The 56988-nt window shown below is 71.4% G+C and carries 51 protein-coding genes (1 of these 51 running past the window's edge); 31 read left to right on the forward strand and 20 right to left on the reverse strand.

The genetic code is table 11. The annotated features are described in order from the left end of the window. Window positions 1–19: 19 nt before the first annotated feature. A complete protein-coding gene (locus ACFYXV_RS27525) occupies window positions 20–676 on the reverse strand; it encodes an MBL fold metallo-hydrolase (protein WP_385472726.1) in 657 nt (218 codons plus the stop codon). A gap of 9 nt (window positions 677–685) precedes the next feature. Then, window positions 686–1384, reverse strand: coding sequence for a DinB family protein (locus tag ACFYXV_RS27530; RefSeq protein WP_385472723.1), 699 nt, complete (start codon window positions 1382–1384; stop codon window positions 686–688). A gap of 197 nt (window positions 1385–1581) precedes the next feature. Here ACFYXV_RS27530 and uvrA point away from each other — a divergent pair, with 197 nt between their 5' ends. After that, the gene (gene uvrA, locus ACFYXV_RS27535) at window positions 1582–4557 is read left to right on the forward strand and encodes an excinuclease ABC subunit UvrA (protein ID WP_385472720.1); all 2976 of its coding nucleotides are present in this window, start codon (window positions 1582–1584) and stop codon (window positions 4555–4557) included. A gap of 76 nt (window positions 4558–4633) precedes the next feature. On the opposite strand, the gene ACFYXV_RS27540 is transcribed toward uvrA, so the two are convergent. Further along, window positions 4634–5521 (reverse strand): carbohydrate kinase, encoded by an 888-nt coding sequence (locus ACFYXV_RS27540; protein ID WP_389384295.1) that lies wholly within the window; start codon window positions 5519–5521, stop codon window positions 4634–4636. 108 nt (window positions 5522–5629) lie between these two features. On the opposite strand from ACFYXV_RS27540, the gene ACFYXV_RS27545 reads away from it, so the two are divergent. After that, on the forward strand, window positions 5630–6061 hold the full coding sequence (locus ACFYXV_RS27545; RefSeq protein ID WP_385472714.1) for a Rieske (2Fe-2S) protein: 432 nt from the start codon (window positions 5630–5632) through the stop codon (window positions 6059–6061). Between the two features lie 35 nt (window positions 6062–6096). Here the strand turns inward: ACFYXV_RS27545 and ACFYXV_RS27550 are convergent, their stop codons facing one another. Further along, window positions 6097–7083: a hypothetical protein gene (locus ACFYXV_RS27550; protein WP_389384296.1), complete on the reverse strand. Its 987-nt coding sequence runs from the start codon at window positions 7081–7083 to the stop codon at window positions 6097–6099. A gap of 253 nt (window positions 7084–7336) precedes the next feature. Between ACFYXV_RS27550 and ACFYXV_RS27555 the strand changes: the two genes are divergently transcribed. The 13 genes from ACFYXV_RS27555 (at window position 7337) to pgi (ending at window position 23174) form a co-directional block, all read left to right on the forward strand. Next, window positions 7337–7936: a papain-like cysteine protease family protein gene (locus ACFYXV_RS27555; protein ID WP_385472708.1), complete on the forward strand. Its 600-nt coding sequence runs from the start codon at window positions 7337–7339 to the stop codon at window positions 7934–7936. Window positions 7937–7941: 5 nt separating this feature from the next. Beyond that, window positions 7942–8739: a hypothetical protein gene (locus ACFYXV_RS27560; RefSeq protein WP_385835755.1), complete on the forward strand. Its 798-nt coding sequence runs from the start codon at window positions 7942–7944 to the stop codon at window positions 8737–8739. A gap of 107 nt (window positions 8740–8846) precedes the next feature. Next, on the forward strand, window positions 8847–10892 hold the full coding sequence (uvrC, locus tag ACFYXV_RS27565) for an excinuclease ABC subunit UvrC (protein ID WP_389384297.1): 2046 nt from the start codon (window positions 8847–8849) through the stop codon (window positions 10890–10892). Next, window positions 10889–11884: an RNase adapter RapZ gene (gene rapZ, locus ACFYXV_RS27570; RefSeq protein ID WP_385467544.1), complete on the forward strand. Its 996-nt coding sequence runs from the start codon at window positions 10889–10891 to the stop codon at window positions 11882–11884. Before uvrC ends, rapZ begins: the two co-directional genes overlap by 4 nt. After that, window positions 11881–12951 carry a uridine diphosphate-N-acetylglucosamine-binding protein YvcK gene (gene yvcK, locus ACFYXV_RS27575; RefSeq protein ID WP_389384298.1) on the forward strand — a complete coding sequence of 357 codons (1071 nt, stop codon included), beginning with the start codon at window positions 11881–11883 and terminating at the stop codon, window positions 12949–12951. The genes rapZ and yvcK overlap by 4 nt, the downstream gene beginning before the upstream one ends. Further along, window positions 12942–13931: a DNA-binding protein WhiA gene (gene whiA / locus ACFYXV_RS27580; RefSeq protein ID WP_030160342.1), complete on the forward strand. Its 990-nt coding sequence runs from the start codon at window positions 12942–12944 to the stop codon at window positions 13929–13931. The genes yvcK and whiA overlap by 10 nt, the downstream gene beginning before the upstream one ends. A 184-nt stretch (window positions 13932–14115) precedes the next feature. Then, on the forward strand, window positions 14116–17070 hold the full coding sequence (locus tag ACFYXV_RS27585) for a M14 family zinc carboxypeptidase (RefSeq protein WP_389384299.1): 2955 nt from the start codon (window positions 14116–14118) through the stop codon (window positions 17068–17070). A 230-nt stretch (window positions 17071–17300) separates the two neighbouring features. Further along, the gene (gene gap / locus ACFYXV_RS27590; RefSeq protein ID WP_030160344.1) at window positions 17301–18308 is read left to right on the forward strand and encodes a type I glyceraldehyde-3-phosphate dehydrogenase; all 1008 of its coding nucleotides are present in this window, start codon (window positions 17301–17303) and stop codon (window positions 18306–18308) included. 144 nt (window positions 18309–18452) lie between these two features. Beyond that, complete coding sequence (locus ACFYXV_RS27595) at window positions 18453–19664, forward strand: phosphoglycerate kinase (protein WP_385467551.1); 1212 nt, start codon at window positions 18453–18455, stop codon at window positions 19662–19664. Window positions 19665–19670: 6 nt separating this feature from the next. Continuing rightward, window positions 19671–20447, forward strand: coding sequence for a triose-phosphate isomerase (tpiA, locus tag ACFYXV_RS27600; RefSeq protein ID WP_383347145.1), 777 nt, complete (start codon window positions 19671–19673; stop codon window positions 20445–20447). 151 nt (window positions 20448–20598) lie between these two features. Beyond that, window positions 20599–20820, forward strand: coding sequence for a preprotein translocase subunit SecG (gene secG, locus ACFYXV_RS27605; RefSeq protein WP_030858951.1), 222 nt, complete (start codon window positions 20599–20601; stop codon window positions 20818–20820). A 187-nt stretch (window positions 20821–21007) separates the two neighbouring features. Beyond that, window positions 21008–21343, forward strand: a complete 336-nt coding sequence (locus tag ACFYXV_RS27610; RefSeq protein WP_010352468.1) for an RNA polymerase-binding protein RbpA — start codon at window positions 21008–21010, stop codon at window positions 21341–21343. Window positions 21344–21518: 175 nt separating this feature from the next. Beyond that, complete coding sequence (pgi, locus tag ACFYXV_RS27615) at window positions 21519–23174, forward strand: glucose-6-phosphate isomerase (protein ID WP_389384300.1); 1656 nt, start codon at window positions 21519–21521, stop codon at window positions 23172–23174. A 70-nt stretch (window positions 23175–23244) separates the two neighbouring features. On the opposite strand, the gene pgl is transcribed toward pgi, so the two are convergent. From pgl to tkt, 5 genes are all read right to left on the reverse strand, one after another. Next, window positions 23245–24027, reverse strand: coding sequence for a 6-phosphogluconolactonase (pgl, locus tag ACFYXV_RS27620; protein ID WP_383347139.1), 783 nt, complete (start codon window positions 24025–24027; stop codon window positions 23245–23247). A gap of 89 nt (window positions 24028–24116) precedes the next feature. Next, the gene (gene opcA / locus ACFYXV_RS27625) at window positions 24117–25175 is read right to left on the reverse strand and encodes a glucose-6-phosphate dehydrogenase assembly protein OpcA (RefSeq protein WP_385467560.1); all 1059 of its coding nucleotides are present in this window, start codon (window positions 25173–25175) and stop codon (window positions 24117–24119) included. Continuing rightward, on the reverse strand, window positions 25172–26698 hold the full coding sequence (zwf, locus tag ACFYXV_RS27630; RefSeq protein WP_373312979.1) for a glucose-6-phosphate dehydrogenase: 1527 nt from the start codon (window positions 26696–26698) through the stop codon (window positions 25172–25174). The genes opcA and zwf overlap by 4 nt, the downstream gene beginning before the upstream one ends. A gap of 5 nt (window positions 26699–26703) precedes the next feature. Continuing rightward, on the reverse strand, window positions 26704–27822 hold the full coding sequence (tal, locus tag ACFYXV_RS27635; protein ID WP_366102480.1) for a transaldolase: 1119 nt from the start codon (window positions 27820–27822) through the stop codon (window positions 26704–26706). A 35-nt stretch (window positions 27823–27857) separates the two neighbouring features. Continuing rightward, complete coding sequence (gene tkt / locus ACFYXV_RS27640) at window positions 27858–29945, reverse strand: transketolase (protein ID WP_385467564.1); 2088 nt, start codon at window positions 29943–29945, stop codon at window positions 27858–27860. Between the two features lie 255 nt (window positions 29946–30200). Here tkt and ACFYXV_RS27645 point away from each other — a divergent pair, with 255 nt between their 5' ends. From ACFYXV_RS27645 to ACFYXV_RS27655, 3 genes are all read left to right on the forward strand, one after another. Next, a complete protein-coding gene (locus ACFYXV_RS27645; RefSeq protein WP_389384333.1) occupies window positions 30201–31148 on the forward strand; it encodes a heme o synthase in 948 nt (315 codons plus the stop codon). Between the two features lie 39 nt (window positions 31149–31187). Continuing rightward, window positions 31188–31532 carry a hypothetical protein gene (locus ACFYXV_RS27650; RefSeq protein ID WP_383346785.1) on the forward strand — a complete coding sequence of 115 codons (345 nt, stop codon included), beginning with the start codon at window positions 31188–31190 and terminating at the stop codon, window positions 31530–31532. 120 nt (window positions 31533–31652) lie between these two features. Next, window positions 31653–32780 carry an amidohydrolase family protein gene (locus tag ACFYXV_RS27655; RefSeq protein WP_385835728.1) on the forward strand — a complete coding sequence of 376 codons (1128 nt, stop codon included), beginning with the start codon at window positions 31653–31655 and terminating at the stop codon, window positions 32778–32780. 20 nt (window positions 32781–32800) lie between these two features. Here ACFYXV_RS27655 and ACFYXV_RS27660 read toward each other — a convergent pair whose 3' ends face one another. The 4 genes from ACFYXV_RS27660 to ACFYXV_RS27675 form a co-directional block, all read right to left on the reverse strand. Beyond that, the gene (locus tag ACFYXV_RS27660; protein WP_383346791.1) at window positions 32801–33790 is read right to left on the reverse strand and encodes a heme A synthase; all 990 of its coding nucleotides are present in this window, start codon (window positions 33788–33790) and stop codon (window positions 32801–32803) included. Window positions 33791–33794: 4 nt separating this feature from the next. Continuing rightward, window positions 33795–34943 (reverse strand): hypothetical protein, encoded by a 1149-nt coding sequence (locus ACFYXV_RS27665; protein WP_389384301.1) that lies wholly within the window; start codon window positions 34941–34943, stop codon window positions 33795–33797. An 85-nt stretch (window positions 34944–35028) separates the two neighbouring features. Beyond that, entirely contained in the window at window positions 35029–35796 is a 768-nt protein-coding gene (locus ACFYXV_RS27670) for an ABC transporter permease (protein WP_385467575.1), read from the reverse strand. Beyond that, complete coding sequence (locus ACFYXV_RS27675) at window positions 35793–36719, reverse strand: ABC transporter ATP-binding protein (RefSeq protein ID WP_385467578.1); 927 nt, start codon at window positions 36717–36719, stop codon at window positions 35793–35795. Before ACFYXV_RS27675 ends, ACFYXV_RS27670 begins: the two co-directional genes overlap by 4 nt. A gap of 399 nt (window positions 36720–37118) precedes the next feature. On the opposite strand from ACFYXV_RS27675, the gene ACFYXV_RS27680 reads away from it, so the two are divergent. The 9 genes from ACFYXV_RS27680 (at window position 37119) to ACFYXV_RS27720 (ending at window position 45338) form a co-directional block, all read left to right on the forward strand. Next, the gene (locus ACFYXV_RS27680; protein WP_383346803.1) at window positions 37119–37880 is read left to right on the forward strand and encodes a helix-turn-helix transcriptional regulator; all 762 of its coding nucleotides are present in this window, start codon (window positions 37119–37121) and stop codon (window positions 37878–37880) included. Continuing rightward, a complete protein-coding gene (gene sufB, locus ACFYXV_RS27685) occupies window positions 37877–39292 on the forward strand; it encodes a Fe-S cluster assembly protein SufB (protein ID WP_030858986.1) in 1416 nt (471 codons plus the stop codon). Before ACFYXV_RS27680 ends, sufB begins: the two co-directional genes overlap by 4 nt. 102 nt (window positions 39293–39394) lie before the next feature. Further along, entirely contained in the window at window positions 39395–40573 is a 1179-nt protein-coding gene (sufD, locus tag ACFYXV_RS27690; RefSeq protein ID WP_030858988.1) for a Fe-S cluster assembly protein SufD, read from the forward strand. Next, window positions 40573–40890, forward strand: coding sequence for a bifunctional 3-phenylpropionate/cinnamic acid dioxygenase ferredoxin subunit (locus tag ACFYXV_RS27695; protein WP_389384302.1), 318 nt, complete (start codon window positions 40573–40575; stop codon window positions 40888–40890). Before sufD ends, ACFYXV_RS27695 begins: the two co-directional genes overlap by 1 nt. A 7-nt stretch (window positions 40891–40897) precedes the next feature. Continuing rightward, window positions 40898–41662 (forward strand): Fe-S cluster assembly ATPase SufC, encoded by a 765-nt coding sequence (sufC, locus tag ACFYXV_RS27700; protein WP_366102470.1) that lies wholly within the window; start codon window positions 40898–40900, stop codon window positions 41660–41662. Continuing rightward, a complete protein-coding gene (locus ACFYXV_RS27705; RefSeq protein ID WP_385467584.1) occupies window positions 41659–42915 on the forward strand; it encodes a cysteine desulfurase in 1257 nt (418 codons plus the stop codon). The genes sufC and ACFYXV_RS27705 overlap by 4 nt, the downstream gene beginning before the upstream one ends. A 22-nt stretch (window positions 42916–42937) precedes the next feature. Continuing rightward, window positions 42938–43402, forward strand: a complete 465-nt coding sequence (sufU, locus tag ACFYXV_RS27710) for a Fe-S cluster assembly sulfur transfer protein SufU (RefSeq protein WP_030160391.1) — start codon at window positions 42938–42940, stop codon at window positions 43400–43402. Beyond that, window positions 43399–43746 carry a metal-sulfur cluster assembly factor gene (locus ACFYXV_RS27715; protein WP_030160393.1) on the forward strand — a complete coding sequence of 116 codons (348 nt, stop codon included), beginning with the start codon at window positions 43399–43401 and terminating at the stop codon, window positions 43744–43746. Before sufU ends, ACFYXV_RS27715 begins: the two co-directional genes overlap by 4 nt. Before the next feature lie 221 nt (window positions 43747–43967). Beyond that, window positions 43968–45338 carry a DUF3616 domain-containing protein gene (locus ACFYXV_RS27720; RefSeq protein ID WP_389384303.1) on the forward strand — a complete coding sequence of 457 codons (1371 nt, stop codon included), beginning with the start codon at window positions 43968–43970 and terminating at the stop codon, window positions 45336–45338. Here ACFYXV_RS27720 and ACFYXV_RS27725 read toward each other — a convergent pair. After that, entirely contained in the window at window positions 45325–46218 is an 894-nt protein-coding gene (locus tag ACFYXV_RS27725) for a winged helix-turn-helix transcriptional regulator (protein ID WP_389384304.1), read from the reverse strand. The two genes, ACFYXV_RS27720 and ACFYXV_RS27725, sit on opposite strands and share 14 nt — an antisense overlap. A 97-nt stretch (window positions 46219–46315) precedes the next feature. On the opposite strand from ACFYXV_RS27725, the gene ACFYXV_RS27730 reads away from it, so the two are divergent. Both ACFYXV_RS27730 and dapD read left to right on the forward strand, forming a co-directional pair. Continuing rightward, window positions 46316–47599 (forward strand): MFS transporter, encoded by a 1284-nt coding sequence (locus tag ACFYXV_RS27730; protein WP_389384305.1) that lies wholly within the window; start codon window positions 46316–46318, stop codon window positions 47597–47599. Window positions 47600–47608: 9 nt separating this feature from the next. Continuing rightward, a complete protein-coding gene (gene dapD / locus ACFYXV_RS27735; RefSeq protein ID WP_385467598.1) occupies window positions 47609–48589 on the forward strand; it encodes a 2,3,4,5-tetrahydropyridine-2,6-dicarboxylate N-succinyltransferase in 981 nt (326 codons plus the stop codon). Window positions 48590–48727: 138 nt separating this feature from the next. Here the strand turns inward: dapD and ACFYXV_RS27740 are convergent, their stop codons facing one another. Both ACFYXV_RS27740 and ACFYXV_RS27745 read right to left on the reverse strand, forming a co-directional pair. Further along, entirely contained in the window at window positions 48728–48982 is a 255-nt protein-coding gene (locus ACFYXV_RS27740) for a hypothetical protein (protein WP_385467601.1), read from the reverse strand. A gap of 294 nt (window positions 48983–49276) precedes the next feature. Continuing rightward, window positions 49277–51118, reverse strand: coding sequence for an endonuclease/exonuclease/phosphatase family protein (locus tag ACFYXV_RS27745; RefSeq protein ID WP_385467604.1), 1842 nt, complete (start codon window positions 51116–51118; stop codon window positions 49277–49279). A gap of 362 nt (window positions 51119–51480) precedes the next feature. Between ACFYXV_RS27745 and ACFYXV_RS27750 the strand changes: the two genes are divergently transcribed. Together ACFYXV_RS27750 and ACFYXV_RS27755 are read left to right on the forward strand one after the other, a co-directional pair. Further along, window positions 51481–53022 (forward strand): hypothetical protein, encoded by a 1542-nt coding sequence (locus ACFYXV_RS27750; RefSeq protein ID WP_389384306.1) that lies wholly within the window; start codon window positions 51481–51483, stop codon window positions 53020–53022. Window positions 53023–53235: 213 nt separating this feature from the next. Continuing rightward, complete coding sequence (locus tag ACFYXV_RS27755; RefSeq protein WP_389384307.1) at window positions 53236–54675, forward strand: alkaline phosphatase PhoX; 1440 nt, start codon at window positions 53236–53238, stop codon at window positions 54673–54675. A 68-nt stretch (window positions 54676–54743) separates the two neighbouring features. Here the strand turns inward: ACFYXV_RS27755 and ACFYXV_RS27760 are convergent, their stop codons facing one another. The 4 genes from ACFYXV_RS27760 to ACFYXV_RS27775 form a co-directional block, all read right to left on the reverse strand. Further along, window positions 54744–54920: a hypothetical protein gene (locus ACFYXV_RS27760; RefSeq protein ID WP_382991275.1), complete on the reverse strand. Its 177-nt coding sequence runs from the start codon at window positions 54918–54920 to the stop codon at window positions 54744–54746. A 112-nt stretch (window positions 54921–55032) separates the two neighbouring features. Continuing rightward, a complete protein-coding gene (locus tag ACFYXV_RS27765; RefSeq protein WP_385467613.1) occupies window positions 55033–56277 on the reverse strand; it encodes a TerD family protein in 1245 nt (414 codons plus the stop codon). A 62-nt stretch (window positions 56278–56339) separates the two neighbouring features. Beyond that, complete coding sequence (locus ACFYXV_RS27770) at window positions 56340–56561, reverse strand: hypothetical protein (RefSeq protein ID WP_385467616.1); 222 nt, start codon at window positions 56559–56561, stop codon at window positions 56340–56342. A 62-nt stretch (window positions 56562–56623) separates the two neighbouring features. Beyond that, on the reverse strand, window positions 56624–56988 hold the 3' portion of the coding sequence (locus ACFYXV_RS27775; protein WP_385467619.1) for an aldehyde dehydrogenase (NADP(+)). It continues 1165 nt past the right edge of the window; the window shows 365 of its 1530 coding nt (coding positions 1166–1530); the start codon falls outside the window, past its right edge — the gene reads right to left on this strand; its stop codon occupies window positions 56624–56626.

The following is a 56988-nucleotide window of genomic DNA, read 5'->3' on the forward strand; positions in this document are numbered from 1 at the left end:
CCGCGTGCGGGGGCGCCCGCTACCAGCCGCGCTCGCGCCATTCGGCCAGGTGCGGCCGCTCGGCGCCGAGCGTGGTGTCGTCACCGTGGCCCGGGTAGACCCAGGTCTCGTCCGACAGCTGCTCGAAGAGCTTGTGCTGGACGTCGTCGATCAGCCGCTCGAAGGCCTTCGGGTCCCCCCAGGTGTTGCCGACGCCGCCCGGGAAGAGGCAGTCGCCGGTGAAGACGTGCGCGTGCCCGTGCGGGTCGTCGTAGATCAGGGCGATGGAGCCGGGGGTGTGGCCCACCAGGTGGCGGGCGGTCAGCGTGACTCGGCCGACCGTGACCGTGTCCCCGTCCTCCACCAGTACGTCGGTCGCCACCGGGATGCCCTCGGCATCGTGGGCGCCCGCGTACGTACGGGCCCCGGTCGCGTCGACGACCTCCGCGAGCGCGCCCCAGTGGTCGCCGTGCCGGTGGGTGGTGACGACGGCGGCGATGCCGTCGTCCCCGATCAGGTTCAGCAGGGTCGCCGGCTCGGCGGCCGCGTCGATCAGCAGCTGCTGGTCGGTCGCCCGGCAGCGCAGCAGGTACGCGTTGTTGTTCATGGGGCCCACCGCGACCTTGGAAATCATCAGGTCCGGAAGTTCGTGCACGTCGGCCGGACCGCCGACCTTGACTGCTCCGCTGTACGTCATGTCCTGATCCTAGAGCGGGGGAAGGGCCGGGAGGGGGCCGCCGACGACAGTGAGGTGCGCGCCCCGGTCCCCGCGGCCCGCCAGCCAGCCGAGGAGCTCGGATCCGGTGCCCAGGAGGGTGACCGGTCCGCCCTCGGATCCGCCGGTGTGCCAGGTGGGGCCGGAGGCGTCGCCCGCGATCTGGAGGGTGACCGGGGGCACCTCCGGGCGTCCGGACCAGCGGTCGGCGAGGAAGGCGATCTCGCGGGCGGTGAACTCCGCCGGCAGGTCGGCGAGCTCGTAGCCGATGTTCAGGTCGACGTGGTGCAGCTCGACCTCGACGAGGCGGCGGAACGGCACGTTCGAGGCCAGGTCGGTGACGCCGTTGCGCAGCTCGACGGTGCGCGACCAGTCCTGGTCCCGCTCGGTCTGGGCCAGGAACGCGGCGTGGGTCGCGCGCACGTCGGCGAGCTGGACGTCCAGCTCGCGCGGGGCGTCGCGCTCGATGTCGGAGTCGCGGGCCTCGGCGCTCTCGTACATCGGGCGGCCGGTGAAGACGTTGACGAGGGCGTCCGCGTTGCGTGCCAGGTGGGCGAGCACGTGGCCGCGGCTCCAGCCCGGCAGATGTGACTCTTCGGCCAGGGCCGCGTTGTCCAGTTTGGCGAGAGCGGTCAGCATTCGGTCCGTGGCTTCACGTACAGATTGCAGGTCGTGCACATGATCAGTCATGGATCCGAGCCTAGTGCCGCCGACCCCCGGCCACACGAACGGGTGAACCCGTCTGCCGAGTGCCGTAAATCGAATGCGCGTGCTATACGCTCGAAGTCCAAGCTCTTCTCCATCGCAGAGGCGCCCACCCAGCCAGCCGTACGCTGGACAGTCGGGGGCCCCGTGCCCCCGCTCTCTCAAGAAAGGTGCGGACCGGCGTGACCGACCGTCTCATCGTTCGTGGCGCTCGCGAGCACAACCTCAAGAACGTCTCGCTCGACCTGCCCCGCGACTCACTCATCGTCTTCACCGGACTCTCCGGGTCGGGCAAGTCCTCCCTGGCCTTCGACACGATCTTCGCCGAGGGCCAGCGCCGCTACGTCGAGTCGCTCTCGTCGTACGCCCGCCAGTTCCTCGGGCAGATGGACAAGCCCGACGTGGACTTCATCGAGGGGCTCTCGCCGGCCGTCTCGATCGACCAGAAGTCGACCTCGCGCAATCCGCGCTCGACGGTCGGCACCATCACCGAGGTCTACGACTACCTCCGCCTCCTCTTCGCGCGCATCGGCAAGCCCCACTGCCCCGAGTGCCGCCGCCCCATCTCCCGCCAGTCGCCGCAGGCGATCGTCGACAAGGTGCTCGCCCTGCCCGAGGGCAGCCGCTTCCAGGTGCTCTCGCCGCTGGTGCGCGAGCGCAAGGGCGAGTTCGTCGACCTCTTCTCCGACCTCCAGACCAAGGGCTACAGCCGGGCGCGGGTGGACGGGGAGACCATCCAGCTCTCCGAGCCGCCCACGCTGAAGAAGCAGGAGAAGCACACGATCGAGGTGGTCATCGACCGCCTCACCGTCAAGGAGAGCGCCAAGCGCCGGCTCACCGACTCCGTGGAGACCGCCCTGGGCCTCTCCGGCGGCATGGTGATCCTGGACTTCGTCGACCTCGCCGAGGACGACCCCGAGCGTGAGCGGATGTACTCCGAGCACCTCTACTGCCCGTACGACGACCTTTCCTTCGAGGAGCTGGAGCCGCGCTCCTTCTCCTTCAACTCGCCCTTCGGCGCCTGCCCCGAGTGCACCGGCATCGGTACGCGCATGGAGGTGGACCCGGAGCTGATCGTCCCCGACGAGGACAAGTCCCTCGACGAGGGCGCGGTCTCGCCGTGGTCCCTCGGCCACACCAAGGACTACTTCCAGCGGCTCGTCGGCGCGCTCGCCGGCGAGCTGGGCTTCCGTACGGACATCCCGTGGGCCGGGCTGCCGCAGCGGGCGAAGAAGGCCCTGCTGTACGGGCACAAGACGCAGATCGAGGTCCGCTACCGCAACCGGTACGGGCGGGAGCGGGCGTACACGACGGCTTTCGAGGGCGCCGTGCCGTTCGTCAAGCGCCGGCACGCGGAGTCCGAGAGCGACGCCAGCCGCGAGCGCTTCGAGGGCTACATGCGCGAGGTGCCGTGTCCGACCTGTGAGGGCACGCGTCTGAAGCCGATCGTGCTCGCGGTGACGGTGATGGACAAGTCCATCGCCGAGGTCGCCGCGATGTCGATCAGCGAGTGCGCGGACTTCCTGGGGCGGATGCGGCTCGACGCCCGCGACAAGAAGATCGCCGAGCGGGTCCTGAAGGAGGTCAACGAGCGGCTGCGCTTCCTCGTCGACGTCGGCCTGGACTACCTCTCGCTGAACCGCGCCGCCGGCACCCTGTCGGGCGGCGAGGCCCAGCGCATCCGGCTGGCCACGCAGATCGGCTCCGGCCTGGTGGGCGTGCTGTACGTACTGGACGAGCCGTCCATCGGCCTGCACCAGCGCGACAACCACCGGCTGATCGAGACGCTGGTGCGGCTTCGCGACATGGGCAACACGCTCATCGTCGTCGAGCACGACGAGGACACCATCAAGGTGGCCGACTGGGTCGTGGACATCGGCCCGGGCGCCGGCGAGCACGGCGGCAAGGTCGTGCACAGCGGCTCGCTGAAGGAGCTGCTGAAGAACTCCGAGTCGATGACCGGGCAGTACCTGTCCGGGAAGCGGTCCATCCCGGTGCCGGACATCCGCCGGCCCGTGAACGGGGAGCGGAAGCTGACCGTGCACGGCGCCAAGGAGAACAACCTGCGCGACATCGACGTGTCCTTCCCGCTGGGCGTGCTCACGGCGGTCACGGGCGTGTCCGGTTCGGGCAAGTCGACGCTGGTCAACGACATCCTGTACACGCACCTGGCGCGCGAGCTGAACGGCGCCCGCTCGGTGCCGGGACGGCACACGCGGGTGGACGGGGACGACCTCGTCGACAAGGTGGTGCACGTCGACCAGTCGCCGATCGGACGGACCCCCCGGTCCAACCCGGCCACGTACACGGGCGTCTTCGACCACGTGCGCAGGCTCTTCGCGGAGACGATGGAGGCGAAGGTGCGCGGCTACCTGCCGGGCCGCTTCTCCTTCAACGTGAAGGGCGGCCGGTGCGAGAACTGCTCCGGTGACGGCACGATCAAGATCGAGATGAACTTCCTGCCGGACGTGTACGTCCCGTGCGAGGTCTGCCACGGCGACCGGTACAACCGGGAGACGCTGGAGGTCCACTACAAGGGCAAGTCGATCGCCGAAGTCCTGAACATGCCGATCGAGGAGGCCCTGGACTTCTTCGAGGCCGTGCCGACGATCGCGCGGCACCTGAAGACGCTGAACGAGGTGGGGCTCGGCTACGTCCGGCTCGGCCAGTCGGCGCCGACGCTGTCGGGCGGTGAGGCGCAGCGCGTGAAGCTGGCGTCGGAGCTGCAGAAGCGGTCGACGGGCCGGACGGTGTACGTGCTGGACGAGCCGACGACGGGTCTGCACTTCGAGGACATCTCGAAGCTCATCAAGGTGCTGTCGGGGCTGGTGGACAAGGGGAACTCGGTGATCGTCATCGAGCACAACCTGGACGTCGTCAAGACCGCGGACTGGGTCATCGACATGGGCCCCGAGGGCGGCTACGGGGGCGGCCTCGTGGTGGCAGAGGGCACGCCGGAGCAGGTCGCCTCGGTGGGCGCGAGCCACACCGGCAAGTTCCTGCGGGACATCCTGGGTGCGGAGCGGGTCTCGGACGCCGCCTCGCTCGTGGCCCCGCCGAAGAAGGCCGCCGCGAAGCGGACGGCCGCCAAGAAGACGGCGGCCCCGGCCAAGAAGGCCGCCGCGAAGAAGGCGACGCCCCGGGCCCGCAAGGCCTGACCGCCGCGCGGAGCGGGCCCCGGCCGCCTCGGCCGGGGCCCGCTCCCCGTGGGGGGCTATCCGCTATCCGCATCCGCTATCCGCTGAGCTCGGCGGCGTACGGCGGCTCCGCGCCCGCCCGCGTGCAGGTCAGCGCCGCCGCGTGGGCCGCGTACGCGAGGACCCCCGGCCAGTCCGTGTCCACCAGGCCGCCGGCGGGGAGAGCCGACAGGCGGTGCAGCAGGGCCGCGTTGACCGTGTCGCCCGCGCCGATGGTGTCCGCCACCGCGACCCGGCGGGCCGGTACCGCGTACTCCGCGCCCTCCCGGGTCCGGACCTCCAGCCCCCGCCCGCCCCGGGTGAGCACCACCGCCGAGGGCCCGGCCGCCAGCCAGTCCGAGACGCGGCCGCCCAGCCACCGGGCGTCCTCCTCCGACAGCTTGAGGACGGAGACGTACGGGAGCCAGCCCAGGAACCGGGCCCGGTACGCCGCCGGATCCGCGATCAGGGCCGGACGGATGTTGGGGTCCAGCAGCGTCAGCAGCCCGCGCCCGGACTCCCGGCGCAGCAGGGCCTCGTACGCGCTCGCGCCCGGCTCCAGGGCGAGGGAGCAGGTGCCGAGCGCCAGGGCCCGGGTGCCCGCGGGGAGCGCCTGCGGCAGCGTGAACAGCCGGTCGGCCGTGCCCTCCACGTAGAACCCGTACGCCGCCGAGCCGTCCGGGGCCAGCGAGGGCACGGCGAGGGTGGTGGGCTCCGGCCCGCGCTGCACCAGCGAGAGGTCCACCCCGGCCGCGCGCAGCCCGGCGAGCAGGCCCTCGCCGAAGCCGTCCGTCGAGACGCGGGAGCAGAAGGCGGCCCCGGCACCGAGACGGCCCAGCGCCAGCGCGGTGTTGTACGGCCCCCCGCCCGGCCGCGGCACGAGCGCGCCCGGCGGCTGCGCCACGGGCACGAGGTCGATCAGGGCTTCTCCACCGACGACGATCACGCGGGGGAAGGTATCCCATCGGGCGGCGCGAGCGGGCAGCGGTATCGTCGGGGAGCCCGGCAGGAACACCCGAACCACCGGCATCAACCCTCAGACCAGGAGATCCGCATGTCCGCGTCGCAGCCCGCCGCCCGCCGTACCGTGCTCAAGGGCGCCGCCGCGATCGCCGGGGCCGTCGGCGCGGGGGCGGCCCTCACCGCCTGCTCCACCGAGGGCAACAGCGGCTCCGGCTCCCCGGCCGTCCCGGCCGCCCCCGTGGAACTCGGCGCCGTGTCCGAGGTCCCGGTCGGCGGGTCGAAGCTGTTCCGGGAGAAGAAGCTGGTCGTCAGCTGCCCGGCGGAGGGCCAGTACAAGGCGTTCAGCGCCCAGTGCACGCACGCCGGCTGCGTCCTGGACAAGATCGACGACGGCGAGGGCAACTGTCCCTGCCACGGCAGCCGCTTCGACGTGACGACCGGCAAGGTGCTGCGCGGCCCGGCCACCGACCCGCTGCCCGCCGTCCCGGTCAAGGCCGAGGGCGGCAAGCTCATCGCCGGCTGACCCGCCGCTCCGACACCCCCTGGGGGGATGCCGCCCTACGCCCAGTCCCAGGCGATGCCCAGCAGTCCGCACCGCACCTCCGGCTCGACGAGGTGCACGGCGCGGTGGCGCCCGCTCGGCGTCAGGTCCGCCAGGGCGCCGCGCGGGGCCCCCGGTCCGGACCGGCTGAAGCGCCGGCAGCGCACCGGCAGCGCCGCCTCGTCGAAGCGGACCTGGAGCACGTACTGCCCGCCGCTGTAGCTGAACCCGCGCACGTACTCGGCGGCGCGGCCGCCGGTCCCGTCCTCGAAGCCGTAGCCGAAGACGTACGTGTCCCCGGCGCGCAGCCGGGCGTCGAAGAGCAGCTCGGCGACCAGGACCCCGGCTTCCGGGTGCCAGCGGACGCGCCCGGTCCGGCAGTTCTCGTCCGCCCGTACGCGGACCCGGGCGGGGTCGCAGCCGGGGTCGCCGTGGTGGACGGCGAGGTACCGGTCGACGCCGTCGCGGTGGGCCCGCACGACGTGCTGCGACTCGCGGCCCAGCAGCTCGCCGGCCGCCCCGATCCGTACCCGCTCGTGGTGGCCGACGGTGTGCAGGCCGCCGTCGGCGGGCAGTTCCATGCCGGCCAGCAGCCCCTCCACGGCCGCGCCCACGCTGACCAGGGCCCGGTACGAGCGGGCCGGCGGGCGGGCCGTCCGGGCCCCGGCGCCCTCCGGGGCGGCCAGCAGCCGCAGCAGGGTCCCCTCGGGCAGTTCCAGGATCTGCTCCAGGGCCCGTACGGCCTTCAGCGACTCGGGGCGGCGCGGCCGGCGGGCGCCCTGCTGCCAGTAGCTGAGGCTGGTCACGCCGAGCTTGATGCCGCGGGCCGCGAGCCGGTGCTGCACGCGGTGCAGGGGGAGGCCGCGGGCGGTGAGGGCGGCGCGCAGGGCGAGGTGGAAGGGGCCCGCGCGCAGCAGCTGCCCCAGCTCCTGCGCGCTCGTCTGTCTGCTGTCCCCCGTGCTGTCCCCCGTGCTGTCCCGCGTGCTTTCCCCGGTCGACCGCATGACGGTTCCTCCTGTGAACATTCACGCGCGGTGGGGCGGGAGGGCTCGCCGGTGGCACCCGGGTACCAGGTGAAAGGACGGCAGTCATTCACACTGCGGTCCCGCCGTTCACACTGCAATGTCACGGCGTATTGAAGCCTGTTGACCTGATCGCGACAACACCCTGATGCTCCTCGGCAAGCGTCCGGACGCGCTCCTCCAACCCCCACCCTCCCCGGCCCCACCGGGGAGATCCCCACACGGGAGGAACGCGATGCGCAACCCCAAGCGGCGGCTGTCCCTGGCCGCCGTCCTCACCGCCGTGCTCTTCGCCCTGCCCGCCACCGCCGCCACCGCCGCCCCCACGAGCGGTGCCGGCGCCGGGTCCGCCCTGGCGTACAAGCGCCTGAACATCACCATGCAGTCCCAGCAGAAGACCAACTGGTGCTGGGCCGCGAGCGGCAACACCATCGCCACCTGGTTCGGCCGGAACTACACGCAGAACCAGTTCTGCAACGCCGCCTTCAACCGCCAGCAGGGCTACGACTGCCCCAACAACCAGGCCACGCTCGGCAATGTCCAGACCGCCCTCGACTGGGCCGGCATCAACGCGGGCTCGTACGTGACCGGCTGGCTGCGCTACACCACCGTACAGAGCGAGATCGACGCCAACCGGCCGGTCGAGACGCGGATCCAGTGGTCCAACGGCGGCGGCCACATGCACGTCATCTATGGCTACGACACCGCCGACGGCCGGGTCTACTGGGGCGATCCGTGGCCGTCCAGCGACCGCTACAACTGGGCCTCGCACGCCTGGTACGTGGACAACGACACCTTCTCCTGGACCCACTCGCTCTACCGGATCGGGGCGTGAGCGCCATGACCTCGACGTCGAAGCGCGCTTTCGCCGCGCTCCTCGCGGCTTCGGCCCTCGCCCTCGTCGGCGCCGCGGGTTCGCCGGCCTCGGCGGCCCCCGTGCCGCAGCCGCAGTCCGTCACCGCGGAGACGAAGGCGGCCGCCGCGCGGGCCGCGGCCGCCCCCGAGACGCTGACCACGCTGTCGCGGTTCTTCGCGCGGGAGGGGAAGGTCGCCGTGGACGCGGTCCGGCCACGGGTCGAGGGGGAGGTGATACCGGTCAGCTACCTCTCCCCGGACTTCGTGGCGGGCAGGGCAGGGGCACCCGTGGCCCGGCTGGAGTTCCTCGCCGCCAAGGCCGTCTCCTCCGACGGGCAGCAGGCCGCCCTGTGGACCGCCCGGACCGGGACGGGCTGGGAGGTCGTGAACATCGCCACCGGCGACGACGAGTTCCGCTACGCGCGGCTGGGCGCCGCGAAGCTGCCGGGCGGCACGGTGTTCCGGGAACCGCAGATCGACGCGTGGTACGTGGCCGAAGGGGGCCGGGTGCTGCCCCTGGACGAGGACGCGGAGCGGGCCGTGGGGGCGGGAGGCACCAGCCTCGCCGCCTACCGGACGCGGGTGACGCGGGCGTACGGGGACAAGCTGCCGGGGTCGGCGTACGCGAAGGCGGGCAGGGCCGGAGGGTACGAGGCCGGGCCGGCCGCGCCCGCCGGCCCCGCGGTGGCCCCGGTCGCGGGGGGCGTGGCGGGCACGCTCGCGCTCGGCGCGGCCGGCCTGATCGCGGCGCGCAGGTCCCGGCGGCGGGACGCCACCGCCTGACCGGCCGGGGGCCGGGGCCCGGGCGACCGCCCGGCCCCCGGCCCCCCGGCCCTTGGCGCGGGCGGTGGTACGGGCACGTTGTCGGCACCCGCCAGTAGGGTGTTGGCATGGCCGACCCTTCCAGCTACCGTCCCGCGCCGGGGCAGATTCCCGACTCCCCGGGGGTCTACCGATTCCGCGACGAGCACCGCCGGGTGATCTACGTCGGGAAGGCCAAGAGCCTGCGCCAGCGACTGGCCAGCTACTTCCAGGACCTCGCGGGACTGCATCCGCGTACCGCCACCATGGTGACCACGGCCGCCTCCGTCGAGTGGACCGTCGTCTCCACCGAGGTCGAGGCGCTCCAGCTCGAATACTCCTGGATCAAGGAGTACGACCCCCGGTTCAACGTCAAGTACCGGGACGACAAGAGCTACCCGTCCCTCGCCGTGACGATGAACGAGGAATACCCGAGGGTCCAGGTCATGCGCGGGCCCAAGAAGAAGGGCGTGCGGTACTTCGGGCCGTACGGGCACGCCTGGGCCATTCGCGAGACCGTCGACCTCATGCTGCGGGTGTTCCCCGTGCGGACCTGCTCCGCCGGGGTGTTCAAGCGCTCCGCCCAGATCGGCCGCCCCTGCCTGCTCGGCTACATCGGCAAGTGCTCCGCGCCCTGCGTCGGCCGGGTCACCCCCGAGGAGCACCGCGAACTCGCCGGGGACTTCTGCGACTTCATGGCCGGGCGGACCGGTGCGTACCTGTCCCGCCTCGAAAAGCAGATGCACGAGGCCGCCGAGGAGATGGAATACGAGAAGGCCGCCCGGCTGCGCGACGACATGGGAGCGCTGCGCCGGGCCATGGAGAAGAACGCCGTCGTCTTCACCGACGCCACCGACGCCGACCTCATCGCCGTCGCCGAGGACGAGCTCGAAGCGGCCGTGCAGATCTTCCACGTCCGCGGCGGCCGCGTGCGCGGCCAGCGCGGCTGGGTCACCGACAAGGTCGAGGCCGTCGACACCGCCGGACTCGTCGAGCACGCCCTCCAGCAGCTCTACGGGGAGGAGAGCGGCGAGGCCGTGCCCAAGGAGGTGCTGGTTCCGGCGCTGCCCGAGGACGCGCCCGCGCTGGGCGAGTGGCTCGCCGGGCGGCGCGGGTCGAACGTCAGTCTGCGCATCCCGCAGCGGGGTGACAAGAAGGCCCTGATGGAGACCGTCCACCGCAACGCGCAGCAGTCCCTGGCCCTGCACAAGACCAAGCGCGCCAGCGACCTCACCACCCGCTCCCGGGCCCTGGAGGAGATCTCCGAGGCCCTCGGCCTGGACGGTGCGCCGCTGCGCATCGAGTGCTTCGACATCTCGCACCTCCAGGGCGACGACGTCGTGGCCTCGATGGTCGTCTTCGAGGACGGGCTGGCCAGGAAGAGCGAGTACAGGCGCTTCGCGATCAAATCGTTCGAGGGACAGGACGACGTCCGGTCCATGCACGAGGTGGTCGCGCGGCGCTTCCGCCGCTACCTCCAGGAGAAGCTGAAGACCGGCGAGTGGTCCCCGGAGGAAGGGGAGGAGGGGGAGAACCCCCTCGCCGAGGACGACGGGCGGCCCAAGCGCTTCGCGTACCCGCCGCAGCTCGTCGTGGTCGACGGCGGGCAGCCCCAGGTGGCCGCGGCGAAGCGGGCCCTGGACGAGCTCGGCATCGACGACGTGGCCGTCTGCGGTCTGGCGAAGCGGCTGGAGGAGGTCTGGCTGCCCGGAGAGGACGACCCGGTCGTGCTGCCCCGCACCAGTGAGGGGCTCTACCTGCTCCAGCGCGTCCGTGACGAAGCCCACCGGTTCGCGATCCAGTACCAGCGCAACAAGCGCGGGAAGCGGCTCAAGGCGGGCCCGCTCGACGAGGTGCCCGGTCTCGGCGAAAGCCGCAGGCAGGCCCTGGTCAAGCACTTCGGTTCGGTGAAAAAGCTGAGACAGGCGACAATCGACCAGATCTGCGAGGTCCCCGGCATAGGCCGTAAGACGGCCGAGACCGTGGCCGCGGCGCTCGCCCGGTCGGTTCCCGCCGGTCCTGCCGTCAACACGGCGACAGGAGAGATCATTGAGGATGAGACCCCGCCCCCGCGGGTGGGGGCACCTCCCGGCGGCAGCCGGGGGACATCGTCCGAACGGGGGACCGAGCAATGACCGAGCGCGAGACCGACCAGACGAGCGGCGAGAGCGCCGAGCAGATGACCGACCGCACGACCGAGCACGACCGAGACGGAGCACAGGTGAGTACGGGCACGACAGTGGAGCCCGGAGATACCGCCGAGGCGGCCATCCCCGAGCTGGTGATCATCTCCGGCATGTCCGGGGCCGGCCGCAGTACCGCGGCCAAGTGTCTGGAGGACCTCGGCTGGTTCGTCGTCGACAACCTCCCGCCCGCGCTGATCCCCACCATGGTGGAGCTGGGCGCCCGCTCGCAGGGCAACGTGGCGCGCATCGCCGTCGTCGTCGACGTCCGCGGCCGCCAGTTCTTCGACGCGCTGCGCGAGTCCCTCTCGGACCTCGACAGCAAGGGCGTCACCCGGCGCATCGTCTTCCTGGAGTCCTCCGACGACGCGCTGGTCCGCCGCTTCGAGTCGGTCCGCCGCCCGCACCCCCTCCAGGGCGACGGCCGCATCACCGACGGCATCGCCGCCGAGCGCGACCTGCTGCGCGAGCTGCGCGGCGACGCCGACCTGGTCATCGACACCTCCAGCCTGAACGTGCACGAGCTGCGCGCGAAGATGGACGCCCAGTTCGCGGGCGACGAGGAGCCCGAGCTGCGGGCGACCGTCATGTCCTTCGGCTACAAGTACGGCCTCCCCGTCGACGCCGACCTCGTCGTCGACTGCCGCTTCATCCCGAACCCGCACTGGGTGCCCGAGCTGCGCCCCTTCACCGGCCTCAACCCGGAGGTGTCGGGCTACGTCTTCAGCCAGCCCGGCGCCAAGGAGTTCCTCGACCGCTACACCGAGCTGCTCCAGCTCATCGCCACCGGCTACCGCCGCGAGGGCAAGCGGTACGTGACCATCGCGGTCGGCTGCACCGGCGGCAAGCACCGCAGCGTGGCCATGTCCGAGAAGCTCGCTGCCCGCCTCGCCTCCGAGGGAGTCGAGACCGTCGTAGTCCACCGGGACATGGGGCGCGAGTGACCGGACGGACCCTGCGGCTGCGCCGTCTGCGCCGCCTCACCTCGGGGCGGGACGAGGACGGCGCGGCCCGCACCGGGATGCGCCGCGGCGCGGCTCCCAAGGTGGTCGCACCCAAGGTCGTCGCCCTCGGCGGCGGCATGGGCCTGTCGGCCTCCCTGGCGGCCCTGCGCCGGATCACCGGCGAGCTCACCGCCGTCGTCACCGTCGCCGACGACGGCGGCTCCAGCGGCCGGCTCCGCGAGGAGCTCGGCGTGCTGCCGCCCGGCGACCTGCGCAAGGCACTGGCCGCGCTGTGCGGCGACGACGACTGGGGCCAGACCTGGGCCCGCGTCATCCAGCACCGCTTCCAGTCCGAGGGCGACCTGCACGGGCACGCGGTCGGCAACCTGCTGATCGTCGCGCTGTGGGAGCAGCTCGGCGACCCCGTCCAGGCGCTCGACCTGGTCGGGAAGCTGCTGGGGGCGCAGGGCCGGGTGCTGCCGATGTCGGCGGTGCCGCTGGAGCTCCAGGCGCTGGTCCGCGGCCACGACCCGGCCCGCCCGGGCGAGGTCGACACCGTCCGGGGGCAGGCCACGGTGGCCACCACCCCCGGCGAGGTGCTCTCCGTACAGGTCGTGCCCGGGGATCCGCCGGCCGTGCCGGAGGCCGTCGCGGCGGTCCTGGACGCGGACTGGGTGGTCCTCGGCCCCGGGTCGTGGTTCTCGTCCGTGATTCCGCACCTGCTGGTGCCGGAACTGCTCGACGCGCTGATCCAGACCAAGGCCCGCAGGGTCCTCTCGCTGAACCTCGCGCCGCAGCCCGGCGAAACAGAGGGCTTCTCTCCGCAGCGTCATTTGGAGGTTTTGGCCCGACACGCCCCTAAACTCGCCCTGGACGTGGTGCTGGCCGACGAGGCCGCCGTGCCCGACCGCGAGTCCCTCGCCGATGCCGCAAAACGGTTCGGTGCCGCGGTCGAGCTGGCGCCGGTGGCCAGGGAAGACGGCTCTCCGAAGCACGACCCGGAGCTGCTCGCCGCCGCGTACGACCGTATTTTTCGGATGCATGGAAGGATCGGCCCATGGCGATGACGCCAGCGGTGAAGGATGAGATCTCCCGGCTCCCCGTCACCCGGACCTGCTGCAGGAAGGCGGAGGTCTCGGCGATTCTTCGGTTCGCGGGCGGGCTGCACCTGGTGAGCGGGCGGATCGTCATCGAGGCGGAGCTGGACACCGGGATCGCTGCCCGGCGCCTGCGCAAGGACATCCTGGAGATCTTCGGCCATTCCTCGGACCTGGTCGTCATGGCCCCCGGCGGACTGCGCCGCGGCAGCCGGTACGTCGTCCGGGTCGTGGCCGGCGGTGACCAGCTGGCACGCCAGACGGGCCTCGTGGACGGCCGCGGCCGCCCCATCCGGGGGCTCCCCCCGCAGGTGGTCTCCGGGGCCACCTGTGACGCGGAGGCGGCCTGGCGCGGCGCCTTCCTGGCCCACGGCTCGCTCACCGAGCCGGGCCGGTCCTCCTCCCTGGAGGTGACCTGCCCCGGTCCGGAGGCCGCCCTGGCCCTGGTGGGCGCCGCCCGCAGGCTCTCCATCGCCGCCAAGGCGCGCGAGGTGCGCGGGGTGGACCGGGTCGTGGTCCGCGACGGCGACGCGATCGGCGCCCTGCTGACCCGTCTCGGCGCGCACGAGTCGGTGCTGGCCTGGGAGGAGCGGCGGATGCGGCGCGAGGTGCGCGCCACCGCCAACCGCCTCGCCAACTTCGACGACGCCAACCTGCGCCGCTCGGCGCGGGCCGCGGTGGCCGCCGGTGCCCGGGTCCAGCGCGCGCTGGAGATCCTCGGCGAGGAGGTGCCCGAGCACCTCGCGGCCGCCGGCCGGCTGCGCATGGAGCACAAGCAGGCCTCCCTGGAGGAGCTGGGCGCGCTCGCCGACCCGCCGCTGACGAAGGACGCGGTCGCCGGCCGGATCCGCCGTCTGCTCGCGATGGCCGACAAGCGGGCGCAGGACCTGGGCATCCCGGGCACCGAGTCCAACCTGAGCGAGGACCTCGCCGACAACATGGCCGGCTAGCCGCCGGCCGGACCCGTCGCCCGGCCGCGCCGAGTCCCCCGTACGCCTCGCGCCGTACGTCTCAAAGGGGCCCGCACGTCACACGTGCGGGCCCCTTTGAGACACGCCCCATTGACATGGGCATCGCTTGATCGTGAGCCTGTCGTCCGAACGCTTTCGTGGCAGACGACGCCCAGGGGGGCACATGAGGCACCGCGCGAGATCGATCCTCGCCGCAAGCGCACTCGTCTTCGGAACCACACTGGCCGCCCTCCCGGCGGCCCACGCCCAGCCCGCCGCAGACGCCTCGCCCGGCGCGGACGAGGTTCGGGTCTACGACGCGGAGGTCACCAAGGAGCAGGTACCGCTGCTCCTCGCCGCGGGCCAGGACGCCCACGAGCTCAGCGAGCGCGCCCCGGAGACCGGGACCGCCAAGGTCGAGCTGTTCCTCACCGGCGCCCAGGCCAAGGAGCTCGCCGGCCAGGGCGTCAAGCTCGCCGAGCACAGGGTCCCGGCGAACGCGGCCCGTACCCAGACCGCCGGCGACGGGGTCTTCCGCCCGTACAGCGGCAAGGGCGGGCTCCAGGAGGAGATCCTCAAGACGGCCCAGGCCAACCCCGGGCTCGCCAAGGTGGTCTCCATCGGCAAGACCGTCCAGGGCAAGGACATCCTCGCCCTGAAGGTCACCAAGAACGCCCGCACCACCAAGGACGGCGGCAAGCCGTCCGTGCTCTACATGTCGAACCAGCACGCCCGTGAGTGGATCACCCCCGAGATGACCCGGCGGCTGATGCACCACACGCTCGACAACTACGGCAAGGACCAGCGGATCACCAAGCTGGTGGACTCCACCGAGCTGTGGTTCCTGCTCTCCGCCAACCCGGACGGGTACGACTACACGCACGCGCCGGACGGCGACCGGCTGTGGCGCAAGAACCTGCGCGACAACAACGGCGACGGAAAGATCACCACCGGCGACGGCGTCGACCTCAACCGGAACTTCGCCTACAAGTGGGGCTACGACAACGAGGGTTCCTCGCCGAACCAGTCGAGCGAGACCTATCGCGGAGCCAAGCCCGCCTCCGAGCCGGAGACCGTCGCCCTCGACAGGTTCGAGAAGCGCATCGGCTTCAAGTACGCCATCAACTACCACTCCGCCTCCGAGCTGCTGCTCTACGGAGTGGGCTGGCAGGTGGCCACCCCCACCCCCGACGACGTCGCCTACAAGGCGCTCGCCGGCACCCCGGAGAACTCCGCGATCCCGGGCTACTACCCGCAGATCTCCTCCGAGCTCTACACCACCAACGGCGAGGCCGACGGCCACGCCGCGAACGTCAACGGCGTCATGATGTTCACGCCGGAGATGACCACCTGCCAGACGGCGTCGGCGAGCGACCCCGATGACCGGTGGAAGCCCGAGGACTGCCGGTCCGGCTTCAACTTCCCGGACGACGAGAAGCTCATCCAGGCCGAGTTCGCGAAGAACGTCCCGTTCGCCCTCGCGGTCGGCGAGAGCGCCGCCCACCCGGACCAGCCGAAGTCCTCCGTGGGCCTGAGCGCCGCGGACTTCACCCCGGACCCCTTCACCACCTCCTACGCGGCCAAGGGCGAGGACCAGACGGTCTCCGTCACCGCCCGCAAGGCGCTGAAGGACAAGCAGCTCAAGTTCCGCATCAACGGCGGCCGCACGCACGACGACGGGCTCAAGGCCTGGAAGGGCGGCGACGTCTACGGCGGCGAGGACAACAACTGGTTCGACGAGTACCGGGCGAAGGTGGACGGCGCCAAGCCGGGAGACAAGGTCGAGGTCTGGTTCACCGGCCGCGACGGCTCCGGCAGGCAGGTCACCGGCGGGCACTTCACGTACACGGTGGCCGCGCGGCCCCGCGCCGACGTGCTGGTGATCGCCGAGGAGGGCGCCAAGGCCCAGCACGCGCAGGAGTACGTCGACGCCCTGCGCGCCAACGGCAAGTCCGCGGCGGTCTGGGACGTGGCCGCACAGGGCGCCCCGCACCACCTCGGGGTGCTCTCCCACTTCCGTACGGCCGTCCACTACACGGGCGCCAAGACCCCCGGCGGCGACACCCAGCTCGCCGTACGGGACTTCCTCAACGAGGGCGGCAAGCTGATCGAGGCCGGTGAGCTCGCGGGCGGCAACGCCCAGGTGGGCCGCGCCGTGACGGACGACTTCAGCCAGTACTACCTCGGTGCCTACAGCCGTACGAGCGCCGGCGGCCCGACCGGCTTCACCGGTGCGGGTGTCCTCGCCGGAGCCAAGGGCGGCCTGGGCGACGCGGCGGGCAACCCGCTGGGCGCCCCCGGCTCCTACGCGGTCACCTCCGACTCCCTGCCGGCGGCGCAGTTCCCGCAGTTCAAGAGCGCGCAGGCGGGCTCGTACGCCGGGGTCGTGAATCCGTACGCCCCCTACTCGGGAACGGGCATGGCCGCGGCCACCCACGCCGACGACGAATGGAAGCGGCTGACCCGCACCGTCGACCTGACCAAGGTCACCGCCGCCGACCGGCCGCAGCTGAAGATGGCCCTCAACTGGAACACCGAGCCGGGCTACGACAACGCGATCCTGGAGGCCCACACCACGGGCGCCGAGGACTGGACCACGCTGCCCGAGGCGGGCGGCCTGACCGCCGCCACCGTCCCGACGGAGTGCGGGGCCGGGTTCTACGTCAACGGGCATCCGTTCCTGAAGCACTATCTGACCGTCGACAGCACCGGCTGCGCCGCCAGCGGCACGAGCGGCCAGTGGAACAGCTTCACCGGGTCCTCCGACGGCTGGAAGCAGGTCGCCTTCGACCTGAGCGCGTACGCGGGCAAGACCGTCGAGGTCTCGCTCTCCTACGTCTCGGACGGCGGCTCCGGCGGCCGGGGCCTCTTCGCGGACGACGCGCGCGTCTCCGTCGGCGGAGCCGACCAGGCCGTGGAGGGGTTCGAGACCTCCCTGGGCGTCTGGACCGCCCAGGGAGCACCTGCCGGAAGCCCCGAGGTTCCGGGCGATTGGGCCCGGTCCGGCGAGCTGTTCAAGTCCTACGCCTCGGTGACTACGCGTAACACGGTGCTCCTCGGCTTCGGCCTCGAACACCTGCCGGCGGCGGCGGACCGAGCCGTACTCGTCGGTAAGGCGCTCAGGTCGCTGCACCGCTGATCATACGAGCCCCCTTCTCTCACTCTGAGTGACGGGGGCGGAAGTCCCCGGGGTCCCATTCCGAGCGCAGGGTACGGGCCCCGGGGCGGTCTCCCGTGGGGCGAGGGGAGTGTCAGGTCCCGGCCGATGTCACTCCAAAGCTCACGGAGAGGTAGGGTCGTAAGCGGTCGGGGACATCCCATACAGCTCGCCGGCGGGACAGGCCGGCGCACCAACGAGGAGATCGGTTCGTGACGATCCGCGTAGGCATCAATGGTTTTGGCCGAATTGGCCGCAACTACTTCCGGGCGCTCCTTGAGCAGGGAGCGGACATCGAGATCGTCGGTGTCAACGACCTGACTGACAACGCGACCCTGGTGCACCTGCTCAAGTACGACACCATCCTGGGCCGCCTCAAGGCCGAGGTCTCCCACACCGACGACACCATCACCGTCGGCGGCAACACCTTCAAGACGTTCGCCGAGCGCGACCCCGCGAACCTGCCCTGGGGCGAGCTCGGCGCGGACATCGTCATCGAGTCGACCGGCATCTTCACGAAGAAGGCCGATGCCGCCAAGCACATCGCCGCGGGCGCGAAGAAGGTCCTCATCTCGGCTCCGGCCAAGGACGAGGACATCACGATCGTGATGGGCGTCAACCAGGACAAGTACGACGCGGCCAACCACCACGTCATCTCCAACGCCTCCTGCACCACCAACTGCGTGGCGCCGATGGCCAAGGTTCTCGACGAGAACTTCGGCATCGTCAAGGGCATGATGACCACGGTCCACGCGTACACGAACGACCAGCGCATCCTGGACTTCCCGCACTCGGACCTGCGCCGCGCCCGCGCCGCCGCCGAGAACATCATCCCGACCTCGACGGGCGCCGCCAAGGCCACCGCTCTGGTCCTCCCGCAGCTCAAGGGCAAGCTGGACGGCATCGCCATGCGCGTCCCGGTCCCGACCGGCTCGGTCACCGACCTCGTCCTGGAGCTCTCCCGCGAGACCACCAAGGAAGAGATCAACGCCGCCTTCCAGAAGGCCGCCGAGGGCCAGCTCAAGGGCATTCTCGACTACACCGAGGACGCGATCGTCTCCTCCGACATCGTGAACTGGCCGGCTTCCTGCACCTTCGACTCCTCCCTGACCATGGTTCAGGACGGTACGCAGGTCAAGGTCGTCGGCTGGTACGACAACGAGTGGGGCTACTCCAACCGCCTCGTCGACCTGACCGTCTTCGTCGGCGGTCAGCTCTAAGTCTCAGGTAGCAGGGCCAGGCACCAAGATGTGAGGACAGGGTCCGGTCAGCGCGATGGAGCGCTGCACGGGCCCTGTCGTCTGCCTCCACCGATCGGCCCCGCACCGGCAGAACCCGTGTATGGGGATAAGGAGTAGAAACACATGAAGACGATCGACGAACTGCTCGCCGACGGCGTGACCGGCAAGCGGGTCTTCGTCCGCGCCGACCTCAACGTGCCGCTCTCGGGTGACACGATCACCGACGACGGCCGCATCCGCGCCGTGCAGCCGACCATCGCGAAGCTCGCCGAGGCCGGCGCCCGCGTGATCGTCGCCTCGCACCTGGGCCGCCCCAAGGGCGCCCCGGACCCGGCCTTCTCACTCGCTCCGGCCGCCAAGCGACTCGGTGAACTGCTCGGTGCGGACGTCGCGTTCGCCACCGACACCGTCGGCTCCTCCGCCCGGGAGACCGTCGCCGCCCTCGCCGACGGCCAGGTCGCCGTCATCGAGAACCTGCGCTTCAACGCCGGTGAGACCTCGAAGGACGACGCCGAGCGCGGCGCCTTCGCGGACCAGCTCGCCGAGCTCGCCGACGTCTACGTCGGCGACGGCTTCGGCGCCGTCCACCGCAAGCACGCCTCGGTCTTCGACCTGCCCGCGCGCCTCCCGCACGCGGCCGGCTACCTGATCGCCACCGAGGTCGGCGTCCTGAAGAAGCTGACCGCCGAGGTCAAGCGCCCGTACGTGGTCGTCCTCGGCGGCGCCAAGGTCTCCGACAAGCTCGCCGTCATCGACGAGCTGCTCGGCAAGGCCGACCGCATCCTCATCGGCGGCGGCATGGCGTACACCTTCCTCTACGCCAAGGGCCACGAGGTCGGCATCTCCCTGCTCCAGAAGGACCAGGTGGACGTCGTCAAGGAGTACATGGCGCGCGCCGAGAAGACCGGCGTCGAGCTGGTCCTCCCCGTCGACGTGCTCGTCTCCGCCGACTTCCCGGACTTGAAGACCAAGGCCCCGGCCGACTTCGAGACCGTCGACGCGGACAAGATCCCCGCCGACAAGGAGGGTCTGGACATCGGTCCGAAGACCCGTGAGCTGTACGCGTCGAAGATCGTCGACGCGGAGACCGTCTTCTGGAACGGTCCCGTGGGCGTCTTCGAGCACCCCGACTACGCCGGAGGCACCCGCGCCATCGCGCAGGCCCTCGTCGACAGCGACGCGTTCACCGTGGTCGGCGGCGGAGACTCCGCCGCGGCCGTGCGCACGCTCGGCTTCGACGAGAACGCTTTCGGTCACATCTCGACCGGTGGCGGCGCCTCCCTCGAATACCTTGAGGGCAAGACGCTCCCCGGCCTCGCCGCACTGGAGGTCTGAACCCGTATGACCACGCGTACCCCGCTGATGGCGGGCAACTGGAAGATGAACCTCAACCACCTTGAGGCCATCGCCCACGTCCAGAAGCTCGCCTTCGCGCTCGCCGACAAGGACTACGACGCCGTCGAGGTCGCGGTCCTGCCGCCCTTCGTCGACCTCCGCTCGGTCCAGACCCTGGTCGACGGCGACAAGCTGAAGATCAAGTACGGCGCCCAGGACATCTCGGCGCACGACTCCGGCGCCTACACCGGCGAGATCTCCGGCGCGATGCTCGCGAAGCTGAAGTGCACGTACGTGGCCGTCGGCCACAGCGAGCGCCGCCAGTACCACGGCGAGAGCGACGAGCTCTGCAACGCCAAGGTCAAGGCCGCCTACCAGAACGGGATCACCCCGATCCTCTGCGTCGGCGAGGGCCTGGACGTCCGCAAGGCCGGACAGCAGGTCCCGCACACCCTCGCCCAGGTCGACGGCGGCCTCAAGGACCTCCCGGCCGAGCAGGCCGAGTCCATCGTGATCGCGTACGAGCCCGTCTGGGCGATCGGCACCGGCGAGGTCGCCACCCCCGAGGACGCGCAGGAGGTCTGCGGGGCGATCCGCACCCGCCTCGCCGAGCTCTACTCGCAGGAGCTGGCCGACAAGGTCCGCATCCAGTACGGCGGCTCGGTCAAGTCCGGCAACATCGCGGCGATCATGGCGCAGCCCGACGTCGACGGCGCCCTGATCGGCGGCGCGGCGCTGGACGCGGACGAATTCGTGAAGATCGTCCGCTTCCGCGACCAGTGACCTGCGTGATCGTCGCAGTGAGTATGCGGTAGGACGGATCCGTCGTACCCTTGCGGGGGCCAGGAGGCTGAACCACCAGCCACTGGCCCCCGCGCACGTCAAGCAGAGCCGGACAGCCAGAAAAGCCAGAAAGTAGGAATCAGCCGTGATTATGGGGTTCTCGATCGCCCTGATCGTCTTCAGCGCCCTGCTGATGCTGCTCGTGCTGATGCACAAGGGCAAGGGCGGCGGCCTTTCCGACATGTTCGGCGGCGGCATGCAGTCCTCCGTCGGCGGCTCCTCGGTGGCGGAGCGCAACCTGGACCGCATCACCGTCGTGATCGGCCTGCTCTGGTTCGCCTGCATCATGGCGCTCGGGATTCTGCTGAAGTAGCGGAACCGACGGTTCTGGCCATTCCGCCGGACCGGTCGGCTCCACCCGGCCTATCATGAGGACGGCGTCCACGGCCTGGAGTGAGTAACTCCATGTGATGGACGTGCGTTGGGCCTTACGTAGACTGGGGCGCCCGCAGCGGAATCCACTCACGCTCCGCGGCACCATCACGCAGGGAGTTACGACCGTGGCAAGTGGCAACGCGATCCGTGGCAGTCGGGTCGGAGCGGGGCCGATGGGTGAGGCCGAGCGCGGCGAGTCCGCGCCCCGCCTGCGCATCTCCTTCTGGTGCTCGAACGGGCACGAGACGCAGCCGAGCTTCGCCAGCGACGCGCAGGTGCCGGACACCTGGGACTGCCCGCGCTGCGGGTTCCCGGCCGGCCAGGACCGGGACAACCCGCCCGCTCCGCCGCGCACCGAGCCCTACAAGACGCACCTGGCGTACGTGCGCGAGCGGCGGTCGGACGCCGACGGCGAGGCGATCCTCGCCGAGGCGCTCGCCAAGCTGCGCGGCGAGATCTGACGGACGCGAGAGTGACGGTGTGACATCGGGCCCGGCCCGCAGGAGTCTTCTCCTGCGGGCCGGGCCTTTTGCGTACCCCCGCGCCGAAGGCGCTGTCCGGCATACCCCCCTTCGATCCCTTAAGTTGGTGATCGGCGGGGCACGACAGGACGGAAGAAACGGGTTGATGTCCGAGATGAACGCAGACGGTCGGATGAGGCTCAACCGGATGCCCGAGTGGCACGCACTCGGCAAGCACCGCGAAGAGCTGGGGCAGACGCACCTGCGCGAGCTGTTCGCGGCGGATCCGAACCGGGGAACGGGCTACACCCTGCGGGTCGGGGACCTGTACATCGACTACTCGAAGCACCTGGTGACGGACGAGACGCTGGAGCTGCTGCGCGAGCTGGCGGCGGCGACGGGCGTGGCCGAGCTGCGCGAGGCGATGTTCCGCGGCGAGAAGATCAACACGACGGAGGACCGGGCGGTCCTGCACACCGCCCTGCGCGCGCCGCAGGACGCGGTGGTCGAGGTGGACGGCGAGAACGTCGTCCCCGAGGTGCACGCCGTGCTCGACAAGATGGCGGCCTTCTCCGGCCAGGTCCGGTCGGGGGAGTGGACCGGCTTCACCGGCAAGCGCATCAAGAACGTGGTCAACATCGGCATCGGCGGCTCCGACCTGGGCCCGGCGATGGCGTACGAGGCGCTGCGCGCCTTCACCGACCGCGGCCTGACCGTGCGGTTCGTGTCCAACGTGGACGGCGCCGACCTGCACGAGGCCGTACGGGGCCTGGACCCGGCCGAGACGCTGTTCATCATCGCCTCCAAGACCTTCACCACCATCGAGACCATCACCAACGCCGAGTCGGCGCGGGAGTGGCTGCTGGCGGGTCTGGGCGGTGACACGGCGGCCGTGGCACGGCACTTCGTGGCGCTGTCGACCAACGAGGAGAAGGTCACCGCGTTCGGCATCGATCCGGCCAACATGTTCGGGTTCTGGGACTGGGTCGGCGGGCGCTACTCCTTCGACTCCGCGATCGGGCTCTCGCTGATGATCGCGATCGGCCCGGACGCCTTCCGGGAGATGCTGGGCGGCTTCCGCACGGTGGACGAGCACTTCCGCACGGCTCCGCCGGAGCAGAACGTGCCGCTCCTGATGGGCCTGTTGGGGGTCTGGTACGGGGCGTTCTTCGACGCGCAGTCGCACGCGGTCCTCCCGTACAGCCACTACCTCTCCCGCTTCACCGCCTACCTCCAGCAGCTGGACATGGAGTCCAACGGCAAGTCCGTGGACCGGGACGGCAATCCGGTGGACTGGCAGACCGGTCCGGTGGTGTGGGGCACGCCCGGCACCAACGGGCAGCACGCGTACTACCAGTTGATCCACCAGGGCACGAAGGTGATCCCGGCGGACTTCATCGGCTTCGCCCGGCCGATCGGCGAGCTGGAGCCGAAGCTGGCCGGCCAGCACGACCTGCTGATGGCGAACTTCTTCGCGCAGACCCAGGCGCTGGCCTTCGGCAAGACCGCCGAGGAGGTCCGCGCGGAGGGCGTGGCGGAGCCGCTGGTCCCGCACAAGACCTTCAAGGGGAACCACCCGACCACGACGATCCTGGCGCAGGACCTCACCCCGGCGGTGCTGGGCCAGCTGATCGCGCTGTACGAGCACAAGGTGTTCGTCCAGGGCGCGGTGTGGAACATCGACTCCTTCGACCAGTGGGGCGTGGAGCTCGGCAAGGTCCTGGCGAAGCGGGTCGAGCCGGCGCTGACGGAGGGCGCGGACGTGCCGGGGCTGGACGCCTCGTCGAAGGCCCTCGTGACGGAGTACCGCAAGCTGCGCGGGCGCGGCTGACGGCACGGGGAGACAGCATGACGAAGGGCCCGCTCCCGATTCGGGGGCGGGCCCTTCGGCCGTACGGGGGTCAGGAGGCGGGCGGCGGGTACAGCCCGGCCGGGAGCTTCGCCGCGGCCGTGCGGTCCAGCAGCCACAGGGTGCGGGAGCGGCCGTACGCCTGCGCGGCGGGGGCCTGGACGCCGCCGGCGCCGCCGAGGGCGATGGCCACCGCTCCGGCCTTGTCCTCGCCCGCCGCGAGCAGCCAGACCTCGCGGGCCGCCCGGATGGCCGGGAGGGTCAGGGAGATCCGGGTGGGCGGGGGCTTGGGCGCCCCGTGCACGCCGACCACCGTGCGGTCGGTCTCGCGGGAGGCCGGGTGCTCGGGGAAGAGCGAGGCGATGTGGGTGTCGGGGCCGACGCCCAGCATCAGGACGTCGAAGGTGGGGACCGGACCGTGGTCCTCGGGCCCGGCGGCCTTGGCCAGCTCGGCCGCGTAGGCGGCGGCCGCGGCGTCCACGTCCGCCCCGTACGGGCCGTCGGAGGCGGGCATCGCGTGCACGCGGGCCGGGTCGACCGGGACGGAGTCCAGGAGGGCCTCACGGGCCTGGGTGTGGTTGCGCTCGGGGTCGTCGGCGGGGACGTAGCGCTCGTCGCCCCACCAGAGGTCGATCCGCGACCAGTCGACGGCGTCCCGGGCCGGGGCCGCGGCCAGCGCGGCCAGGAGGCCGTTGCCGTTGCGGCCGCCGGTGAGGACGACGGAGGCGCTGCCGCGGGCGGCCTGCGCGTCGACGATCTTGGTGATGAGCCGGGCCGCTGCGGCCTGGGCCATCAGCTCCTTGTCCCGGTGGACGACGACCTGGGGAGTCGTCATGCCCATGGCTGCCGCCTTGTCGGTTGTGGGTTTGCCGGGGCCGCGCCCCGGATCCCGTGACCGGGATCCGGGGCGCGGCCCGGGGTGCGCTACTTGGCCGAGGCCTTCTTGGCCGGCTTCGCCGCCGGCTTCGCGGGCGCGGAGTCGGCCTTGGGGCCGGTCACCGTCTCCGGGGAGTCCGTCGGCGCGGCCTTGGCCTTGGCCGGAGCGGGGGCAGGAGCCTCCGCGGCCAGCTTGGCCACGCCGAACTTCAGCGCGGCCTCGAAGGTGTTGTCCGGGTCCAGCCGGCGCAGCTCCTCCGCCAGGAGCTCGGCCGTGTCACGGCGCTTGAGCGCCACGGCACGGTCGGGCTGCCCCGGCATGCACAGCGTCGCCAGCGAGCCGTCCGCCCGGTCCAGGACGATGTCCCCGTCCTTGGTCTCCAGCCGGACCGAGGTCAGGCCGGGACCGGCCGAGGCCGTGCGCCGGACGGGAACCTGGAGGCGGTCCGCCAGCCACATGGCCAGCAGCTCGCAGCTCGGGTTCTCGTCCTCGCCCTCGACGACCACCGAGGAGACCTTGACGGCCTGCTGGTCCAGCGCGGCCGCCAGCATCGAACGCCACGGCGTGATCCGGGTCCAGGACAGGTCCGTGTCACCCGGGGCGTAGGCCGCGGCCCGCTGCCCGAGCGCCTGCTGCGGGTTCTCGCAGGCGTACGTGTCCGAGATCCGGCGCTGTCCGAGCGCACCCAGCGGGTCGCCCGCCAGGTCCGACGGGGCACCGTCCGGCCACCAGACCACGACGGGCGCGTCCGGCAGGAGGAGCGGGAGAACCACCGACTGGGCGTGGTTGACCAGTTCACCGTGGAGGCGGAGCACCACCGTCTCGCCGGTGCCGGCGTCCGCCCCGACGCGGACTTCCGCGTCGAGACGGGCGTCGCGGCGGCTGCGAGCCGAGCGGCTGACCCGCTTGATGACGACGACGATCCGCGAAGGGTGTTCGTGGGACGCGTCGTTCGCCGACTTGAGCGCGTCGTACGCGTTCTCCTCGTCGGTCACGATCACCAGCGTGAGGACCATGCCGATGGCCGGCGTGCCGATGTCCCGGCGCGCCTGCACCAACGCGGCGTTGATCTTGCTGGAGGTGGTCTCCGTGAGGTCGATCTTCATGGCCGGCGCCAGCTCCGTCCGTCTCGTGCGAGCATCTCGTCCGCCTCGACCGGACCCCAGGTGCCCGCCGGGTACTGCGCGGGCTTGCCGTGCTTGTCCCAGTACTCCTCGATCGGGTCGAGGATGTTCCAGGACAGCTCGACCTCCTGGTGGCGCGGGAAGAGGTTCGCGTCACCCAGAAGGACGTCGAGGATCAGCCGCTCGTACGCCTCGGGGCTCGACTCCGTGAAGGACTCGCCGTACGCGAAGTCCATCGTGACGTCCCGGACCTCCATGGAGGTGCCCGGGACCTTGGAGCCGAAGCGCACCGTGATGCCCTCGTCCGGCTGGACCCGGATGACCAGGGCGTTCTGCCCCAGCTCCTCGGTCGCGCCCGACTCGAACGGCAGGTACGGGGCCCGCTTGAAGACGACCGCGATCTCGGTCACCCGGCGGCCCAGGCGCTTGCCCGTCCGCAGGTAGAACGGGACGCCCGCCCAGCGGCGGTTGTTGATCTCCAGGCGGATGGCCGCGTAGGTGTCGGTCTTCGACTTGGGGTCGATGCCGTCCTCTTCGAGGTACCCGACGACCTTCTCGCCACCCTGCCACGCCGCCGAGTACTGGCCGCGCACGGTGTGCTTGCCCAGGTCCTCGGGGAGCTCGACGGCCGTGAGGACCTTGAGCTTCTCCGCCACCAGCGCCTTGGGGTGGAAGGAGCCGGGCTCCTCCATCGCCGTCAGCGCGAGCAGCTGGAGCAGGTGGTTCTGGATGACGTCACGGGCCGCGCCGATGCCGTCGTAGTACCCGGCCCGGCCGCCGATGCCGATGTCCTCGGCCATGGTGATCTGCACGTGGTCGACGTACGACCGGTTCCAGATCGGCTCGAACATCGTGTTGGCGAAGCGGAGCGCCAGGATGTTCTGGACGGTCTCCTTGCCGAGGTAGTGGTCGATCCGGAAGACCTCGTCCCGCGGGAAGACCTCGTGCACGACCTTGTTGAGCTCCTCGGCGCTCTTCAGGTCGTGCCCGAAGGGCTTCTCGATGACGGCACGCCGCCAGGAGCCCTCCTTCTGCGCCAGCCCGTGGTTCTTGAGCTGCTGGACCACCTTCGGGAAAAACTTCGGAGGCACCGACAGGTAGAAGGCGAAGTTGCCGCCCGTGCCCTGTGCCTTGTCCAGGTCGTCGATCGTGGACTTGAGGGTCTCGAAGGCCGCGTCGTCGTCGAAATCGCCCTGCACGAAGCGGCAGCCCTGCACCAGCTGCTGCCAGACCTCCTCCCGGAAGGGGGTGCGCGAGTGCTGTTTGACGGCCTCGTACACCTCCTGGGCGAAGTCCTCGTGCTCCCATTCGCGGCGGGCGAAGCCGATCAGCGAGAAGCCCGGCGGCAGCAGCCCCCGGTTCGCCAGGTCGTAGATGGCGGGCATCAGCTTCTTGCGCGACAGGTCACCCGTAACGCCGAAAATGACCAGGCCGGACGGCCCCGCGATGCGCGGGAGCCGCCGGTCCTGTGCGTCACGAAGCGGGTTCGCTCCGTTCACAGACAAAGTGTTCAGGCCTCCGTGGGGGCGAGGCGCTGGAGCTCCGCCTCGGTGGACTTCAGCAGGTCGTTCCAGGCCGCCTCGAACTTCTCGACGCCCTCGTCTTCGAGCAGCTGCACCACATCGTCGTACGAGATGCCCAGCTTCGCGACCGCGTCGAGCTCGGCGCGGGACTGGTCGTACGTGGCGCGCACGGTGTCACCCGTGATCTCGCCGTGGTCGGCGGTGGCCTCCAGGGTGGCCTCCGGCATGGTGTTCACCGTGTTCGGGGCGACCAGGTCGACCACGTACAGGGTGTCCTTGTACGCCGGGTCCTTGACGCCCGTCGAGGCCCACAGCGGACGCTGCTTGTTGGCGCCGTGCTTCTCCAGGGCGTTCCACCGGTCGGAGGAGAACACCTCTTCGTAGGCCTCGTAGGCCAGACGGGCGTTGGCGAGGGCCGCCTTGCCCTTCAGGGCCTTCGCCTCGTCGGTGCCGACGGAGTCCAGGCGCTTGTCGATCTCCGAGTCCACGCGGGACACGAAGAAGGAGGCGACCGAGTGGATCAGCGAGAGGTCCAGGCCCGCGGCCTTGGCCTTCTCCAGACCCGCCAGGTACGCGTCCATGACCTCGCGGTAGCGCTCCAGCGAGAAGATCAGCGTGACGTTGACGCTGATGCCCTTGCCGATGACCTCGGTGATCGCCGGCAGGCCGGCCTTGGTCGCCGGGATCTTGATGAGCGTGTTCGGGCGGTCCACCAGCCAGGCGAGCTGCTTGGCCTCGGCGATCGTCGCCGCGGTGTTGTGGGCCAGGCGCGGGTCGACCTCGATGGAGACCCGGCCGTCCTGGCCGTCCGTGCGGTCGTAGACCGGGCGCAGGATGTCGGCGGCGTCGCGGACGTCCGCCGTCGTGATCATGCGGATGGCCTCGTCGACGGTGACCTTGCGGGCGGCGAGGTCGGCGAGCTGCTGCTCGTAGCCGTCGCCGCTGCTGATCGCCTTCTGGAAGATCGACGGGTTGGTGGTGACACCGACCACGTGCGACTGGTCGATGAGCTCGGCCAGGTTGCCGGACGTGATGCGCTTGCGGGACAGGTCGTCCAGCCAGATCGCCACGCCCTCGTCGGAGAGGCGCTTGAGTGCGTCTGTCATGGGAATTGCATCTCCTACTGGTTCGTGTACCGGTGTCAGCGCGCGGCGGCGGTGATCGATTCCTTGGCGGCGGCGGTGACGGCCTCGGCGGTGAAGCCGAACTCGCGGAACAGCACCTTGGCGTCGGCCGAGGCACCGAAGTGCTCCAGCGAGACGATCCGGCCCGCATCGCCGACGTAGCGGTGCCAGGTCAGGCCGATGCCGGCCTCGACCGCGACGCGCGCCGTGACGGACGGCGGCAGGACGCTGTCCTTGTACGCCTGGTCCTGCTCCTCGAACCACTCGACGGACGGCATCGAGACCACGCGGGCCGGGATGCCCTCGGCCTGCAGCGCCTCGCGCGCGGCGACGGCGAGCTGGACCTCGGAACCGGTGCCGATGAGGACGACCCGGGCGTCGCCGCCCTCGGCCTCGAAGAGCACGTACCCGCCCTTGGCCGCGTCCTCGTTGCGCTCGTACGTCGGCACGCCCTGGCGGGTCAGCGCCAGACCGTGCGGGGCGCCCTTGCCGAACACCTTGGTGTGGCGGCGCAGGATCTCGCGCCACGCGACGACGGTCTCGTTCGCGTCGGCCGGGCGGACCACGTTCAGGCCCGGGATGGCGCGCAGCGAGGCGAGGTGCTCGACCGGCTGGTGCGTCGGGCCGTCCTCGCCGAGGCCGATGGAGTCGTGCGTCCACACGTACGTCACCGGCACGTGCATCAGCGCGGACAGGCGGACGGCGTTGCGCATGTAGTCGGAGAACACCAGGAAGGTGCCGCCGTAGATGCGGGTGTGGCCGTGCAGCGCGATGCCGTTCATGGTCGCGGCCATGGCGTGCTCGCGGATGCCGAAGTGGACCGTACGGCCGTACGGGTCGGCCTCCGGCAGCGGGTTGCCCTTCGGGAGGAAGGACGAGTGCTTGTCGATCGTGGTGTTGTTGGAGCCGGCCAGGTCGGCCGAGCCGCCCCACAGCTCCGGGATGACCGAGCCGAGCGCTTCGAGGACCTTGCCGGAGGCCGCGCGGGTGGCGACGCCCTTGCCGGTCTCGAAGGAGGGGAGCTTGTCCTCCCAGCCGGCGGGCAGCTCGTTGGCGTTGATGCGGTCGAACTCGGCCGCGCGCTCCGGGTTGGCGGTGCGCCAGGCGGAGAAGTCCTTCTCCCAGGCGGCCTTGGCCTCGCGGCCGCGGTCCAGCGCCTTGCGGGTGTGCGCGAGGACCTCGTCGGAGACGTCGAAGCTCTTCTCCGGGTCGAAGCCGAGCACGCGCTTGGTGGCGGCGACCTCGTCGTCACCGAGGGCCGAGCCGTGCGAGGCCTCGGTGCCCTGGGCGTGCGGGGCCGGCCAGGCGATGATCGAGCGCATCGCGATGAAGGACGGGCGGCCGGTCTCGGCCTTGGCGGCGGCCAGGGCGGCGAACAGCGCCTTCGGGTCGAGGTCGCCGTTCGGCTGCTGCGCGACGCGCTGGACGTGCCAGCCGTACGCCTCGTAGCGCCCCAGGGTGTCCTCGGAGACGGCCGTCTCGGTGTCGCCCTCGATGGAGATGTGGTTGTCGTCCCACAGCAGCACCAGGTTGCCGAGCTTCTGGTGGCCCGCCAGGGCGGAGGCCTCGTGGGAGATGCCCTCCTGGAGGCAGCCGTCGCCCGCGATCGCGTAGACCATGTGGTCGAACGGGGAGGCGCCCTGGGGGGCCTCCGGGTCGAACAGGCCGCGCTCGTAGCGGGCGGCCATGGCCATGCCCACCGCGTTGGCGATGCCCTGGCCCAGCGGGCCGGTGGTGGTCTCGACGCCGGCCGTGTGGCCGTACTCCGGGTGGCCCGGGGTCTTGGAACCCCAGGTGCGGAAGGCTTCGAGGTCGGCGAGCTCCAGGCCGAAGCCGCCGAGGTAGAGCTGGGTGTAAAGAGTGAGGGACGAGTGCCCCGCGGAAAGCACGAAACGGTCGCGGCCGACCCACTCGGGGTCCGCCGGGTCGTGCCGCATCACCTTCTGGAAGAGGGTGTACGCGGCGGGGGCCAGACTCATCGCCGTGCCGGGGTGGCCGTTACCCACCTTCTGGACCGCGTCGGCGGCCAGGATGCGGGCGGTGTCGACGGCCCGCTGGTCGAGGTCGGTCCAGTCGAGCTCTGTGGTCGTCGGCTTGGTGCTCACCGTGGGTCAGGGCTCCTCTCCACATGTCTGTTACCCGGTGACGAACGGTGCACCGGCGCGATTCCGAGCCTACCCCCGTGACGGCGTGCAGCTATTCGAGTGCCCGCAGTCCGTCATGACGTCGGCGGCTCCGATCGGACCAACACGGGGCGACCCCCGCGCGGGGCGACGTAAGTGCAACGTCTAGAGTGGCGTGGTACGTGCGAGCCTTCAGCGGACCTTTATGTCCGGAGCTTGCTGGTTTCTCTGTCAGGGGTGTGCGTGACGGCCGTCGAATCCCGTCCAGCGGGGGTGCTCGGGACGAGCCCCGGTCACCGGCCGTTCGGGGCCCGGGTCATGGCTTTCGTGGCTTTGACCAAGCCGCGGATCATCGAACTTCTGCTGATCACCACAGTGCCGGTGATGTTCCTCGCCGAACAGGGCGTGCCGTCGCTGTGGCTGGTCCTCGCAACCTGCTTCGGCGGGTACTTGTCCGCGGGCGGCGCCAACGCGCTGAACATGTACATCGACCGCGACATCGACGCGCTGATGGACCGCACCTCGCAGCGGCCTCTGGTGACAGGCATGGTCAGCCCGCGTGAGTGCCTGGCCTTCGGCATCACGCTCGCGGTGGTCTCCACCCTGTTCTTCGGGCTGCTCGTCAACTGGCTGTCGGCCGCGCTCGCCCTCGGAGCGCTCCTCTTCTACGTGGTCGTCTACACGATGCTGCTGAAGCGGCGCACCGCGCAGAACATCGTCTGGGGCGGCATCGCGGGCTGCATGCCGGTGCTCATCGGCTGGTCGGCCGTCAAGAACGAGGTCTCCTGGGCCGCGGTCATCCTCTTCCTCGTCATCTTCTTCTGGACGCCGCCGCACTACTGGCCGCTGTCCATGAAGGTGAAGGAGGACTACGCGCGTGTCGGCGTGCCGATGCTGCCGGTGGTGGCCGGAAACCAGGCCGTGGCGCGCCAGATCGTCCTCTACAGCTGGGTGATGGTGGCGGTCTCGCTGCTGCTCACCCCTCTGGGGTACACCGGCTGGTTCTACACCGCGGTCGCGCTGGCGGCCGGCGGCTGGTGGCTGTGGGAGGCGCACGCGCTGCACGCACGGGCCAAGGCGGGCGTGACGGGCGCGAAGCTCAAGGAGATGCGCCTGTTCCACTGGTCGATCACGTACGTGTCGCTGCTGTTCGTGGCGGTGGCCGTGGATCCCTTCCTGCGCTGACGCTTCCTCGGTTCATTACCCGCCGGTAGCATGCTGTCCATGGCAGACACCGCGGCGGACACCGCAGACAAGAAGCAGGACCGGAAGGCCGCGAAGCTGGCCCGGCAGATCGGCGCGTTCGCCAAGCACCACGGCGGCGCCGAGGGCCAGATCGCGCACATCGGCCAGGCCGGCACCCGGATCGTCCTCGTCGGCACGGACGGCGGCTGGGGCGACCTGGTGGCCCCGACGTACGCGGTGGCCCAGCTGGCCGCCGAGAAGGCCGGCCTGACCCTCCACGAGGAGTTCGACGGCGAGTTCGCCGCGCGCGTCAAGACCGGTCCGTACGAGTGGTCGCGCATGGCCGGCATCCAGCTCGGCGGGGCGGCCAACCCGGCGGCCTGATCGCCGCGGCCGGATCGTGACGGTGGCCGCTCGGTCAACAGCGCGAGCAACACCTCACACCCCGCTCACCCGTTAGGACGTGTGGAAGCCCCTTCCTCACGTCCGCAACGGGATGCCCGGATGATCGAAACGCCGCCCCTGGTGGACCAGTACTGCCACGGAGTGCTCCGCACGGAGCTGGGCCTCGGCACCTTCGAGGCCCAGCTGATCCGCTCGGCCGGCCCTCCCGCCGCCGGGACCACCTTCTTCGACACCCAGACCGGTTTCGCGGTGCGCCGCTGGTGTCCGCCGCTGCTCGGCCTGGAGCCGCACTGCGCCCCCGCCCGGTACCTGGCCCGGCGGCGCGAGCTGGGCGTGGTCGAGTCCGGGCGCAGGCTGCTGCGGGGCTCCGGAGTCGCCGCCTATCTGGTCGACACGGGAGTGCCCGGCGACCTCACCGGCCCCAAGGAGCTGGCGCTCACGGGGGACGCCGACGCCTTCGAGGTCGTACGGCTGGAGCTGCTCGCCGAGCAGGTCGCCGACACCTCCGGCACCGTCCCGGCCTTCCTCGCCAACCTCGCCGAGGCCGTCCACCACGCCGCCGCCGCGGCCGTGGCCTTCACCTGCGGGGCGGACGCCGGATATCCCGCCGTGCTCGGGCAGGCCCCCGAGCCGCCCGGTCCTGGCGAGGTGCGGGGGGCGGCCGGGCGGTGGCTGGCCCGGCGCGCCAAGGGCGGGGCCGTGCGGGACCCCGTACTCCTGCGGCACCTGCTGTGGAGCGCGGTGGCGACGGGGCTGCCGCTCCAGCTGCACACCGGGGCCGGCGCGGGGGAGCCGGGGCAGCGGCCCCAGGAGGCCGATCCGGCGCTGCTGACGGAGTTCGTACGGGCCACCGCGGGGCTGGGGACCCGGCTGGTGCTGCTCGGCGGGTACCCGTACCACCGGCACGCCGCGCAGCTGGCGGCCGCCTTCCCGCACGTCCACGCCGATCTGGGCGCGGCTCTCGGGCAGAGCGGGGCACGGGCGGCGGGGGTGCTGGCCGAGGTGCTGGAGGCCGCCCCCTTCGGCAAGCTGCTGTTCTCCAGCGGCGGGCGCCGGCTGCCCGAACTGCACGCGGTGGGCGCCCTGGTGTTCCGGGAGGCGCTGGGCCGGGTGCTGGGCGGCTGGGTCGGCGACGGCGCCTGGTCCTGGCGGGACGCCGAACGGGTGGCGGCCATGGTCGCGGCGGGCAACGCCCGCCGCGTCTACCGGCTGGACGAGCGGGGGTGAGCCGGAGCCGGGCCCCCGGCTCAGACGGAGGAGAGCTGCGGGTCGCCCTGCGCCGGGATCTGCGCCTCCGCCGCGGGCCGCTCCCGCAGGCCGAGCGCCACCCGGAGCACGGCGATCCACACCAGGCAGGAGCCGAGCATGTGCGCGGCGACCAGCACCTCGGGGACGTGGGTGAAGTACTGGACGTAGCCGATGGCGCCCTGCGCGAGCAGCACGATCAGCAGGTCGCGGGCGCGGGCCCGGGTGTCGGTCGGCGCGTCGACCACGCGCAGCACCAGCCACATGGCCACGGCGAGCGCGCACACCACCCAGGCGGAGATCGCGTGGACGTGCGCGGTGGTGGCCCAGTCGAACGGCATCCGCTTGATCTCGCTGCTGTCGCCCGCGTGCGGACCGGAACCGGTGACCACCGTGCCCGCCGCGATCAGCACCAGCGTCGTCGCGATCAGGGCCCAGGAGAGCTTGCGCACCGGACCGGGGACGCGCGGCTTCGCGGCGGCGTCGCCCTCGCGGGTGCGCTGCCAGGTGACCGTCGTGACCGTGATCAGCGAGGTGGCGAGGAGGAAGTGCCCGGCCACGCTGTACGGGTTGAGCCCCGTCAGGACGGTGATGCCGCCGAGGACCGCGTTGCCCATCACGATGAAGAACTGGAGCCAGCCGAGCCTCGTCAGCGTACGGCGCCACGGCTTGGCCGAGCGGGCGGCGATGATGCACCAGCCAACGGCCGCGCAGAGCACGTACGTCAGCATGCGGTTGCCGAACTCGATGGCCCCGTGGAAACCCTGGGCCTGGGTCACGATCAGGCTGTCGTCGGTGCACTTGGGCCACGTGTCGCAGCCGAGACCTGATCCGGTCAGCCGTACCGCTCCGCCCGTGACGACGATGAGCACGCTCATGACGAGCGCGGCGAGGGCGGCCCGCCGGACGGTCCGGGGTGACGGGGTCCAGCGGTTGGCGATGAAGGCGAGAGGGGTCAACACGGCCCTTATCGTACGCGGAGCCTTGTGCAAACTTTCACGAGGGGGTGTCCGCGGCTCCGCCCGGTGCCGTCTCGGGGCCTGCGGCCGCCTGGAACCGGGCTCCCGCCGTATCGCCTTCCTCGTGCCACCACAGGCGCAGGCGCCAAGGGGCGCCACCGCCGGGGTAGTCGGCGGACGCCGTGAATCCGCGTATCAATTCACCACCTATGTCCCGTGCTGTCCTGTTTCTGACTTCAGCCCCGCTGCGCCAGGGATGTTCCTGTACGTTCCACGACCCGTCAGGACCGCGCACCTCGAAGCGCCACACCGCGAGCCAGGGCGTGACCTCCAGCATCGTGCGCACCTGTTCGGCTCCGAGCCGCAGCCGGCCGACGATCTCGGGCTCGGACACGCCCTGGATCCGGGCGGCCACCACCGCCTGGGGCAGCAGGGGTTCGGGCAGCAGGCCCTGTGCGCGCAGGCTCACCAGGGAGTCGAAGGACAGGAGGCGCAGCCGCAGTTCGAGCTGGCGGCCGATGTGGTCGAGGGCCTCCTCCGCCTCCTGGGCCTCTTCCGCACCGGGGGTGGCGCGCAGCAGCCGGCGGAAACCGCCCTCCGCGTCCACCGCCCAGGCCACCGCCTCCTCGGCGGAGCCGAGCTCCGCGAGCCGGTCTCCGAGGAAGACCTTGGCCTGCGCGAGACCGCGCCGGTTGACCGGATCGCGCTGGTCCAGCGCCGCCCACACCTCGACCGCGGCCCGGGTCAGGTCCACGGCGCGCTCGCCCGCCGCCCGCTCCGTCGCGCTCGGGCCGGACTCGGACCGGGGGCCGTGCGGATAGCGGGGCAGCCGTACCTCGTCGCTCAGCGGCCAGGACAGCCAGACCCCCTGGTTGATCAGGCCCCGGGCGTACCAGCGCGCGTACTCCGGGGCGTGCCCGGCCGCCTGCCGGCCGTGCCGCAATCCCTCTTCGACGGCCGAGAGGGCCCCGGCCCGGTCGCCGCCGGCGAAACGGCGGGCCGCCAGGTCGCCCAGGCGCAGGCCGAGGCGCGCCGCGCACTCCGGATCGGTCCGCGCCGGCTCGCGCAGCGCGCCGATCAGCTCCGTCAGCAGGGCCTCGGCCTCGGCCGGAGCCGCCCGTGCGGCCCCCGACCGGATCTGCGCCCATTGGGCGTCCAGCCGTAGAACGTCCTCGCGTTGCGCCATGCCCGCCCCCCGGCGTTCCGGTGTGCCCCGCCCCCAGCGGGGCGGCGCCCATCCTCCTGCCAGGCCAACGTCCGGGGGAGGGGATTCACTCCCAGCGGAACAGCTTGGCGGCGGCGCCGAGCCCGAGGACGGCCCATGCGGCCAGGACGGCCACGTCCCCCCACGGCAGCCCGGCGCCGTTGCGGAGCACCTCGCGCAGCCCGTCCGACAGCGCCGAGATCGGCAGCAGTCCCAGTACGGACTGCACCCCTTCGGGGAACTTCTCCATCGGCACGATGACCCCGCCGCCGACCAGCAGCAGCAGGAACACCAGGTTGGCGGCGGCCAGCGTGGCCTCGGCCTTGAGGGTGCCCGCCATGAGCAGCCCGAGCCCGGAGAAGGCCGCGGTGCCCAGCAGGACCAGCGCGGCGACGGAGAGGGGGCTGCCGTGCGGGGACCAGCCCAGGGAGAGGGCGATCACCGTCAGCAGGGCGATCTGGAGCACCTCGGTGACCAGCACGGACAGCGTCTTGGCGGCCATCAGCGCCCACCGCGGCAGCGGCGAGGCGCCGAGCCGCTTGAGCACCCCGTAGCGGCGGTCGAAGCCGGTGGCGATGGCCTGCCCGGTGAAGGCGGTGGACATCACGGCGAGCGCGAGGATGCCGGGGGCGAGGAAGTCGACCGGCTTCCCGGCGCCGGTGTCGACGATGTCCACGGCGGAGAACAGCACCAGCAGCAGGGCCGGGATGATCACGGTCAGCAGCAGCTGCTCCCCGTTGCGCAGCAGCATCCGGGTCTCCAGCGCGGTCTGCGCCAGGATCATCCGGGACACGGGCGCGGCCCCCGGGGCGGGGGTGAACGTACCGGCGCTCATGCGCGCAGCTCCTTGCCCGTGAGTTCCAGGAAGACGTCTTCGAGGGTGTGCCGCTCCACCGAGAGGCTGCTCGGCATCACCCCGTGCTGGGCGCACCAGGAGGCGACGGTGGCCAGCAGTTGCGGGTCCACGTCGCCGGTGACCCGGTAGGTGCCCGCGGTGAGCTCGGCGGCCTCGGTGCCGTCGGGCAGGGCCTTGAGCAGCGAGCCGAGGTCGAGGGCGGGCCGGCCGGTGAAGCGCAGGGTGTTCTCGGCGCCCCCGCGGCACAGCTGCTCGGGGCTGCCGTGCGCGATGACCCGGCCGGCGTCGACGATGGCGACCTCGTCGGCGAGCTGTTCCGCCTCGTCCATGTGGTGGGTGGTGAGGACGACGCTGACCCCGTCGGCCCGCAGTTCCCGTACGAGGTCCCAGGTCGCGCGGCGGGCCTGCGGGTCCAGGCCCGCGGTCGGCTCGTCCAGGAAGACGAGCTCGGGGCGGCCGACCACGGCCATGGCCAGGGCCAGGCGCTGCTGCTGCCCGCCGGACAGGCGGCGGTAGGCGGTGCGGCCGCAGCCGCCCAGCCCGAGCCGCTCGACCAGGAGGTCCACGTCGAGCGGGCGGGCGTACAGCTTGGCCATGTGGCGCAGCATCTCGACGGCGCGGGCGCCGGAGTAGACCCCGCCGGACTGGAGCATCACCCCGATCCGCGGGCGCAGCGCCCCGGCCTCGGCGACCGGGTCGAGGCCGAGGACGCGGACGGTGCCGGCGTCGGGGCGGCGGTAGCCCTCGCAGGTCTCCACGGTGGTGGTCTTGCCCGCGCCGTTGGGGCCGAGGACGGCGGTGACCGAGGCCTTGCGGACGGTGAGGTCGAGACCGTCCACCGCCGTTTTGGGCCCGTACCGCTTCACCAGTCCGCGGATCTCCACGGCGGGGTCGTTGCTCATGCGGGTGAGTCTACGGAGCTGGACAGGGGCCCTCGGTCCCGGGTGGACGGGGCCGAGATCCCGGTGTTCCGGCCCCCGGCAGCCGCTCTTCACGGCCGTCGGATTCGAACACCGTGTCGCGAACGTGGCTCTTTTCAGTCTTGCGGTCCTGTGCGGGTCAGCCGGTTTCGGTGACCTTTTCCGCGACGTGATGTTCACGGTTCCAGGGGGCGTCGCAGGCGGAGGATTGCTGGTGGGAGCCGTGTACCGGCTCGACGGAGGGGTCCGGCGGAATGCTGGATCAACCCCTTCCGCTTAACTCTGCGTAGATAAATTAGGTAACCCTTAGTGATAGAGGCCACCTGGAGTGGCCTCGGTCACGGCTTGTCGGGGCTCGACTAATTACGCAACAATGGCGTTGTGAAATACGGCGAACGGATGATCGAGGCCCCGCAGGGGGAACTCGCTACCGGGGAGCGGTCGACCCGCAACCGGGTCGCGCGCTCCATCCTGGACCACGGTCCGTCCACCGTCGCCGACCTCGCGGCGCGTCTCGGCCTCACCCAGGCCGCCGTCCGCCGCCACCTCGACACGCTCGTCGCCGACGACGTGGTCGAGCCCCGTGAGCAGCGCGTCTACGGTGCGCGCACCCGGGGCCGGCCCGCCAAGGTCTTCGCGCTCACCGACTGCGGCCGCGACGCGTTCGACCAGTCCTACGACTCGCTCGCCGCGGACGCACTGCGCTGGATCGCGCAGGCCGCCGGCGGGGGCGAGCAGGGGGAGGCGGCCGTGGCCGCCTTCGCCAGGGCGCGGATGGACGCACAGGCCGAGACCTACCGGGAAAGCCTGGACGCCGCCGCCCCCGCGGAACGCACCGAGGCCCTTGCCAAGGCGTTGACCGCGGACGGGTACGCTGCTACGGCGAAGAGTGCTCCCGGTCCGCACAGCGGTGAACAGCTCTGCCAGCACCACTGCCCGGTCGCCCATGTCGCCGAGCAGTTCCCGCAGCTCTGCGAGGCGGAGACCGAGGTCTTCTCCCGCCTGCTCGGGACGCACGTGCAGCGCCTCGCCACGATCGCCCACGGCGACGGGGTGTGCACCACCTTCATCCCGCGAGGCGCGGGCACCACACAGAACGACACATCAGCATCTGCCAGCACGGCCGGGAGGAACCCCGCATGACCACGGAGACTGCTCACCCTGAGCTTGAGGGTCTGGGCAACTACGAGTACGGCTGGGCCGACTCCGACGCGGCCGGCTCGGCTGCCAAGCGAGGCCTGTCGGAGGACGTCGTCCGCGACATCTCGGCGAAGAAGAACGAGCCCGAGTGGATGCTGAAGCTCCGCCTCAAGGGCCTGAAGCTCTTCGGCAAGAAGCCCATGCCGACCTGGGGCTCCGACCTCTCCGGCATCGACTTCGACAACATCAAGTACTTCGTGCGCTCCACCGAGAAGCAGGCCGCTTCGTGGGAGGACCTGCCCGAGGACATCAAGAACACGTACGACAAGCTCGGCATCCCCGAGGCGGAGAAGCAGCGCCTCGTCGCCGGTGTCGCGGCCCAGTACGAGTCCGAGGTCGTCTACCACCAGATCCGCGAGGACCTGGAGGAGCAGGGCGTCATCTTCCTCGACACGGACACCGCGCTGAAGGAGCACCCGGAGCTCTTCCAGGAGTACTTCGGCACGGTCATCCCGGTCGGCGACAACAAGTTCGCGTCGCTGAACACCGCCGTGTGGTCGGGCGGATCGTTCATCTACGTGCCCAAGGGCGTCAAGGTCGACATCCCGCTCCAGGCCTACTTCCGCATCAACACGGAGAACATGGGCCAGTTCGAGCGGACGCTGATCATCGTCGACGAGGACGCCTACGTCCACTACGTCGAGGGCTGCACCGCCCCGATCTACTCCTCGGACTCGCTGCACAGCGCCGTGGTCGAGATCATCGTGAAGAAGGGCGGCCGCTGCCGCTACACGACGATCCAGAACTGGTCGAACAACGTCTACAACCTGGTCACCAAGCGCGCCGTGGCGTACGAGGGCGCGACCATGGAGTGGATCGACGGCAACATCGGTTCCAAGGTCACCATGAAGTACCCGGCCGTCTACCTGATGGGCGAGCACGCCAAGGGCGAGACCCTGTCCATCGCCTTCGCGGGCGAGGGCCAGCACCAGGACGCCGGCTCCAAGATGGTCCACATGGCGCCGAACACCTCCTCGAACATCGTCTCCAAGTCGGTGGCGCGGGGCGGCGGCCGCACCTCGTACCGCGGCCTGGTCGAGATCGGCGAGGGCGCCCACGGCTCCAAGTCGAACGTGCTCTGCGACGCGCTCCTGGTCGACACGATCTCCCGCTCGGACACGTACCCGTACGTGGACGTCCGCGAGGACGACGTCTCCATGGGCCACGAGGCGACCGTCTCCAAGGTCTCGGACGACCAGCTCTTCTACCTGATGAGCCGCGGCATGACCGAGTTCGAGGCCATGGCCATGATCGTGCGCGGGTTCGTCGAGCCCATCGCGCGCGAGCTGCCCATGGAGTACGCGCTGGAGCTCAACCGGCTGATCGAGCTGCAGATGGAGGGCTCGGTCGGCTGATCGCCGGCCCGCCCGACACCGGCTCCTCGGTCCGCCCCCGGCGGGCCGAGGACCGCAACGACGTAGACCGTGTTCCTTTAGAGAGTGAGCAAGACGACAGCCATGGCTGAGGCTCAGAACATTCCGGCCGGGTCGACCACGGCCGGCGCGATCGCGGTGGCCGCCGAGTCCACCGTCGCCACCCGGATGAGCGCACCCCCGTCCTTCGACGTGGCGGACTTCCCCGTCCCCCACGGCCGCGAGGAGGAGTGGCGGTTCACCCCGCTGGCGCGCCTGCGTGGTCTGCACGACGGCACCGCGGTCGCGGACGGCACCATGAAGGCCCAGATCGACGCGCCCGAGGGCGTCACCGTCGAGTCGGTGGAGCGCGGCGACGCGCGCATCGGCAAGGCCGGCACCCCCGTGGACCGGATCGCCGCCCAGGCGTTCTCGTCCTTCGCCAAGGCCACGGTCGTCACCGTGCCCAAGGAGGCCGTCCTGACCGAGCCGGTGCGCGTCTCGCTGCACGGCGAGGGAGGCACGACCTTCGGCCACACCGTCTTCGACGTGCAGGCCTTCGCCGAGGCCGTCATCGTCATCGACCACACCGGTGACGGCGTGCGCGCCGCCAACGTCGACTTCCTCGTCGGCGACGGCGCGAAGCTCACCGTCGTCTCCGTGCAGGACTGGGACGACACCGCCGTCCACTGCTCCCAGCACAACGCGCTGATCGGCCGCGACGCGACCTTCAAGTCGATCGTGGTCACCTTCGGCGGCGACCTCGTACGCCTGCACCCGCGGGTCAGCTACGCGGGCCCCGGCGGCGAGGCCGAGCTGCTCGGCCTGTACTTCACCGACGCCGACCAGCACCAGGAGCACCGCCTCCTGGTCACGCACGACGCCCCGCACTGCAAGTCCCACGTGGTCTACAAGGGCGCCCTGCAGGGCGAGGGCGCGCACGCCGTCTGGATCGGTGACGTCCTCATCGAGAAGAGCGCCGAGGGCACCGACACCTACGAGATGAACCGCAACCTCGTCCTGACGGACGGCGCGCGGGTCGACTCGGTGCCGAACCTGGAGATCGAGACCGGCGAGATCGTCGGCGCCGGCCACGCCTCCGCCACCGGCCGCTTCGACGACGAGCAGCTCTTCTACCTCCAGGCCCGCGGCATCCCGGCCGACGAGGCCCGGCGCCTGGTCGTGCGCGGCTTCTTCGCCGAGCTCGTCCAGCAGATCGGTGTCGACGACATCGAGGAGCGCCTGCTCGCCAAGATCGAGACCGAGCTCGAGGCGTCCGTCTGATGACCTACGTCAAGGCCTGTGCGCTGAGCGAGCTGGAGGAGAACACCCCGAAGCGGGTGGAACTCGACGGCACGCCGGTGTCCATCGTCTCCACCGAGGGGGAGGTGTTCGCGATCAACGACATCTGCTCGCACGCGAACGTCTCGCTCTCGGAGGGCGACGTCGAGGACTGCATGATCGAGTGCTGGCTGCACGGGTCCTCGTTCGACCTGCGCACCGGCAAGCCGTCCGGTCTGCCCGCGACCCGCCCGGTTCCCGTATACCCCGTAAAGATCGAAGGGGGCGACGTGCTCGTCTCCCTCACCCAGGAGTCCTGAGGTATCCATGGCAACGCTTGAAATCCACGACCTGCACGTCTCCGTCGAGGCCGAGAACGGCGCCCGCGAGATCCTCAAGGGTGTCGACCTCACCGTCAAGGCCGGCGAGACGCACGCCATCATGGGTCCGAACGGCTCCGGCAAGTCCACGCTGGCGTACTCGCTGGCCGGTCACCCGAAGTACACCATCACCGGTGGCACCGTGACCCTCGACGGCGAAGACGTCCTGGAGATGTCCGTCGACGAGCGCGCCCGCGCCGGCGTCTTCCTCGCCATGCAGTACCCGGTCGAGGTCCCCGGCGTCTCGGTCTCCAACTTCCTGCGCACCTCGGCCACCGCCATCCGCGGCGAGGCCCCGAAGCTGCGCACCTGGGTGAAGGAGGTCAAGTCCGCGATGGAGCAGCTCCAGATGGACCCGGCCTTCGCCGAGCGCAACGTCAACGAGGGCTTCTCCGGCGGTGAGAAGAAGCGTCACGAGATCCTCCAGCTGGAGCTCCTCCAGCCGAAGATCGCGATCCTCGACGAGACCGACTCCGGCCTGGACGTCGACGCCCTGCGCATCGTCTCCGAGGGCGTCAACCGCGTCCGCGAGACCGGTGAGGTCGGCACCCTGCTGATCACCCACTACACGCGCATCCTGCGCTACATCAAGCCCGACTTCGTGCACGTGTTCGCGAACGGCCGCATCGCCGAGTCCGGTGGCGCCGAGCTGGCGGACCAGCTGGAGGCCGAGGGCTACGACAAGTACGTGAAGGGTGGCGCGACCGCGTGACACAGCTGCCTGGCCTCCTCGACATCGAGGCGATCCGCAAGGACTTCCCCCTTCTGGATCGCGTGGTCCACGACGGGAAGAAGATCGTTTACCTGGACAACGCGGCGACCTCCCAGAAGCCGCGCCAGGTACTCGACGCGCTGAACGAGTACTACGAGCAGCACAACGCCAACGTCCACCGCGGCGTGCACGTGCTCGCCGAGGAGGCCACGGCGCTGTACGAGGGCGCCCGCGACAAGGTCGCCGCCTTCATCAACGCGCCGAGCCGCGATGAGGTGATCTTCACCAAGAACGCCTCGGAGTCGCTCAACCTGGTCGCGAACATGCTCGGCTGGGCGGACGAGCCCTACCGGGTCGACCGCGAGACCGAGATCGCCATCACGGAGATGGAGCACCACTCCAACATCGTCCCGTGGCAGCTGCTCTCGCAGCGCACCGGCGCGAAGCTGAAGTGGTTCGGCCTCACCGACGACGGCCGGCTCGACCTGTCCAACATGGAAGAGGTCATCACGGAGAAGACGAAGATCGTCTCCTTCACGCTGGTCTCCAACATCATGGGCACGATCAACCCGGTCGAGGCGATCGTCCGGCGCGCGCAGGAGGTCGGCGCGCTGGTGCTGATCGACGCCTCGCAGGCCGCTCCGCACATGCCGCTGGACGTGCAGGCGCTCGGCGCCGACTTCGTGGCCTTCACCGGCCACAAGATGTGCGGACCGACCGGCATCGGCGTGCTCTGGGGCCGCCAGGAGCTCCTGGAGGACCTGCCCCCGTTCCTCGGTGGCGGCGAGATGATCGAGACCGTGTCGATGCACGCCTCGACGTACGCCCCGGCGCCCCACAAGTTCGAGGCGGGTACGCCCCCGATCGCCCAGGCCGTCGGCCTCGGCGCGGCCGTGGACTACCTGAGCGCGATCGGCATGGACAAGATCGCCGCGCACGAGCACGCGATCACCGAGTACGCGGTGAAGCGCCTCCTGGAGGTCCCCGACCTGCGGATCATCGGCCCCACCACGGCCGAGGACCGCGGCGCCGCGATCTCCTTCACGCTCGGTGACATCCACCCCCACGACGTGGGCCAGGTCCTGGACGAGCAGGGCATCGCGGTGCGCGTGGGACACCACTGCGCGCGCCCCGTCTGCCTGCGCTACGGAATTCCCGCGACCACGCGAGCGTCTTTCTATCTGTACTCCTCTCCGGCGGACGTCGACGCGCTGATCGACGGGCTGGAGCACGTACGGAACTTCTTCGGCTGACGAGGGCGACGAGGACGACGCAGTGAAGCTGGATTCGATGTACCAGGAACTGATCCTGGACCACTACAAGCACCCGCACGGGCGTGGCCTGCGCGACGGCGACGCCGAGGTGCACCACGTCAACCCGACGTGCGGCGACGAGATCACGCTGCGCGTGAAGTACGACGGCGAGACGCTCACCGACGTCTCGTACGAGGGCCAGGGCTGCTCCATCAGCCAGGCCAGCGCGTCCGTGCTGAACGAGCTGCTCGTCGGCAAGGAGCTGGCCGAGGCGCAGAAGATCCAGGGCGTGTTCCTGGAGATGATGCAGTCGAAGGGCAAGATCGAGCCCGACGAGGCCATGGAGGAGGTGCTGGAGGACGCGGTCGCGTTCGTCGGCGTCTCCAAGTACCCGGCTCGCGTGAAGTGTGCTCTGCTGAGCTGGATGGCCTGGAAGGACGCGACCGCCCAGGCACTGGGCGACGCCGCGGAGAGGAAGACGGCATGACCGAGAACGCGACGCCCGCCGAGGCGTCGATCAAGCCGGCCACCGAGGAGGAGGTCCGCGAGGCCCTCTACGACGTGGTCGACCCCGAGCTGGGGATCGACGTCGTCAACCTGGGCCTGATCTACGGCATCCACATCGACGACGCGAACATCGCCACCCTCGACATGACCCTGACCTCGGCGGCCTGCCCGCTGACGGACGTCATCGAGGACCAGGCGAAGTCGGCGACGGACGGCATCGTGAGCGAGCTCCGGATCAACTGGGTCTGGATGCCGCCGTGGGGCCCGGACAAGATCACGGACGACGGCCGCGAGCAGCTGCGCGCGCTCGGCTTCAACGTCTGAGCCACCCGCTTCACGAAAGGCCCCCGGCACCCCGCCGGGGGCCTTCTCCGTGCTCCGGCGCAGGTGGGGCGGTGTCCGGCGCGCTCCCGACGGGCCCTGTGAGTTCTTCCGGTGGACCATTGACGTGCACCGGATGTTGGCCACGGTGGCCGAACCTGCTCGACGGCCGTCACGGCGTGACGCGGTTCACGCTCGGCTCGACTCTTGGGGACGGGACACCGATGAAGAAGCAGCTTGGCATCGCAGGCATCGCGGCGCTGGTCGTCGCCGGAACGGTCACGGTCGCGCCCGCCCAGGCGGTGACGTACGGGACCCCGACCATCAGCCTGTCCGCGTCGTACCTGTCCGGGGCCGTCGGCGCGGTAGGGGACCCGGTGGTCGACGTGACCGTGGCGCAGAGCGGCGCCGACGCCTCCGCGCTGACGGTGAGCGCCTCCGCGTCGAGCAAGGCCTCGGTCGCCGGAACGGGCGACGTGAGCGTCACCGGGACCGGGGCCGTGCGCCGCCTCGCCGTCGCCGCGCGCGGCCGCGGCTACACCAACCTCACCGTCAAGGTGACGGGGCTGGGCGGCAAGAGCGCCACCAAGACCCTCTCCTACGCCGCCTCCGCCGCCGTGCAGAACCCGGCCGACGCCCGCTACTTCAGCGGCGCCTCCGACTCCTCGGCCGCCGTGGACGTCGGCGGCGGGTACACCGTCGTCGCCGACGACGAGAGCAACGTACTGCGCCTGTACGACCGTTCCCGCTCGGCCGCCCCGGTCCGCACCTGGGACTTCAGCTCGCAGCTCGGCGTCACCAAGGAGGTGGACATCGAGGGCGCGACCCTGATCGGGAACACCATCTACTGGACGGGCTCGCTCGGCAACAACAAGGACGGCGAGTACAAGGCGCCCCGGAACACGGTGTTCACCACGACGGTGAGCGGCTCCGGATCCGCCACGCAGCTCGCGTACGGGCGCTCGTACAAGAAGCTCCGCGACGACCTGGTGGCCTGGGACAAGGCGAACGGGAACCGCTACGGCTTCGCGGCCGGCACGGCGGACGGCGAGGCGCCCAAGCAGATCGACGGGTTCAACGTGGAGGGGCTGGAGTTCGCGCCGGGCTCGACCACCACCGCCTACCTGGGCTTCCGCGCCCCGCTGGCCCCGGCGGTGCCGGGCGGCAAGGCGCTGGTCGTACCGGTGACCAACTTCGACAAGGTGCTCTCCAGCGGCGCCAAGGCCACCTTCGGGGCGGGCATCGAGCTCGACCTCGGCGGGCTCGCGATCCGCGACATCCGCAAGAACGCGGCGAACCAGTACCTCATCCTGGCCGGTTCCTGGGCCGCGGACGACAACTCCGACCCGTACGCGCTCTACCAGTGGGACGGCGTCGCCGGCCACGCCCCGGTCAAGCGGGCCGACCTGCCGACGACCGACCCGGGCGGCTGGGAGGCCATCGTGGACGTGCCGGACCTGTCGGCCGCCGGCGCGCGAGTCCAGCTGATCACGGACAGCGGCTCGGCCGACCTGTACGGGGACGGCACCGAGGCCAAGGACCTGACCCACGCGGAGTGGAAGAAGTCCCGCGCGGCCTGGTTCACCCTGAACTGACGCCCGTGCCGGCGTCGCGGACGGCCCTCAGCGCCGCCGCGACGCCGGCCTCGATGTCCCGGACCGGATAGAACACCTCGCGCACCACGCGCTCCCGGTCCACCACCAGGGTCAGCCGCTTCAGCCGGCTCACCCCCGCCGCCCGGAACGTCGGCAGCCGCAGCGCGGCCGTCAGCGAGAGCTCCGCGTCCGAGAGCAGCGGGAACCGCAGCTTCTCCGCCTCCGCGAACTCCCGCTGCTCGTCGGGCCGCTGGGTGGACACCCCGTGCACCGTCGCCCCGGCCGCCGTGAACTCCGCCAGCTGGTCCCGGTACGTGCACGACTCGAACGTGCAGCCCTTGGCCCCCGGGATCCCCGCCCACCCCGGGGGGTAGGACTCGGCCCGGGCGTACGCGCCGGGGAAGCAGTACAGGACCGTGAACGGCGTGTCCGCCACCGGATCCCGCAGCTCCCCGAACCGGTCCGCCAGTACCAGCTCCGGCAGCCGCGTGCCGCGCAGCGCGTGCACCCGTTCGGCCTCCCGCGAGGACTCCTCCGTCGTCGCCGTCATCTCGCCTTCCCCCAGGACCCAGGTGTCTCCCCAGTCCTGGAGGGCCACCAGGACCGGCAGCAGCCCCCGCCCGCGCGGGGTCAGCCGGTACTCGTGCCGCACCGGGCGTTCCTGGTACGGCTCGCGCGTCAGCACCCCGGCCTCGACCAGCAGCTTCAGCCGCTCGGCCAGCACCTTCCGGGAGACCCCGAGTTCGTGCTGGAACGCGTCGAAGCGGTGCACGCCGCGCGCGGCGTCGCGCACGATCAGCAGCGTCCACCAGTCGCCCACCACGTCGAGGGCCTGGGCGATGGCGCAGTCCGCGTCGTCGAGGTGCGTGCGCTGGGCCATGGGCACTCCTTTGTCCGTTGACCCAAGGCTGTCATGCTGACATAGTCCGTTCCCAAAAGGAACTCACTACGGACTCGCTACGGCTTCGGGGGCGGACATGGGAATGGCGCAGGGCTTCAAGGACGTGCCCCGCGTGGTGTGGCTGCTGGCGGCCGGGGTGTTCGTCAACGCCGTCGTCAGCTTCACCTTCGTCTTCGTCTTCCTGTACCTGACCGGCCCGCGCGGCCTCGGCGCCGCCCAGGCCGGCCTGGTCACCGGCATCGGCGGCATCGGCCTCGTCGCCGGAAACTTCACCGGCGGCTGGTACGGGGACCGCTTCGGCCACCGCCGCGTGCTGCTCGCCGCCTCCGCCGCGGGGGGCCTCACCCTGATGTCCTTCCCGCTGCTGTCCGCCGCCGGACTCTGCGCGGCCCTTCCGCTGGCCCAGTACGCCTCCGGCGTGGTCCGGGCGGCGAACTCCGCGCTGGTCGCCGTCACCGTCCCCGAGGGCGCCCGTCGGCAGGCCTTCGCCGTGGTCCGCTGCGTCTCCAACGGCGGCTTCACCCTCGGACCGCCGCTGGGGGCCCTGCTCGCGACCGGGTTCTCGTACGACTGGCTGTTCGTCGCGGACGGCCTCGGGACCCTGTTCTTCGCCCTGTGGACCTCGCGGGTCGTCCCGGCCCGCGGCGCCTCCCGCGGCGCCTCCCGCGGCGCCTCCCGCCCCGCCTCGGCCCCGGACGGGGGTCGGGGCCGGGGCGTGTGGGAGGAGCTGCGGGCCAGGCCCGCCGTACTCGTCCTGCTCGGCGCGATCCTGGTGACCGACCTCGTCTACCGCCAGCAGTACTCGGCCTTCCCCGTCTACCTCGCCGACCACGGCCTCGACGTCCGCGCCTTCGGCTTCGTGATCGCCCTGAACGGGGGCGTCATCCTGCTGCTGGAACTCCCCGCAGCCGTCGCGCTGCGCGCCCGGCCGCCGCTGCCCGTCATCGGCACCGGCATCGTGCTCGTCGGGGCCGGGTACGCCGCGCTGCTGGCCGGGGTGGGGGTCGCGAGCGCCGTTGCGATGATGGTGCTGCTCAGCCTCGGCGAGATCCTGTACAAGACCACCGCGACCGCCTACGTCGCCGACCAGGCGCCGGAGCACGCGATGGGGCGGTTCCAGAGCCTGTACGCGGGGGTCTCGGTCAGCGGGGTCGTCCTCGGGCCCCCGCTGGGCGGCGCCCTGTACGCGGCCGCGCCCGGGCTGCTGTGGCCGCTGTGCGCGGCGCTGGCGGCGGGCGCGGGCGGGGCGGTGCTGTACGCGTCACGCGTCGGGGAGCGGCCCGCCGGGCCGGACGGGGCGCGCCACGCGGCGCGACCGGCACATGAGACCGGTTCGCAAGCGGGGGCCGCGGCCGGTTAGGTTTCGGGCATGACTGCTACGCGTACCACCGGCGCCGTCGCCGCCGGACTTGCCACCATCGCCGCCGACGGCACCGTCCTCGACACCTGGTTCCCCGCCCCCGAGCTGGTCGCCGAGCCCGGCCCGGCCGGCACCGAGCGCCTCACCGCCGATCAGGCCGTGCAGCTCCTGGGCGCCGCCGCGGCCAAGGCGCTCCGCCTGGACGCGGTCCGCGACGTCGAGGTCGTAGCCGTCCGCACCGTGATCTCCTCCCTGGAGGACAAGCCGCTGGACGCGCACGACGCGTACCTGCGCCTGCACCTGCTCAGCCACCGCCTGGTGAAGCCGCACGGCCAGAACCTGGACGGCGTCTTCGGCCTGCTGGCCAACGTCGCCTGGACCTCGCTCGGCCCGGTCGCCGTGGACCAGGTGGAGGCCGTACGGCTGAACGCCCGCGCCGAGGGCCTGTACCTCCAGGTCACCTCGATCGACAAGTTCCCGCGGATGACGGACTACGTCGCCCCCAAGGGCGTGCGCATCGCCGACGCGGACCGGGTCCGCCTGGGCGCGCACCTCGCCGAGGGCACCACCGTCATGCACGAGGGCTTCGTCAACTTCAACGCGGGCACCCTCGGCACCTCGATGATCGAGGGCCGCATCTCGGCCGGCGTCGTGATCGGCAACGGTTCCGACATCGGCGGCGGCGCGTCCACGATGGGCACCCTCTCGGGCGGCGGCAAGCAGATCATCTCGATCGGCGAGCGCTGCCTGATCGGCGCCGAGGCGGGCGTGGGCATCGCGCTGGGCGACGAGTGCATCGTCGAGGCCGGCCTGTACGTCACCGCGGGCACCCGCGTCACCCTCCCGGACGGCCAGATCGTCAAGGCCCTGGAGCTCTCGGGCGCGAGCAACATCCTCTTCCGCCGCAACTCGGTCACGGGCACGGTCGAGGCCCGCCCGAACAACGCGGTCTGGGGCGGCCTGAACGAGGTCCTCCACTCGCACAACTGACCCCCGGGCCCGACGGCCCCCGGCGGTCCCGGAACGCCCGCGACGCCCTCATCTCCCCGGCAAGGGGTGGTGAGGGCGTCGTGTTTCTCCCGGTCCCGTCCGCGTCCTCCCGCCCCGAGCGCGGGCGGACGCGGCGGTTCAGCGGAGGGGCAGGGTGCGGATCAGGCCGGCGAAGGCCTCTTCCTCCGCCTGGGTCAGCTGGACCGACTCCATCGGGTGCGTGGCGGCACTGCGCTGGGCCGGGATGACCGCGACGCCCTCGTAGGCGCCCGGCTCGGGGTGGTGGAAGCGGGAGTCCCACAGCATGTGCCCGAGGCCGAACACCCACACGAGGGCGGCCACGAGCAGGACGGCCAGGCCGATTTCCTGGGCGAGGGAGATGGAGGGGAACACGCGGTCCTCCGGGGGACACGGGGGGACAGGTTCGAGCGTGGGGCCACTCAACACCACAACCCGGGTCGAATGGGCGGTGATGTGGCGAGCGTCACGCCAGGGGCGAAAGTCCCGACTTCTCCCGAGCTGTCCCCCGCGCGCCCGCGGAGCCCGCGACGGGCGGGTCCGTACGGGTGGCGGTACGGAAGAGCGCGGCCGGAAAGCGGCGCAGGTCCCCCGGACCGGTGACGCCTCCCGGCGGTGGCCGGGGGGAGACGGAGTCCGGGGGACCTGTGGCTCAGGACCGCACCGCGGTTACGGGCGGAAGCGCAGCACCTGCGGGTCGTGGTCGCTGTTCTGCGCCGCGAACTCAGCGTTGATGTGCACGCTGTCGTACGTGAAGTTCTTGACCGCCGGGCTGGTCAGGATCTGGTCCAGCACCTGCGCGTTGCCCTGGTACACGTACGAGTAGCGCTCCGCCTTCGGCAGCGACTTGATCGCCGAGTACAGCGCCCCGCCGTCCTCCAGCGCCTGCGCGGTCGCGGAGAACTCGAAGTCGTTGATGTCGCCGACGGCCAGGACGCTCGCGTTCTTGTCCGTCGCCAGGAGCTGCTTGACGAAGCCGTTCACGGCCTGCGCCTGGAGCAGCCGCTTGGCCTCCGAGGAGCGCACCGGCGGCTGGTGGATCGAGGTGAGGCCCTCGTCGCCGCCCTTGGAGCCGAAGTGGTTGGCGATGACGAAGACCGTCTTGCCCTTGAAGACGAACTCGCCGGCCAGCGGCTTGCGGCTGTCGGCCCACGCCGGGTTCGCCGGGTCGATCCGGCCGGGGGAGTGGGTCAGGGCGGCCTTGCCGTTCACCTGCGTCACGCCGGTCGCGGTCACCGAGTCGCCCGCGGCGCGGTCGGTGAAGGAGACGCGGGCCGGGTTGAAGAGGAACACCTGGCGGATGTTGCCGCCGGGCTCGCCGCCGTCCTTGTTGTTCTCGGGGTTGACGGTCCGCCACTCGTAAGCCGGGCCGCCCGCCGCGACGATGGCCGCGGTGAACTTCTTGATGGTCTCCTCGGCCGAGACGGTGCCGTCGTTCTTGGCGCCGTTGTCGTCCTGGATCTCCTCCAGGGCCAGGATGTCGGGCGAGGCGAGGTTCGTGACGACGGCCTTGGCGAGGTTGTCGAACTTCTCCTGCGGGTCGCTCGGGTCGAGGTTCTCCACGTTGTACGTGGCCACCGCGAGCTCGTTCGCCGCCTGCGCCTTGGTCTTCTCGGGGGCCAGGGTGCCCGCCTTGACGGTGCCGAGGGTGCGGGCCACCAGGGTGTAGCCGCCGAACTGGTTGAAGTCCAGCGGGCCCTCGGTGGTGCCGGTCAGCTTGTCGCCGACGTTGGCCACCGGGAAGGGCTGCTGCGCGATCGGCGCCAGCTGCTGGATCTGCAGGCGGCCGGTGTTCTGCGACTCGTACGAGCCGTAGAGGGTGCCGCCGCGCTTGGCGGTGTTCTCCCAGCCCTTCACCGTGACCCACAGCTCCGAGTACGGGTCGGTGGCGCCGACCACGCGCGAGTTGCCGATCTTCACGTTCATGCCCTCGAGGGACTCGTAGAAGTCCAGGGCGTAGCGCGAGGGCTCCAGGGCCAGGCCGTTGATGCTGCCGGCGGCGGCCGGGTCGCCGGCCGGGGCGTACTCGGCGGGCACGTTGTACTCGTTGATCGCGGTGGCCTCGGGCACCGCGTTGCCCGAGGAGACCACGGTCACGACCGGCTTGGAGATCTGCGTGACCGACTGGTTGCCGGAGGAGGCGCCGCCCGGGACGTACTCGCCGACCAGGCCGGAGACCTTGACCGCGTCGCCGACGGCGACGGTCGGGACGGAGCTGGTGAAGACGAAGACGCCCTCGCTGGTCGCGTCGTTGTCGTCGGCGTCCGGGTCCTGCATCCAGAAGCCGCGCGAGCCGTACGTGCGCACGCCCGTCACGATGCCGGCGACATCGGCGACCTGCTTGCCGTTGAGCGGCGATATGCGGGTGGTGCCCTGGATGTCGTGGATGCGTATCGGATCGGCGGACGCGGCGCCTTCGGCCGCGTCGGCGGTGCCCGCCAGCAGGCCGGTGGCCAGGGCGGTGGCGACGAGTGCCGAGACGGCGGCGGAACGGGGATGCGAGGAGCGCATGGTCAAGAACTCCGGTGTGTGGAAGAGGAAAGCGAAGGGTGTTGCGTATGTTTGGCCGGATTCGTGCGGTGCGCTGCGGCCGGGCCGCAGGCGATCCACGGGAATCCCGGGTGGTCCCCCATACATCTACGCGCGTCAATTTCCTGTGTGACCAGGGAAGTTGTCAAGGCCTCCAGGGGATACGGAAGCTGACTGTGGGATGAACCAAAGGAGATGGCCCCCCGGGCGCGCCCGATATGCGTCTACGCTGGTGCGCCGGACTGCCGCCCCGCGGCGGCCGGACCAGCGCCGCGGGGCCGCCGCACCACCGTCCCGCGGGGCCGAGCCCCATCGCCCCACCGCGTTCGCGAGGAGACCGCCCCATGTCCGCAGAGCCGCACCCCACGCTGCCGCCGGTACGGCTGCCCTCCGACGCGGAACTGGCCCGCGACGCCCTCGGCGCCCCGCTCTTCGCCCGCGCCGTACGGCTGGCGCGCTGGGCCGGTCCGCACACCCGCGTCGGCGCCGGCGGGGAACTCGCCGCAGCGCAACTGCCCGAGGCCGCCGCCGCGCTGGGCTTCGACCCCGCCGACGAGGAGGGCACGGCGCTCGCCGGCCAGGCCTGGCGGGTGGCCGTGGACACCGGCCTCGTCGACGTGACCGAACCCGATGAACGGGGTGCGGGCGGTGCCGGCGGTGACGGCGCGGCGGGCGGCGACGAGGGCCGCGACGAGGGCCGCGACGAGGAGTCCGGAACCGCCGTGCCCGGTGAGGACCTGGCCCTGGTGACCGGCGGTGCGCCGGGTGAGGTGCTCGACCTGTGGCTGGCGGCCCTGGACACCGTGCTCGCGGACGCGGCCGTGCCCGATCTGGACGACCTCGTCGACGCGTTGGACGCGGGCGGCGAGATCGATTTCGACCGGCTGGACTGGAACCCGGGCCGCGAGGCGGACTTCCTCGACGGGGTCCTCGCCAATCTCTACCTGCTCACCGTCTCCGGACACGGAGCCTCGGAAGGTCCTATTCCGCTGCCGGTGCTCGCCGCCTCCATGGTCATCCCCGAGGACATGGGCGAGCCGACCGACGCCGTGCTGGAGCAGGTCTCGGACGCGATGATGCGCCTCGACGACCAGTTCCGGCAGCTGGAGCCGATCGGGCTCGTCGAGTTCCGGCCGGTGGACGAGGCCCTGATGGCGGAGGCGGACGACGAGGAGTTCACCTCCGCCGGATCCGCTTCCGCTTCCGGTCCGGCCGACGACGAGGACGTCTCCCGGTACGGGCTGGTCCGGCTGACCCCGCTCGGCCTGTACGGGATCCGCGCCCGCATGCTGGAGGCCGGGGTCACCGCCCCCGCCGTCGGCGAACTGGCCGACAAGGGCGCCGACGCCCTGCTCGACGCGGTCTCCGGCTACCCCGAGGGCGCGGCCCAGGCCGAGATCGAGCAGTGGCTCGCCGGCCGCGAACCGCGGGACGCGGTCGCCGAACTGCTGGCCGCCGCCCGGGGCGCCGACGAGGGCGGCCCGCTGCGCCGGCTGCGCTGCCAGCAGGCCCTCGCTCCGGCCGGTCCCGAGGCCGAGCCGGCGGTCCGCGCCGTGCTCGACGATCCGGAGCTCGGCGGACTCGCCCGGGTGTGGCTCTCCGAGCGCGGGGCGGCCGACGTACCGGCGCCGGACGAGGCCATGGTGTTCTGGCTGACCGTGGACACGATCGCGGCGCAGCTCGCTGCGGACGGGGAGACGGAGGAACTGCCGCTGCTGATGCGTTCACTGACCGAGCACCACACCGGGTTCTTCGACCAGGTATGGCGGGTGGACCACCCGGCGACGGCGTACGTGCTGGAGGCGATGGGCCGGATGCACCCGGACAAGAAGGCCGCCAAGGAGGCCCGCAAGGCCGCTTTCAAAGCCCGTTCGCGCCGAGCCTGACCCCGGGGGGCCCGGGTACGGGAGCGGCAGCTGGGGCGGGGGGTGGCCGGCGGCCGGAACGCGCCGTTCCTGAGCCGGAGTCGGCCATTGCGGCCACCGGCAAGGGATCGGCTCCGCTTCCCGGGTAATTCAGCCGCCGTTCACGTGCGGGCGAGAGCGTGTGCGCCGACGACCGCACGACAGGCGCACCACCTCCCCACCCCTGGAGACCCGATGCCGCTCAGCCGTAGAGACTTCACCGCCCGCACCGTGATCGCCGGCGCGGGAGTCGCGCTCACCGGGACGGTCGGCGCGCTCGCCACCGCCCCGGGAGCCCTGGCGGCCGACGACGGCACCCTGCGCGACGAGCACGGCCGGCCCTGCGAGCCCGGCTACGGCCCGCTGGTCGCGGACCCGGCCGGACTGCTCGCCCTCCCCGCCGGATTCCGCTACCGCGTCATCACCCACAGCGGGGTCACCACCCTCGACTCCGGCGAGTCCACCCCGTCCAACCACGACGGCACCGCCGCCTTCGAGGGCCACCGCGGGGTGACCCTCCTCGTCAACAACCACGAGCTCAAGGGCAAGCGGGCGGACTGGGCGCACCCGGTCCCGCTCACCGAGGGCCTCGTCTACGACCCGGGCGCGGCCGGCGGCTGCACGGTCGTCGAGGTCCGGCGCGGCGGCGAAGTCGCCGAATGGGTGGGCATCGCGGGTACGTCCACCAACTGCGCGGGCGGCGCCACCCCCTGGGACACCTGGCTGACCTGCGAGGAGACCGAGGACCTCGCCGGCAAGAACGGAATGACCAAGGACCACGGGTACGTCTTCGAGGTCGACCCGCACGACCGGCGCGCCAACCGCGACCCGAAGCCCGTCAAGGCGTTCGGCCGGTACGCCCACGAGGCCGTGGTCATCGACCCGCGCCAGGGCCACGCCTACCTCACCGAGGACGCCTCCGGCCCCAACGGGCTGCTCTACCGCTGGACCCCGCCGAGCGGCTTCCGCCACGGGCGCGGCAAGCTCCGTACGCTCGCGGCCGACGCCGGAGTGCTGGCCGCCGCCAAGTGCTTCGACAGCGCCGGCCATTTCGTCGACGACCTCTCGCGCGCCACGAAGATCGGGACCGTCTACGGGGTCGACTGGGTGACCGTGCCGGACCGCGACGCGCGGACGGTTTCGGTGCGCAAGCAGTTCGGCGAGGGCGCGGTGACCCGGGCCCGCAAGCTGGAGGGCATGTGGTGGGCCGACGGGGGCACGTACTTCGTCTCCTCGTACGCCCGTGAGGAGAGCCCGGGCACGGCGCACGACGGCCAGGTGTGGTTCTACGACCCGAAGCGGCGCACGATCCGGCTGACGGTGGTGCTCGGGGTGAACGCCGACCCAGCGAAGGACGGCTCCTTCGACGGCCCGGACAACATCACGGTCTCCCCGTACGGCGGTCTGGTCATCGCGGAGGACGGCAGCGGTCTGCAGCACCTGTTCGGGGCGACCGAGTCGGGGCGCACCTACCCGCTGGCGCGCAACGAGATGAACATGGGGACGGCACAGGAGCCGGAATACTCCGAGTTCACCGGTGTGTGCTTCTCCCCGGACGGGCACACGCTGTACGCCAACATCCAGGACCCGGGCATCATGCTCGCCATCACCGGTCCGTGGCGCCGCGCGCACTGACGTCCGGCACTCACGAACGAAGGCTGTGCCGGCCCCCGTTCACCGGGTGGCGGCACAGCCTTCCTTGTCTACTGAGCGGCGGCGATCTCGGCGCGGCTGGCGGCGGCCCATTCCTCCAGCAGGAACTCGTACGCTTCGGAGGGCCACTCGTCGTCCACCCGGGTCGCCACGAGGTGCCGTATCGCCTCGTTCGCCTCTGCGGCGGACGGGCGGGCGGGACCCGCGGGCCGGAGTGTGCTGTACATGCTTTCAAGGCTAAGGGCGGGCACTGACAGCCACCCACCTATTAAGGGTGGAATCCATCACCTGGGCCTTCCGGCCGTCGGTCATGGTTGCTCCATGTGCCCGCCCACCTGCTCAGAGTGTCTGGGAGCCGGGCTTGACCATCCCGCGCACTGTGCGGGACTTCACAAATTCTCCGATGGCCGTCATCTCCCATTCGCCCGAAAACTGGCGAATCAGCTTGGCCATCATGACCCCGGTCTGCGGCTCCGCGCCGGTGAGGTCGAAGCGGACCAGCTCCTCCCCGCTCGCCGCGTCGATCAGGCGGCAGTAGGCCTTGGCGACCTCGGTGAACTTCTGCCCGGAGAAGGAGTTGACCGTGAAGACCAGGCCCGTGGCCTCGGCGGGCAGCCGCCCGAGGTCCACGACGATCACCTCGTCGTCTCCGGCGCCCTCGCCGGTGAGGTTGTCACCCGAGTGCTTGACGGCTCCGCCGAGGATGGACAGCTTGCCGAAGTAGCAGCTGTCGATGTGGTTGCGCTGCGGGCCGTACGCGATGACGGAGGCGTCGAGGTCGATGTCCCGGCCGCGGAACGCCGGCTCCCAGCCCAGGCCCATCTTCACCTGGGAGAGCAGCGGGCGGCCGTTCTTGACCAGGGACACGGTCTGGTTCTTCTGGAGGCTGACCCGGCCCTTGTCGAGGTTGATCTTCCCGGTGCCGGCGGCGGGCGCGGCGGCCGGGGCGGGCGCGGCGGCCGGCGGTGCCGCGGGGAACGACGGGGCTGCCGGGGGCGCGGGAGGCGCCGACGCCGTCGGGGCGCTCGGCCAGGAAGAGGGGGAGGGCGCGGCCGGGGCCTGCGGGGAGGCCGCGGGCGGCGGGGCGGGCTCCTCGTCCACCGAGACCCCGAAGTCCGTCGCGATCCCGGCGAGGCCGTTCGCGTACCCCTGGCCCACCGCGCGCACCTTCCACACGCCGCCGCGCTGGTAGACCTCGACGACCACGAGCGCGGTCTCGGCGCCCAGCTGCGGCGGGGTGAAGGAGGCGATCACCGCGCCGGTCTCCGCGTGGCGCACGGTGGCGGTGGGCTCGATGCCCTGGAAGGTCTGACCGGCGGCGTCGGGGCTGGCCGTGACCACGATCCGCTCGATGCCCGGCGGCAGCGCGCCCGTGTCCACCGTGATCGAGTCCGGCGCCGCCCCGCCGCCGGACCGGTAGCTGACACCGGGCCCGGACGGCTGGTTGTAGAAGATGAAGTCGGCGTCGGAGCGCACCTTGCCGTCCGCCGCGAGGAGCAGTCCCGACACGTCGAGCCGCACCGGGGCAGCCACGTCCACCGTCACACGGACGGTGTTGAGCGGCAGGTTGGAACCTGGGGTCATAGCGGTCATGCCCGGAGAACGACCGGAGGTGCTTTGCCGTTCCCTTACCCTCGTGACGGATTTCAGCGCTTGTTGCGGGGGTGGTTCTTCGCCATGCGCTCGTTGCCGAACTTGTAGGCGCCCGTCCAGCGGGCCATCACGAGCTGCGCGTCGCCCGACTCCACCTCGGCGAGGAACTTCTCGGCCCGGCCGCCGCGCAGGGTGCCCGCGGCCCGCCCCTGGTGCGTGATGACCACGCTCGCGTCGGCGCGCTGTTCGTACGTGAATCCGTGAGGTCTCGGCATGACCGGCAGCCTGCCCCCGCGAGGCGGGGTCAGGCAACGCAATTACCCGGGGCGGGCGTCCCTCAGGGTCCGGCGGGCGTGACGCGGCGCGGCAGCCCCAGCGGGTTCGCCTCGCGCAGCTCCGCGGGGAGCAGCGGGTCCGGCACCGACTGGTAGACCACCGGCCGCAGCCAGCGCTCGACGGCGGTGCCGCCGACCGAGGTGGAGTGCGAGGTCGCCGCGGGGTACGGGCCGCCGTGGTGCTGGGCGGGGGCCACCGCGACCCCGGTCGGCCAGCCGTTGACCAGGATCCGCCCGGCCAGCGCCGTGACCCGTTCGATCAGCTCCGCCGCCGGTCCCGGACCGCCGTCGGCCTCGGCCGCGGAGAGCTGGAGCGTGGCACTCAGGTTCCCGGGGAGCAGGCCGAGCACCGACCCCGCCTCGCTCT

The sequence above is a fragment of the Streptomyces sp. NPDC002181 genome, from assembly GCF_042890485.1.
Taxonomy (GTDB): Bacteria; Actinomycetota; Actinomycetes; order Streptomycetales; family Streptomycetaceae; genus Streptomyces.

Excerpts from the sequence above, each read along its gene's own strand:
- ACFYXV_RS27595 (WP_385467551.1), top strand. The coding sequence starts at position 18,453 with ATGAAGACGATCGACGAACTGCTCGCCGACGGCGTGACCGGCAAGCGG.
- ACFYXV_RS27745 (WP_385467604.1), bottom strand. The coding sequence starts at position 51,118 with ATGCGCTCCTCGCATCCCCGTTCCGCCGCCGTCTCGGCACTCGTCGCC.
- tal (WP_366102480.1), bottom strand. The coding sequence starts at position 27,822 with ATGACAGACGCACTCAAGCGCCTCTCCGACGAGGGCGTGGCGATCTGG.
- pgi (WP_389384300.1), top strand. The coding sequence starts at position 21,519 with ATGAACGCAGACGGTCGGATGAGGCTCAACCGGATGCCCGAGTGGCAC.
- sufC (WP_366102470.1), top strand. The coding sequence starts at position 40,898 with ATGGCAACGCTTGAAATCCACGACCTGCACGTCTCCGTCGAGGCCGAG.
- uvrC (WP_389384297.1), top strand. The coding sequence starts at position 8,847 with ATGGCCGACCCTTCCAGCTACCGTCCCGCGCCGGGGCAGATTCCCGAC.
- ACFYXV_RS27675 (WP_385467578.1), bottom strand. The coding sequence starts at position 36,719 with ATGAGCAACGACCCCGCCGTGGAGATCCGCGGACTGGTGAAGCGGTAC.
- ACFYXV_RS27585 (WP_389384299.1), top strand. The coding sequence starts at position 14,116 with ATGAGGCACCGCGCGAGATCGATCCTCGCCGCAAGCGCACTCGTCTTC.
- opcA (WP_385467560.1), bottom strand. The coding sequence starts at position 25,175 with ATGAAGATCGACCTCACGGAGACCACCTCCAGCAAGATCAACGCCGCG.
- ACFYXV_RS27555 (WP_385472708.1), top strand. The coding sequence starts at position 7,337 with ATGCGCAACCCCAAGCGGCGGCTGTCCCTGGCCGCCGTCCTCACCGCC.
- rapZ (WP_385467544.1), top strand. The coding sequence starts at position 10,889 with ATGACCGAGCGCGAGACCGACCAGACGAGCGGCGAGAGCGCCGAGCAG.
- ACFYXV_RS27720 (WP_389384303.1), top strand. The coding sequence starts at position 43,968 with ATGAAGAAGCAGCTTGGCATCGCAGGCATCGCGGCGCTGGTCGTCGCC.
- ACFYXV_RS27550 (WP_389384296.1), bottom strand. The coding sequence starts at position 7,083 with ATGCGGTCGACCGGGGAAAGCACGCGGGACAGCACGGGGGACAGCACG.
- tpiA (WP_383347145.1), top strand. The coding sequence starts at position 19,671 with ATGACCACGCGTACCCCGCTGATGGCGGGCAACTGGAAGATGAACCTC.
- ACFYXV_RS27545 (WP_385472714.1), top strand. The coding sequence starts at position 5,630 with ATGTCCGCGTCGCAGCCCGCCGCCCGCCGTACCGTGCTCAAGGGCGCC.
- sufB (WP_030858986.1), top strand. The coding sequence starts at position 37,877 with ATGACCACGGAGACTGCTCACCCTGAGCTTGAGGGTCTGGGCAACTAC.
- sufD (WP_030858988.1), top strand. The coding sequence starts at position 39,395 with ATGGCTGAGGCTCAGAACATTCCGGCCGGGTCGACCACGGCCGGCGCG.
- ACFYXV_RS27695 (WP_389384302.1), top strand. The coding sequence starts at position 40,573 with ATGACCTACGTCAAGGCCTGTGCGCTGAGCGAGCTGGAGGAGAACACC.
- ACFYXV_RS27725 (WP_389384304.1), bottom strand. The coding sequence starts at position 46,218 with ATGGCCCAGCGCACGCACCTCGACGACGCGGACTGCGCCATCGCCCAG.
- ACFYXV_RS27755 (WP_389384307.1), top strand. The coding sequence starts at position 53,236 with ATGCCGCTCAGCCGTAGAGACTTCACCGCCCGCACCGTGATCGCCGGC.
- ACFYXV_RS27530 (WP_385472723.1), bottom strand. The coding sequence starts at position 1,384 with ATGACTGATCATGTGCACGACCTGCAATCTGTACGTGAAGCCACGGAC.
- ACFYXV_RS27525 (WP_385472726.1), bottom strand. The coding sequence starts at position 676 with ATGACGTACAGCGGAGCAGTCAAGGTCGGCGGTCCGGCCGACGTGCAC.
- ACFYXV_RS27770 (WP_385467616.1), bottom strand. The coding sequence starts at position 56,561 with ATGCCGAGACCTCACGGATTCACGTACGAACAGCGCGCCGACGCGAGC.
- ACFYXV_RS27560 (WP_385835755.1), top strand. The coding sequence starts at position 7,942 with ATGACCTCGACGTCGAAGCGCGCTTTCGCCGCGCTCCTCGCGGCTTCG.
- ACFYXV_RS27665 (WP_389384301.1), bottom strand. The coding sequence starts at position 34,943 with ATGGCGCAACGCGAGGACGTTCTACGGCTGGACGCCCAATGGGCGCAG.
- ACFYXV_RS27670 (WP_385467575.1), bottom strand. The coding sequence starts at position 35,796 with ATGAGCGCCGGTACGTTCACCCCCGCCCCGGGGGCCGCGCCCGTGTCC.
- ACFYXV_RS27715 (WP_030160393.1), top strand. The coding sequence starts at position 43,399 with ATGACCGAGAACGCGACGCCCGCCGAGGCGTCGATCAAGCCGGCCACC.
- ACFYXV_RS27760 (WP_382991275.1), bottom strand. The coding sequence starts at position 54,920 with ATGTACAGCACACTCCGGCCCGCGGGTCCCGCCCGCCCGTCCGCCGCA.
- ACFYXV_RS27750 (WP_389384306.1), top strand. The coding sequence starts at position 51,481 with ATGTCCGCAGAGCCGCACCCCACGCTGCCGCCGGTACGGCTGCCCTCC.
- pgl (WP_383347139.1), bottom strand. The coding sequence starts at position 24,027 with ATGACGACTCCCCAGGTCGTCGTCCACCGGGACAAGGAGCTGATGGCC.
- ACFYXV_RS27650 (WP_383346785.1), top strand. The coding sequence starts at position 31,188 with ATGGCAGACACCGCGGCGGACACCGCAGACAAGAAGCAGGACCGGAAG.
- ACFYXV_RS27765 (WP_385467613.1), bottom strand. The coding sequence starts at position 56,277 with ATGACCCCAGGTTCCAACCTGCCGCTCAACACCGTCCGTGTGACGGTG.
- secG (WP_030858951.1), top strand. The coding sequence starts at position 20,599 with ATGGGGTTCTCGATCGCCCTGATCGTCTTCAGCGCCCTGCTGATGCTG.
- ACFYXV_RS27655 (WP_385835728.1), top strand. The coding sequence starts at position 31,653 with ATGATCGAAACGCCGCCCCTGGTGGACCAGTACTGCCACGGAGTGCTC.
- dapD (WP_385467598.1), top strand. The coding sequence starts at position 47,609 with ATGACTGCTACGCGTACCACCGGCGCCGTCGCCGCCGGACTTGCCACC.
- whiA (WP_030160342.1), top strand. The coding sequence starts at position 12,942 with ATGGCGATGACGCCAGCGGTGAAGGATGAGATCTCCCGGCTCCCCGTC.
- ACFYXV_RS27730 (WP_389384305.1), top strand. The coding sequence starts at position 46,316 with ATGGGAATGGCGCAGGGCTTCAAGGACGTGCCCCGCGTGGTGTGGCTG.